The sequence below is a fragment of the Micromonospora sp. NPDC049240 genome (assembly GCF_040647835.1).
Taxonomy (GTDB): domain Bacteria; phylum Actinomycetota; class Actinomycetes; order Mycobacteriales; family Micromonosporaceae; genus Micromonospora.
On sequence record NZ_JBEZCX010000028.1, the window covers coordinates 1 to 57671 of the forward strand.

Here is a 57671-nt window from a genome sequence, read left to right on the forward strand (position 1 = left end):
GCAAGATCGAACCCCCGGCCCCCATCGACAAGGACCTCTACGACCTCCCCCCGGAGGAGTGGGGCGACGTCAAGCAGGTCCCCGGCTCGCTGTCGCACGCGCTGGCCTCGCTGGAGGCCGACCACGACTACCTGCTCGACGGCGGCGTGTTCACCGACGATCTGATCTCCACCTGGATCGACTGGAAGAACGCCAACGAGGTCGACCCGGTGCGCCTGCGGCCCACCCCGCACGAGTTCGCGATGTACTTCGACTGCTGACGCCGTATCCCGTTCGTCACCGACCCCGCGTGCGGAGCCCGCAGGGTCGGTGGAAACGGCATCCGGGAGGCCACCGGCCTCGTACCGTCGAGACATGGCGCAGCCCCGCGACGACCGGCCCGGAACGGCGGTGCGGCCGCGACCGACCGACGCCCCGGCGACCGCCGACCCGCTCACGCTCGGGGTGGAGGAGGAGTTCCTGCTGCTGGACCCGGTGACCGGGGAGAGCATGCCGGTCGCCGACCGGGTCCGCGACGCGCTCTCCGGGATCGCCCGTGCGCAGAGCCGGCAGGAGTTCCGGCACAGCATGGTGGAGATGGTGACCCCGGTCAGCCTCGACCTGACGTCGCTGCGGGAGCACCTCGTCGCGCTGCGTCGGGCCGCCGCCCGGGCCGCCGACGCGGTCGGGGCGCGGCTGGTGGCGGTCGGGGCGACCCCGGTCTGCGAGGGCCACCGCACGGTGCCCGACGAGCCGCGCTACCACGACATGTCCCGCCGGTTCGGGCCGGTCGCCCACGATCCGGCGGTGTGCGGCTGTCACGTCCACGTCGGGGTGCCCGACCGGGAACTCGCCGTCCGGGTCTGCAACCACCTGCGCCCGTGGCTGCCGGTGGTGCAGGCGCTCACCGTGAACTCGCCACTGCACGACGGGCGGGACACCGGACACGCGAGCTGGCGCTCGATGCAGTTGGAACGCTGGCCGAGCATCGGGCCCACGCCGCACTTCGACTCCGCCGCCGACTACGACGCCACCGTGCAGGAGCTGATCACCGCCGGGATCATGCTCGACGCCGCGATGGTCTACTGGTACGCCCGGCCGTCCGCGTCCTACCCGACCGTGGAGATCCGCGTCGGCGACGTCTGCCCCACGGTGGACGACACCGTGCTCGTCGCCGGGCTGGTCCGGGCGCTGGTCGCCACCATGATCGACGAGATCCGCGCGGGCGTCCCCGCGCCGCGGATCCGCGACTGCCTGGTCGCCGCCGCGCACTGGCGGGCCGCCCACGACGGTCTCGACGGGGAGCTGGTGGACCTGCGCACCGGCCGACCCCGGCCGGCCTGGGACCTGGTCGACGAGCTGCTCGCCACCGTCGCGCCCGCGCTGACCCGGCACGGGGACCGGGAGCTGGTCCTGCGGGAGGCGGAGCGGCTCCGGCGGGACGGCACCGGCGCCACCCGGCAACGGCGGGTCATGGCCGACACCGGCGGCGACGTCCGCGCCGTGCTGGAGCGTCTGGCCGCGCAGACCACCGCGGCCTGACCGGTGCCGGCCGTGCCGTCAGCGCAGACCGGCGAACAGGTCGTCCTCCGGCGTCGGCGCGCCGGTGGTGTCGCGGACCCGGACGAACGTCTCCGTCCCCATCAGCTCGACGAACCGCTCCTGCCCGAGGCGCAGGAAGAAGATGTTCTCCGCCTGGCTGGCGTGCGCGGCCAGCGAGGCGAACTTCTGCTCGCCGTGGGCACGGGTGTCCACCCAGGTGGTGATCTCCTCGTCGGGCAGGCCCAGCGGCGGCGTCGAGTCGGTCGCCTCCGGATCCGGGAACTCCACCCCGATCTCCTGCATGACCTTGCCGAACTCCCGGAACGCGCTGCGCGGCACCGTGGTCCAGTAGACCTTCGCCGGGATGCCGGTGCGCTCCACCGCGGCCATCGTGATGCGGTGCGCCTGGATGTGGTCGGGGTGGCCGTAGAAGCCGTTCTCGTCGTAGGTGACCACCACGTCGGGGCGGTAACGCCGGATCAGCTCGGCCAGCCGGTCGGCCGCCTCGGTGACCGGCGTGTTCCAGAACGCGCCGGGCGCGTCGTTGGTCGCCCAACCCATCATCCCGGAGTCGGCGTAGTCGAGCGTCTCCAGGTGGGTGACCTTCAGCGCCTCGCAACTGGCCGCCAGCTCCGCCCGGCGCATCGCCACCACGGCCTGCGGGTCGTGCCCGGCCTCGCCCGGCTTGACGCCGTCGGGGCCGTCGCCGCACCGGCCGTCCGTGCAGGTCACGAGCACTGTGGTGACGCCTTCGGCCGCATAGCGGGCGAGGACGCCGCCGGTGCTCGTCGCTTCGTCGTCGGGGTGCGCGTGCACCGCCATCAGGGTCAGGGATCGCTCAGCCACCCCGTCACCATACGAGCATCCACCGACGCACTAGCATTGCCCGGTCCGCAGACGGCGACGGAAGCGAGGCACGATGGGTTGGCTCCGGCGGTTGCTGGGTGGCGGCGGTGGGGTCGAACTGGACCCCGAACGCCAGCAGACACTGCTGCGGGACGTCCGGCACTCCTACGGCGCGCACGCCCCGATCCGGTTCCCCGAGCAGGTCGACGCGATCGGTCGGCTGCTCGCCGACGACGACGGTCTGGTGGTGGCCGCCGGGATCGTGTGCGAGGCCGCCGAGGAGGCCCACGCCGACCTCCAGTTCCAGGCCCAGGAGGTGTTCCGGCGCACCGGCCGGCGGCTGCTGGTGCACCGCCGCAACTACCGGCCCCTGTGGAAGGAGGCCGGGCAGTGGCTGCGCTGGCCGCTCGCCGCGCTGCCCAGCGGGCTGCACCCGTACGCGCAGGTGGCCGCCGCCGTCACGGTGGTCGGCGGCCGGGCGAAGCGCCTCGACCGGGTGACCGACCCGCAGCCGTTCGTGACCCGCCTGTTCGAGGTGCTCGACCTCACCACCGCCGGCTGGGAGTTCGGCCGGGTACGGGTGGACACCGACAGCGCCACGCTTGTCGAGCGGCTCACCGGCACCGCCGCGCAGGTGCTCGCCACCATGGACGATCCGCCCCGGCTACCGCCGCCGGTCCGCGAGATGATGCGCCGCAACCACAGCATCGACGTGTACGACCCGGCCGCCCCCCGGGTGGTGGGTCGGATCAACCCCGGGGCGCGGCTGCGCGAGACGCTGCTGGCCTGACGCCGCCCACCCCGGGGTGTTCCCGCTCGGTCAGGTGGTCGTGCAGGTGAGGTTCGTCGGCGGGTTGTTGGCACCGGTGACCGTGCCGATGAAGCCGAACGTGGTGGACGCCCCGGCCGCCAGCGCGCCGTTGTAGTCGACGTTGCGCACCGACACGTTCGCGCCGCTCTGGGTGTGGGAGCCGCCCCAGATCTGGCTGATGACCTGCCCGTCGGGGAACGTCCAGGCCACCGTCCAGCCGCGGATCGCGGTCGCGCCGGCGGTCACCGTGACCTCGCCCTGGAAGCCGCCCGACCAGGAGCCCGTCACCGCGTACGTCGCCCGGGCGCCGGACGGCGCGGGAGATCTGGTGGTCGGCGTCGGCGTCGGGCTCGCCGTGGGGGTGGGAGTGGGCGTGACGGTCGGCGTCGGTGCCGGGGTCACGCCCGGTCGCGCCGCCCGGTAGGTGCGGCCGGCCCGGACGGTGAACTGGACGACGTCCGTCTCCGGTCGGGTGGTGGCCGGCGTGCTGTCGTCACCGGCGTCGACGAGGGTGAAGCCGCCGGTGAACAGCCGGGACCGCAGCCGCAGCGTGCCGTCGCGGTCGGCGCGGACGACGATCTCGTCGGGCTGGCCGTTCGACCAGGCCAGCGCGACCGTGTACCCGCCCCGACCGCGCAGGCCCGCGACCTGCCCGGCGGGCCAGGCGCTGGGCAGCGCGGGCAACACGTTCAGCTCGCCGGTGTGACTGTGCAGCAGCATCTCGGCGATGCCGGAGGTGGCGCCGAAGTTGCCGTCGATCTGGAACGGCGGGTGCAGGTCGAACATGTTCGGCGCGAGCCGATCGGTGCGCACCAGGTCACGCAGGAGCTTGTGGGCGCGGGCGCCGTCCTCCAGCCGGGCCCAGAAATTGATCTTCCAGGCGAGCGACCAGCCGGTCCCGTCGTCGCCCCGCAGCTCCAGCGTCCTGCGGGCGGCCTCGTAGAGCGCCGGCGTGCCGCGCTTGGTGATCTGGTTGCTGGGATGCAGCCCGTACAGGTGGGAGACGTGCCGGTGGGTCCGCTCCAGCTCGATCCAGTCGGCGAGCCACTCCTGGACGTTGCCGCGGGAGCCGACGCGGATCGGGGGCAGCCGGTCCTTGGCGGTGCGCACCTGCGACCGGAACGTGGTGTCGACGCCGAGAACCTCACTGGCCCGGGCCGCGGCGTCGAACAGGTCGCGCAGGATCTGGTTGTCCATCGTGGGGCCGGCACAGACGCTCGCGTTCGCGTGGTGCGGCAGCTCCGGCGAGTTCGACGGGTTCGTCACCAGGTAGCCGAGCGTCGGGTGGGCGACCAGGGTGTCCAGGAAGAACTGGGCGGCGCCCTTCAGGGCCGGGTAGTTGGCCTGGAGGAAACCGAGGTCGCCGGTGAACAGGTAGTGGTCCCAGATGAGCGTGCTCAGCCAGGCGCCGCCGGTCTGCCACATGCCCCACAGCGCCCCGTCGACGACCGAGGCGCCCCGCCACGCGTCCGTGTTGTGGTGGGTGACCCAGCCGCCGGCGCCGTACTGCGCCTGGGCGACCCGCGCGCCGGTCACCGTCAGGTCCTTGATCATGTCGAAGACCGGCAGGAAGCACTCGGACAGGTTCGTGGTGTCGGCCGGCCAGTAGTTCATCGGCAGGTTCGCGTTGATCGTGTACTTCGAGTCCCAGGACGGGGCGAGCGAGTCGTTCCAGATGCCCTGGAGGTTCGCCGGTTGGGTGCCCGGACGCGAGGAGGAGATCAGCAGGTACCGCCCGAACTGGAACAGCAGCGCGGCGAACTGCGGATCGTTGGTGCTCGCGTGTTGCGCGATCCGGACGTCGGTCGGCTGGTCGGCCGCGGCCGTCCGGCCCAGGTCGATCGTGACCCGGTTGAACAACGCCTGGTAGTCGGCGAGGTGGCGGCTGCGCAACTGGTCGACCGCCACGCTCCGGGCGGCGCTGAGCCGGTTGCGCGCGATGCCCTGGTAGTCGCCGTTGACGGTGCGGTAGTTGACGTAGCTGGAGCCGATCGAGATCAGCAGCGTCACGCTCGTCGCGCCGGAGACCCGCAGCGTCCCACCGGAGCTGCTGACCGTGCCGCCGGTCACGGCGGCGTTGGCCAGGGCGAGGAACCGCACCGAGCCGGTGACACCCTCCATGCTGCCGGAGATGCCGTCGAGCCCGACGGTGGCGGAGTCCGGGCTCGACACGCTGGTGCGTTGCGGGCTGTCGAAGGTGGCGGAGAAACTGATCGAGTTCGCCCGGTCGGCGGTCAGCCGGACCACGACCACCTGGTCGGGCGCGCTCGCGAACACCTCCCGCTGATGTCGTACGCCGCCCAGCACGTAGCTCGTGGTGACCGTGGCGGTGGTGAGGTCGAGCGTCCGGCGGTACTGCGTCGCCCCACCGGACGAGCCGAACGCGAGCCGGAGATTGCCCACGATCTGGTAGGCGAGCTGACCGCCGGGGGTCCCCATCATGGTCTGGTTGATGAGGTCCTGCGCCGAGGTCCACTGGTCGGCGAAGACGCGCCGCCGGATCTCGGCCAGGTTGGCCGCGCCCCGGGTGTTGGCGGAGTCGTACGGGCCGCCGGCCCAGACCGTGTCCTCGTTGAGCTGGAGCCGTTCGGTGTCGACGTTGCCGAACACCATCGCACCGAGCCGCCCGTTGCCGATCGGCAGCGCGCGGAGCCAGTCGGTACCGGCCTCCTCGTCGTACCACAGCGCCAGATCGTTCGCGGCCAGCACCGCGGGTGGCGCCGCCGAGCCGGCGCGGGCGGCGGCGGTCCAGGCGGCCGGCGCCAGCGCCGCGCCGGCGCCGGCCGCGGAAGCCTTGAGGACGTTCCTTCGGGAAACTTCGGACATGGTCTCTCCCGGTCACACAATCAAGGATGACGGGCAACTGTTAGCGCTAACATCAACGCGCCGCGCCCAACGATGCCCACTGCCACGATGCGCACGCCGGAGCTCCCTTACCGCGCACTACATCAGCCCATATGGACTTTCATGGATGAGACGCCGGTCGTCAAGAAGTGACGAGCAGGTTTTGCGAACGTTGCCATCTCGGATCCGGCGTGCCGAGCGGGGCGCCGCAGCGACCGGTCGCCCCACCCGGGTCACGTGCACGACCCGCTGCGGCGCCACGTCCAGCAGCGCGCCGAGCGTGTCGCGGGTGGCGGCGACGTCGACGAGCTGGCTCAACGGGTGCGCCGCCAGGCCGGCGGCGTGCAGCGTCAGCCACACCCGCATCAGCACCCGGCCGAACTCGACCTGGCCGGGTGCGTCCAGGTCTGGCGGGGCCACCAGCGCGAGCACCGCGCCGCCGCGCGCGAGCGGATCGTCGCCGGCGGCGAGCAGCCGGGCCAGCCCCAGCGGGCGCAGCACCGGATACGCGGCCAGCGCCGCCCGCAGCCCGGTGGCGGCCGGCCGGGACAACCCGAGGCAACGATCGCTCAGCCCGTCGGCCCGGTAGTCCGGCCGCGCCGGGTCCAGCCGCAGCCAACGACGCAGCTCGGCCACCACCGCCGGGTCCGCGTACACCTGCCGGTCGGCGGCGCGCAGCAACGCGCCGAGCCGCCCGGCCCCGGGCACGAGGTGGACCCCGCCGCCGGCCCGCCGCGCCACGGCGTCGACGGCGGCGAGCACGTCGGCGTCCGGGCCGCTGGTGAACCGGCCCCGGTCGGTACGCCGGTCCCAGACCTCCGAGGTACGGAACGGCGTGCGGTACGGCTGCCGCGCCGGACGCAGCCGACCCACCCGGCGGTCGTGCTCGTCGTGGTCGGCGACCCAGTCCAGTCGCAGCCCCGCGTCGGCGGCGACGATCAGGCAGGTCTCCACGAACGCGCCGAGTGACAGCCGCAGGTCCCGCCCGCTCGGGTCGCCGGCCGGCAGCGTGTCGGCCGGGTCCCAGCCGACGGTGATCGCCCAGCGCTCGTAGCGCAGCCGCCACGGCTGGGTGTTGTGCGCGCTCGGCGCGCGCCAGCACAGCGGCTCCAACGCGCGGAACGCGGCGAGGTCCATGTCATCGCTCCTTCGCGTAGAACGTGTAACCGTGCAGCGGGCGGCCACCGAGCCGGCGGTACTGCGCCGCCGAGGCCGGGTTGTCCCGCCCGACGTAGGTGCTGCGCAGCGTGGTGTAGCCGCCGGCGTGCAGGTTGTGGTGCAGGTGCGCGGAGAGCAGCCGCTGGTAGCCGCGCCCCTGGAACTCCGGCAGCACACCCTTGACGATCAGCACCGCCTCGCGGCGGTACCGGCGGCGGGTGGCCAGCAGGCGGAGCTGGTTGACCGGGCCGAGGTCGCCGCGCGTCGCGACCAGGAACGCGCTGATGTCCGGTACGCAGAGCACGAACGCCACCGGCTGCCCGTCCCGGGTCAGGTACAGCAGCAGCGCGGAGTCCAGCAGGTACGCCAGCCCGTCGGTCTGCCGGCGCAACTGCGCGGCGGAGATCGGGGTGTAGTAGCCGAGCTGGGCGAACGAGTCGTTCAGCATGCCGCGCAGCAGGTCGAGCTGCTCGTCGAGGCGCCGCGCGTCGCCCCGGTGCAGTTCCAGCCGCGCGCCGTCCGGCTGCCCGCCCCACGCCGGCGGCGGCCCGACCGGGGCCGGCACCGGGCAGATCCAGGTGTCGGAGACGAACCGGCGGGCGAAGCCGTACGCCTCGTAGGCGGCCGGGTAGCGCGGCGGGTTCCAGGCGCTGTCCACGAAGCCCCGGTCGTCGAACCCGGACGTGATCACGCCGCCGGCCTGGTTGGGCAGCAGCGCCACCGGGCCGAACAGCAGGTCCCGGTCGGCGCCGGCGTGCGCGGTGACGGCGTCGAACAGCGGCCCGGCGGCCGGCGCGGTGAACTCGGTGAGCCCGAACAACTGGCACCGGCGGCCCAGCTTCGCGTCCAGGTCCGCGTCGGTGTGCAGCGTGGTCCGCCCGACCACCGCGCCGTCGGCGTCGCGCAGTACGTACAGCGGCACGCCGTCGGCCCACCAGCGGCGGATCTGCTGCCGGGGCGTCGGCACGTACCGTGGCTGGTCCGCGTACAGCCGGTCGGTGAGCGCGAGGAACTCGGCCAGGCCGCGCCGGCCGGTGACCCGCTCGAACCGGTGGCCGCTCACCGGCGTACCGCCGGTCCGGTGGTCTCCGCACCCAGCGGGGTGAACGTGTCGATGTGGCCCATCGCGCCGTCCTCGGCCCGCCACGCGCCGTTGGAGTAGCCGTCCGGCGAGGCCGTGTAGAGCCGGATGAACCCGGCGGTCGCGTTGCGCCCGCCGTCGGTCAGCCAGGCCATCAGTTTGCGGTGGTGCCGGGTACGCGCGAAGCGCAGCATCGCGTCCCGGTCGGTGAAGAACGCGATCGTCCCCAACGTCAGTGGGAACTGCCAGTAGACGGTATGCCAGCAGTAGCCGGACATCCTGCGCATGTCGCGCACCATCCGGAACCAGTCGGGGGCCAGCCGCAGCAGCACCAGCGGGCTCGCGTAGCGGGTGCCGCCGATGAACATCGCGCCGGCACGGGCCTGCGCCGGGGCGCGGGAGAAGTCTCGGGTACGCATGGTCACTTCACCACCAGGTAGGCGTTCTTGATCTTCTGCGGGCCGGCGAACGGGCCGGTTCCCGGTTCGTGCAGCTCGACCCGCAGGTCACCGGCGGACGGGTCCTCCAGCAGGGACTGGGCGAAGTCGCGCGACACCGAGGTGAGGTGCCGGCGTACCCCGTCGCGGCAGGCGGTGGCGAGCGCCGCGCGGTCGGCGGGCGCCAGCGGGCCGCGCAGCTCGACGTGGATCACCGGCCGGGTCTCCAGCGTCGCGTCCTCGACCAGCGCCAGGCAGAACCGGCTGATCGCGGCGGCGTGCGGGTTTCCGGTGTAGAGGCCGTACTCGACGTCCTGCGGGTAGAGGTTCGCGCCCAGGTAGGAGATCGTGGAGTCGCGCCGGCCGAACAGCAGCAGCAGCGGCAGCGTCATCCGTTCCTCGGCCGTCGCGGCGCGGAACTCGGCCGCGCGCACCGGGTCGGCCGCGGCCAGTTCGGCGATCCTGCGGTACGGCACCAGCAGCGCCTCGTCGCCGACGTTGTAGCGCAGCCGGGGCTGGAGCACGTCCGGCCCGGCCACCGTGCAGACCAGCTCCCGCCGCTCGTTGGTCTCCAGGTAGGTCGCGAACGGGTTGTACTGGAACACCATCGGCAGCCGCTGCTCGCCGTCGCCGAGCAGGTCCGCGCGCAGCCCCGGGTCGGTCCGCAGCCGGCGCCGCAGCCACACCGTGAACCGGGTCTCCGCGCCGATGCCGATGGTCAGGTCCGACGCCCCGTACGCCGAACGCACCCGCACGAACCGCTGCTCCAGGTAGTCCCGCAGCGCCTCGGTCATCCCCTCCCCGCCGCAGCTACCGAAGATCCGGTACCGCGACCAGGGGAAGTCCTCGGCGTCCAGCCGGTCCCGCAGGTGCTTGAGGAACGGCGGGTACGCGGTGACCAGGTAGTCGTGCCCCGGGCCGAACTCGCGCAACGTGTCGATGATCTTGCCGAGGTCCGGTCCGGTGTTCTTCACCACCGCGATCCGGGCCATCGCCGCGCCGGTCGTGGTGCCGGTCGCCCAGGCCCCCATCGAGTACGCGTTGATCACGAACGGCCGGCGCATCGGGAACACCAGCCCGGTGTAGCCGGCGATGTCCCGGTGCACCGCCCGCAGCTCCCGCTCGCCGCGCGGCCAGTTGAACGGCCGCCCCGACGACCCGGCCGACTCGTCGACCACCACGCCCCGCTCCGGCAGGCGCCCCCGCCGGCACCGGGCAGCGGCGTCGTGGCCCACCACGTACCCGAGCTTGTCGGTCTCCGGGAAGTCCCGCAGCCGACGGCGGACGCCCGCCGGACGGGCCCGCAGGAACTCGCGGTAGGCCGGCACCCGCCGGGCCGCACGCACGCACGCCGCACGCGCGTTCGCCTCGGCCAGCCGGTCGAGCGCCGGGTGGTGCCGCCGGGCCAGCCACCGCCACCCGGCCGGGTGCCGGCCGACCAGCCGGACCAGCGTGGCCACCGCACGGCCGGCGGCCTCCCCCAGCACGGGCGTCTCGACGGTACGCAGGGCGGCGGGTCGGTGCAGTGTCTCGGCCATGACAAGGATCCTGCCGACGCCGACGCGCCGACACCTGAGCCACCGGACGGGAGTTGTGCTGAGTACGCGTACCCAGCGGCGCTACGGAGTCAGCAACGCGCCGTCGTCGACCGCGCGCGGCATCCGCCGCGCCACACCGGCGAGCAGATCCGCGACCTGCACGCGCGGGTCGTCCCGGGAGTCGGTCATCACCAGGCCGGCCAGCGGCGACTCCCCCGCCGGCAGTCCGGCGCGCTCGGCCAGCGCCCGCTGGAGGCGGCGCAGCCGGTCGGCGGTGAGCGCGCTCTGCTCGTCGTGGGTCACCAGCACCCGCCGCCGCCCCACGCTCCAGAACAGCACGGTCTCGGCCAGCGCCGGCAGCAACGGCTCCAACGGAGGCGGAACCGTCCGGTCCTCGGCGTAGAGCCGGGCCTGGACAGCGGCCACCCGGCTCCGGTCCAGCGCGGTGAGCACGGCGTCGGTCGGCGCGTGCCGCAGCAGCGCGTCCCGGGCCGCGAAGAAGCGGTCCACGCTGCCGTCGTCCGCCCGGTCCCGCCGTTTGGTCCGCAGCATGTCGACGAACGCCGCCAGGAAGGCGTCCCAGTCGGGGCCGGCCGCACGCCCGGCCCGGTGCAGCGCGCGGGCGTCGGCCCGGCGTTCCCCGGCCAGGCGGGTGCCGGCGGCGTAGGACGGTTCGGTCAGCAGCAGGTCAGCGACTCGGGTGGCCAGGAAGAGGTGCTTGTCGACGAGCTGGACGTGTGCGCGCCCGCGCAGCGCGGCCAGGAACCAGTCCACCGCCGGCGCGGCTCCCGGCTGACGGAGGAACTGGCGGGACTTGACCTCGTCCGGCGAGAACCGGAACCCGGACCGCAGGGACGCGAGCAGCGCGGTCGCCTCCTCGGCCCGCAGGTCGACGCTCGCGTGGGCGATCAGCGGAGTGGCCGGGTCGAGCAGGTTCGTGCCGGAGAACCCCGATTCGTCGCAGGCGATCTCCACCATGCCGTCGACCGGCCCACCCGTCGGCGGCAACCCACCCTGCAACGGCAGCCTCATGCCGACCATGGTCGCCGACCCGTTCCGGTCCGGCCAACGGATTGCGTCCGCCGGCCGCCGACGCGCCGGGGTGCGGCGTCGAACCGGGCCGGCCGGCCGGACCTGGCCGGGAGCGGGCCGGGTCGGGGCCTAACCTTGGGGCACCGGGCCGATGGCCGGCCCCGCACTGGGAGACCGCGATGACCGAGGGTGGCCGCCGGCCGGGACCGGCCGGGACCGGCGACGACGGGTGGCTGACGAGCGTGGCCCGCGAGGCGAGCGCCGACGCCGCCGGCGTACCGGTGGAGCTGCTCGGCGACTATCTGCCGCTCCTGCGGGACGCGGCGGTCACCGGCCGCCGGCCGCGCCGGGGCGAACTCGACGCGGTGGGCGCCCTCGGCCGGCGCGCCGCCGAGCAGGGCGTGTCGGCCGGCCGGGTGGTGCAGCTCTACCTGTCCGCGGCGCGCCGGCTCTGGCAGCAGCTTCCGCACCTGGACCGGTCCACCGACAGCGAGACGGTACGCGCCACCGCGGAGGCGGTCCTGCACGTGGTGGACGCCGCCGTCGCCACCCTGGCCGAGGGCTACGCGGCGGCCCGCCGGGACCTGGTCCGCCGTGAGGAGTCGCTGCGCCGGGAACTCGTCGACGACCTGCTGCGGGGTGACTCCGACCTCGGCGGCCTGGTGGAGCGGGCCGAGCCGTTCGGGCTGGACCTCGCCCGGGTGCACCAGGTCGCGCTCGCCGCACCGGGCCGGCGGCTACCGGACACCGGGGCGGCGATCAGCACGCTCGAACGGGTCATTTTCGACCGGCTCGGCGACCGGGACGTGCTGGTGGCCACGAAGGAAGGGCTGCTGGTGGTGATCGCGCCGGCCGACGCGGTGTCGCCCGGGCGCGGGCCCGCCGGCGGTGAGCCGCCCGGGGAACTGGGCCGGCTGATGCACGGCGAGTTGGACCGGCTGGTGCGGGGCCGCCCGTGGCAGGTGGCCGTGGGCCGGCCGCATCCGGGTCTCTACGGCATCGCCCGCTCCTACGAGGAAGCCCGGGAGGCGTTGACGACGGCCCGGCGGCTACGCGCCGAGACACCGGTGATCGACGCCCACGACCTGCTCATCTACCGCGTCCTGCTGCGGGACCAGCCGGCGATGGTGGACCTCGTCCGGGCCGTGCTCACCCCGCTCGGCCAGGCCCGGGGCGGCGCCGGTCCGCTGCTGGACACGTTGACCGAGTACTTCGCCTGCGGTGAGGTCGCCACCGAGGCGGCCGGCCGCCTGCACGTGTCCGTACGCACCGTCACCTACCGGCTCAGTCGGGTGCGCGCGCTGAGCGGCTACGACCCCGCCGACCCCCGGGACCGGTTCACCCTGCACGCCGCCGTGCTCGGGGCGCGGGCGCTGGACTGGCCCCGCCGGCCGCTGCCCGCGTAGGCGTCAGGCCGGCACGAGCGCCAGCTCCGGGAACCCGAGCAGGTTCGCCAGGGCCGTCGCCTCGTCGCGGGTGAGGGCCAGGTTGACCGTGCCGTCGGGGTCGGTCGGGTCGTCGTGCACGACGTCCCGCCGACCACCGAGCCGATGGACGACGACGCCGATCCGACGACCCTGTTCGGTGGTGATGGTGTGTCGGACCCCGATGCCGGGCAGGACGGTGCGTTCGATGATCACGAGAATTCCCCAGGGACGGCGGCCGGGCCGCCCGGGAGCGGGCGGACGCTACGGCGACGCGGTGGACGGGCGGGCGTGGACCGTGCTGGTGGGCGGCGCCCGGTCGGCCGACCGGGCAGGCACGCAATTGCCGTGGTGGCGCTGGTCGATGCCCATGCGTCAACCGTAGCGTCCGCCGTCGCCGGCCCCGGTGTCGCTCCGATCGCCGCCCGAAGCCGGCGAAAGCGGTGTGGAGCAGCGCGATCGGCGCTGGACGCGGCGGCCCGGACGCCCGCACCTCTCCGGCCACCGGCAACCAGGCAGCCACATGTTGGCCGGCCGCTGGCAGTGCCGGTCCCTGCCACGCCGACGACGATGGAGATCCGACCCGGTGGCCGAGCAGCGAGGAGGCGGTGATCATGAGCGGCACGTCGACGGCTCCGCCGCCCGTGCTCGCCGGTGTCGCGCTGCCGCGCCGGCCCGAGCCGGCGGTGCGCACCGGTCCGGCCGGCGACGGTCGCGTCCGGCCCGTCCCGGACGGCCCTCGCCGCCGCTGAGGCGACGCCGACGCGACGTCGTCACGCGCGCCCCCCGACCCTGGCCCCGCCGCACCCGCCCCGATGCCCGGGCGGCCGGGCCGTCATCATTCCCGAAAGGACCATCCGGCCATGACGCACACCCTCGACGACCGCACCCGAACGCTGCGCGAACTGCTCGAGCGGCAGTCCGCGGAGTACACCGCCCAGCTCGGGGAGCTGACCGGGCAGCACCGCCAGCCCGAGCACGGCGGCCACGACCCGGACACCCTGCGCCGACTGATCGAGGCCGCCGAGCAGGGCGCCGCGGACACCGCCCGGGCGCTGACGCGGATGGCCGAGGGCAGGTACGGCGTCTGTGAGCGCTGCGGCCAGGACATCCCGACGGCCCGCCTGGAGATCCGGCCCGCGGCCCGCTTCTGCGTACCGTGCCAGCGGCCCCGCTGACCCGGCTCACGGCGGCAGCGGCCCTCGGCCCCCGGCCACGCTGAGTCACCATGGCGACACTCCTCTGGCGTGCCATCAGCGGTCCGGTGACACTTCGGCCATGACAGACGCCCAGCGTGAGCGCACCGACGAGCGCTTCGAGAAGGTGGCCGAGGAGACCTCGGAGACCGTGACCCACGCGGCCACGGTGCTGGAGGAGGAACTCGCGGCGGGGCTGGCCGGCGCCCGACGGCTCGAGGAGAAGCTGACCGAGAGCCGCCGGGTCGACCCGGAGGCGTTCGACGAACTCGTCGCGCGGGTCCGCACCGACGGGCACGCGCTGATCGACACCGTGGTCGGGCAACTGAAGATGGCCGACGACCAACGCGGCGAGGTGATCCGCCGGTACACCTCGGACGCGCACGACGCGCTCGACACCGTACTCAATCTCGCGCGGCTGGCGCCCGACGTGGCCAACGGGCTCGCGGACCGGCTGTCGTCGCCGGGTCCGGCCGGTCCGACCCGGACGGACCGGTAGCGGCGCGGTGGCGCCGACCACCGGGGTGGCCGGCGGGCACGTGGACCGCATGCTGGCGCGCTACCGCGGGCTCGCCCTCGACGCGCTGCTCGACGACCTGCCCGACGGCGGGCCGCGGTACCTCTACGACCTGGTCGCGGAGTATCCCCGGCGCTGGGGCAAGGGACTGCGCGCCGCGCTGTGCCTGGCGACCTGCCGGGCGTTCGGCGGCGCCGAGCCGGTGGGGCTCAACGCCGCGGTGACCGTGGAGCTGTTCCACAACGCGTTCCTGATCCACGACGACATCCAGGACGCCAGCGAGCAGCGACGCGGCGGGCCGACCCTGCACGCCGAGTACGGGGTCGGCGTGGCGCTCAACGTCGGCAACATGACGAACCTGCTGGCGTTGCGGCGGCTCGCCGCGAACCGGGCGGCGCTCGGCTCGGGGATCGCGTGGCGACTGTTCACCGAGACCGAGCTGATGCTGCGCCACTCGCTGGAGGGGCAGGCCATCGAGGTCGGCTGGATCCGCGACAACGTGTGCGACCTGGACGCCGACGACTACTACCGGATGTGTCTGAAGAAGACGTCCTGGTACACCTGCATCTATCCGTGCCGTGCCGGCGTCCTGGTCGCCACCGGGCGGGAGAACGCGGTCGACGTCCTGGACCGGTACGGCTGGTACCTGGGCGCCGCGTTCCAGATCCAGGACGACGCGCTCAACCTCACCGGCGACTACGCCCGGTACGGCAAGGAGATCGCCGGCGACCTGTGGGAGGGCAAGCGGACGCTCATCCTCATCGACTTCCTGCGGCGGTGCACGCCCGACGAACGCGAGCGGGCCCTGCGCTTCCTGGGCCGGACCCGGGCGGCGCGCACCGCGTCGGAGGTGCGCTGGCTGCACGGGCGGCTGCTCGCGTACGACTGCGTGGAGGCGGCCCGGCGCAGCGCCCGGGAACTGGCCGCGGCGGCCCGACGCGAGGGAGAACGGGCCCTCGGCGCCGCTGCCGACACCGAGGACGGTCGTTTCCTGCTCGACCTGACCGCCTACGTCGTGGAGCGCAACCGCTGACCGGCGGGCACCGGGGCGGTCAGTCCTCCACCCAGCCGTGCTGACGCCCCAGCGCGATCAGCGCGCGCCGGGCCTGGACGATCTGCCCGCCGGTCATGGTGGGCGCGTTCGCCAGCAGCAGCTCGGTGACCGACGCCTCGAACTGGCCGACCGTCAGGACGTCGAACTCGTCGTCCTCCATCGGCGCCGCCCCGGCGCCGGCCGGCACGGCGGATGTCGCGCCGTGCAGCGACACCGGCGGCTGGTCCAGTGTCACCCGCGCGACCTTCAGACCCCGCTCGGACTGCACGACCTCGTAGCTCACCTTCATGCCGACCGCCACGGAATGCCGCTGGTCGCCGAAGTCGTTCGCGTGCACGAAGACGTCGTCACCGCCGCGCACCGGCGCGATGAACCCGTAACCCCGAACGTCGTCGAACCGGACGATAGTGCCCTTTTCCATACCCACCAACCCCGCCACCCGAACCAACCAACAAAACCACGGGTCAGGATAGCGGAGAAACGGTCAGGCCGGGGGCCGCGCGTCGCGCCCGGGCGCGCCGACCGTCGACGGGGTCTCCGCCGCCCCGGCCCGGCTCGCGCGGACCCGGTCCAGCCGACCGGCCAGCTCGTCGGTGAGCAGCAGGTCCCGCCGGATGTCGTCGTGCGGGTAGGCGGCCCGCCCGACCATGTGCGCCGCGACCGGGGCGGTGGCGAGCTGGAACATGCCCACCAGCACCAGCGTGGTGATGTCCACGCCGGTCCGCAGCCGCAACGCGCACCCGAGCAGCACCAGCAGCAGCCCCAACACCTGCGGCTTGGCCGCGGCGTGCATCCGGGACAGCACGTCCGGGAAACGGACCAGGGCGATGCCGGCGGCGAGGCTGAGCAGGGCACCCGCGATCAGGCAGACGCCGGCTGCGGTGTCGAGGAGGGCGTCGACGGTCACTTGGGATCTTTCCGGGCCGCGAACCGCGCGACACTGACCGAGCCGACGAAGCCGACGACGGCGAGGACCACCAGCACCGGCAGCGCGGTGGCGTCCCGGCTGTAGGCGGCCTCGGTGGCGATGGCGGCGACCGCGACGGCGAGCAGCACGTCGGTGGCGACGGCCCGGTCCAGGATCGACGGTCCACGGATGATGCGGAGCAGGGTCAGTCCACCGGCCACGGTGAGCAGCACGGTGACGATCACGGCCACGACTGTCACGTCGGTGCCCCTTCCAGGTCGACCGGCTCGGGCTGGCCGGTGGGATCGGGGTCGCGGAGCCGGCGCAGTTCCCCGGCCGAGCCGACGGCGGCGACGATACGTTCCTCCAGCTCCCGCACACCGCGCCGGAACCGTTCCACCTCGTCAAGTGTCCGGACACCGATGACGTGCACGTAGAGCGTGCCGGTCCCCCGGTCGGCCTCCAGGATGAGGCTGCCGGGCACCAGGGACAGCGCCTCGGCGGTGAGCGTCAGGTTGAGGTCGGTGTTCACCCGCAGCCGCACCGCGATGATCGCCCCGCGCGGGGTGTGCCCGAACCGGATCGCGAGCCAGGCCACCTGCGCGGACGCGACCACCAGGTCCCACAGGAAACGGGCCAGGAAGCGGGCCAGCGGCACCGGCCGGATCCGCCCGGCGAACGTCACCGGCGGCAGCGGGAAGACCACCAGCAGCACGGCCGCGACCGCCAGGCCGCTGATCACGTTCGCCCAGGTGAACGTGCCCCACAGCAGCACCCAGACGGTGACCAGGCCGGTCACCGCGACGGCCCGGTTGCGCCACCGCACGTGGCGGGTCAGCGGCGCACGCGGATGAGTGGTCACGGCGCACCGTCCGGGAAGACGGCCTCGACGTAGGGGGCACGCCGCAGCAGGTCGTCGGCGGCGTCGGTGCTGATGTCGAAGAGCGGCCCGGCCACCACCGTCAGCCCGAGACCGAGCACCACCAGCGCGGCGGTGGAGGCGGTCATCAGCCGGGGCAGCACGGCGCCGGCCGGCGACGGGTCGCCGTGCGGCTGCTCGGCGCCGTCGGTGCGGGCCGCCCGGGTGGTGTCGTCGGGGACCGGCATGGCCGGGTGCGGGTCCCGCCAGAACGCGAGGTTCCACACCCGGGCGATCGCGTAGAGCGTGAGCAGGCTGGTGAGCAGCCCGCCGGCGACCAGCGCCCAGGCCAGCACGCCGCCGTCGGACACGCCGGCCTGCACCAGGCCGACCTTGCCGAGGAACCCGGAGAACGGCGGTATGCCGGCCAGGTTGAGCGCGGGCACGAAGAAGAGCACCGCCAGCAACGGCGACAGCCGGGCCAGCCCGCCGAGCCGGTCCAGCGCGGTGCTGCCGCCGCGTCGTTCGACCAGACCGGCGGCGAGGAACAGGGTGGTCTGGATGGTGATGTGGTGCACCACGTAGAAGATCGCGGCGGACAGCCCGAGCGCGGTGGTCAGGCCGACCCCGAACAGCATGTAGCCGATGTGGCTGACCAGTGTGAACGACAGCAGCCGTTTGATGTCCGACTGCGCCACCGCGCCGAGGATGCCGACCACCATGGTCAGCGCCGCGATCACCAGCAGCAGGTCGGCGGTGCGGCCACCGGGGAACAGCAGCGTCTCGGTCCGGATGATCGCGTACACGCCGACCTTGGTGAGCAGGCCGGCGAAGACCGCGGTGACCGGCGCCGGCGCGGTGGGATAGCTGTCCGGCAGCCAGGCCGAGAGCGGGAACACGGCGGCCTTGATGCCGAACGCCAGCAGCAGCATGCCCTGAAGGACCAGCCGCAGGTCGTCCGGCAGCGCGTCCAGCCGGTCGACGAGCTGGGCCAGGTTGAGCGTGCCGGTGGCGGCGTAGATCAGGCCGATCGCGACCAGGAAGATGAGCGACGACAGCAGGCTGACCACGACGTACGTGGTGCCGGCGCGGATCCGGTTCTCCGTGCTGCCGAGCGTCAGCAGCACGTAGCTCGCCACCAGCAGGATCTCGAAGCCGACGTAGAGGTTGAACAGGTCACCGGAGAGGAACGCGTTGCACACGCCGGCGGTCAGCACCAGATAGGTCGGGTGGTAGACCGACAGCGGTGTCTCCTCGTTGCCGTCGGCCAGGCCCTGCCCGATGGAGTAGACGAGCACGCACAGCGTGACCGCGGCGGAGACCACCAGCATCAGCGCGGCGAGTTGGTCGGCGACCAGCACGATGCCCAGCGGCGCGACCCAGCCGCCCACCTCGACCACCAGCGGACCGTCGACTGTGGCGCGGACCAGCAGCAGCGCCGCGACCGCCACGGTGGCGGCGAGGACGGTGATGCTGACCCACCGCTGGGCGCGGGCCCGGCCGACGAGCAGCAGCGTCAGGGCGGCGCCGAACAGCGGCATCACCACCGGCAACGGCACGAGCCAGCTCATCGGGTCCGCCCCGGCCCACCGGCGGCCACCCGCCGGTCGTCGTCCGCCCCGGCGGTCGGTACCCGGTCGGTGGTCTCCGGGTCGGCGGTGCCCGGCCCCTCGTCCCGCTCCGCCAGCTCCATGATGCGCTGGTCCTCGACGTCGTCCTGCACCTCGTCGTGCCCGTTGAGGTGCCAACTGCGGTACGCCAGGGCGAGCAGGAACGCGGTCATGCCCAGCGTGATGACGATGGCGGTCAGCACCATCGCCTGCGGGAGCGGGTCGGACATCTCCTCCTCGGCGGTGGTGCCGACGATCGGCGGGCCGCCGGCCCGGCCACCGGTGAGCAGCAGCAGGTTCGCGCCGTTGCCGAGCAGGATGACCCCCATCAGCACCCGGGTGAGGCTGCGTTCCAGCAGCAGCGTGACGCCGGTGGCGAACAGGACGCCGACCACCACGACGTAGACCAGGTTGGGGCTCACACCAACTCCTCTTCCCGTGCCTCGGTCGGGGCGGTCTCCCCCTGGTCGGTCTCCCCCTGGTCGGCCTCCTCCTGGCGGTCCATCTCCGCGCCCAGGCTGCGCAGGATGTCCAGCACCAGGCCGACCACGATGAGGTAGACGCCGACGTCGAAGAAGACCGACGTGACGAAGTGGACGTGACCCAGCACCGGAAGGTGGAGGTCGAGCGCCGCGCTCTGCAGGAAGTCGCCGCCCAGCGGCATCGCGGCCAGCCCGGTGCCGACGGCGACGAACAGGCCCGCGCCGAGCACCCGGCCGGCGTCCACCGGCGCCGCGCCGTTGAGTTCGGTACGCCCGCCCGCCAGGTAGCGCACGGCCAGGCCGAGTCCGGCGACCAGTCCGGCGGCGAACCCGCCACCGGGCTGGTTGTGGCCGGAGAAGAGCAGGTAGATCGAGAAGAGCAGGATGGCGTGGAACAGCACCCGGGTGACGACCTGGAGGATCACCGACTGCGCGCGGGTGGTGGCGCCGCCGGTCAGCCAGCGCGGGCGCGCCGAGCTCTGCCGGCCGACGCCGGGAATGCCGCTGCGCAGGTCCAGGGCGCGGGACCGACGGAAGATCAGGCTGGCCACGCCGGTCGCGGCCACCACCAGCACGGCGATCTCGCCCATCGTGTCCCAGGCCCGGATGTCGACGAGCGTCACGTTGACCACGTTCTTGCCGCCGCCGTAGGAGACCGCCTCCTCGGGGAACCCGACCGAGATCGGCGTCGCCACCCGCGCCCCGGCCGCGACGTACGCCATGCCGGCGGTGACCACGCCCACGGCCACGCCGAGCGCGACGCGCACCCGCCGGCTGGACCGGATCGGGCGGGCGGAGAACTTCGTCGGCAGCCGGCGCAGCACGAGCACGAACATCACGATCGTGACGGTCTCCACCAGGAACTGGGTCAGCGCCAGGTCGGGCGCGCCGTGCAGGATGAACAGCAGCGCCGTGCCGTAGCCGGTCACCCCGACGAGGATCATCGCGGTCAACCGGCGTCGGGCGCGCGCGGCGGCCACGGCGGCGACCACCACGGCGGCTCCGGCGGCGGCCTGCAACGGGGTGTCCCAGAGCTGGTAGCGCTCGGGCCACGGCACGCCGACCAGCAACGCGCCGCCGGGCAGCACGACCAGCACCAGCAGGATGACGCCGAGGTAGAACGGCAGCGATCCGCGCTGGGTGGCGCCGGTGAGTTCCACCGCCGCGCGGTCCACGGCGCCGGCCAGCCGGTCGTAGCCGGTGGCGCCGTCGAAGGGCAGCCGCGGCAGGTGCGGTCGGCGTCGGTGCAGCAGCAGGAACAACACGACGCCGGCGGCGACGGCCAGCGCCGACAGGCCGAGCGCCGGGGTCGGCCCGTGCCAGAGCGCGAGGTGGTAGCCCGCGTCGGCGCCGGGATACTGGTCCGCGTACGGGGCGAGCACCCGGTCCACGGCCGGGGCGAGGACGCCGACCGCGAGGCCGGCGACGGCCAGCACCACCGCGGGCGCCAGGAACGCCCGGTCGACCGGCTCGGGCCGGGTGGCCGGCACGTCGGGTTTGGCGGCGAACGCGCCCCAGAGGAAGCGCGCCGTGTAGGCGACGGTCAGTGCCGAGCCGGTCACCAGCCCGGCGAGCACCACCAGCTCGACGGCGCCGCCGTGCCGGAACGCCTCCAGCGCGGCCTCCTTGGCGACGAACCCGGCCAGCGGCGGCAGGCCGGCCATCGAGGCCGCCGCGAGTCCGGCCACCACCGCCAGCGCCGGCGCCCGCCGGCCCAGGCCGCTGAGCTCACGCAGGTCCCGGGTGCCGGCGACGTGGTCGACGACGCCGACGACCAGGAACAGGGTCGCTTTGAACAGCGCGTGGGCCAGCACCATCGCGGCGCCGGCCAGCGCGGTGTCCCGGGTGCCGGCGCCGAGGATCACCATCAGTAGGCCGAGCTGGCTGACCGTGCCGTACGCCAGCAGCAGCTTCAGGTCGACCTGCCGCAGCGCCGTCCAGCCGCCGAGGAACATGGTGACCAGGCCGCCGGCCAGCAGGACGCCGCGCCACGCGGTGGCCTGGCCCACCGCCGGGCCCATCAGCGCGACCAGGAACACCCCGGCCTTCACCATGGCGGCCGCGTGCAGGTAGGCGCTGACCGGGGTCGGCGCGGCCATCGCCCGCGGCAGCCAGAAGCTGAACGGGAAGATCGCCGACTTGCTGGTCACCCCGAGCAGGACGAGCACCAGCGCGACGGTCAGGTAGCCGCCGTCCGGCAGGTCCTGCGAGATCTCCGACCACCGGTACGAGCCGGCGTGCTCGCCGAGCATCACGAAGCCGGCGAGCATCGCCAGGCCACCCAGCGTGGTCACCAGCAGCGCCTGCATGGCGGCGTGCCGGCTGGCCCGTCGGGTCGGGTCGCTGCCGATCAGCAGGTACGAGAAGACGGTGGTGAGTTCCCAGAACACGTAGAGCAGCAGCAGGTCGTCGGAGACCACCAGGCCCAGCATCGCGCCGGCGAACGCGACGAACACCGCGGCGAAGCGGCCGAGGCCGGGATCGTCGGAGCGGAAGTAGCGGGCGCTGTACGCGAGCACGAGCGCACCGACGCCGCCGACCAGCAGCACCATCAGCCAGGACAGCGTGCCCATCCGCAGCGCGAGGTCCAGGCCGAGTTGCGGCACCCAGGTCACCGTCTCGACCTCGGGCGTGCCCGAGCGGACCGAGTCGGTGCGGGTCAGGGCCCAGGTCAGCGCCGCGGCCGGGACTGCGGCCAGCAGGTAGAGCGCCCGACGGCCCCAGATGCGTACCAGCGCCGGGGCGGTCACGGCTGCGAGCGCATGGACCGCCACCAGAACCAGCACACAGCCCCCTCAAGATCGACACCCGGTTAGTCAACCCTAACCGGGCTTGGCGCGATCGACCACGTGTGGTTCCGTGCCTCCACTCGAGGGGGAGCGCTGTTGCGCGGGCGTATGCCTTTTCGATATGCCCGGCGAACCGGTCGCCGTGACGGCTCTCACCACGTCACCGCGGCTGATCAGCGGCGTTCTCCGGGTAGGAGAGGTGGGTATGACGTCGGCATCCGAGGTAGCCATGAGCAACGAGACCGGCCCGGTCGACCCGGCCCGCCTGCGGGCCGTGCTCGACGGCCCGTGGGCCCGGGTCCGCGACGCGCACCGCGAGCACCTCGACGGGCGTTTCCTACCGGTGTACGGCGAGACCGGCGACCAGGCGCGCGAGCGGATCAGCCGGCTGCTCCGCGAACTCCCGGTCGAGCTGGGGATCGGCGGGGGCTTCCCCACCGAGTACGGCGGCGACTCCGACGTCGGCGCCTCGATCGTCGCCATCGAGATGCTGGCCCAGGTCGACCTGTCGCTGATGGTGAAGGCGGGCGTGCAGTGGGGCCTGTTCGGCGGCGCGGTCGCGGCCCTCGGCACCCGGCGCCACCACGACGCCTACCTGCGCGACATCATCGCCGGCGAGGTCTTCGGCTGTTTCGCGATGACGGAGACCGGCCACGGCTCGGACGTCCAGCAACTGCGCACCACCTGCGTGTACGAACCGCGGACGCAGACGTTCGACCTGCACACCCCGCACGAGGCGGCGCGCAAGGACTACATCGGCAACGCGGCCCGCGACGGCCGGATGGCGGTGGTCTTCGCCCAGCTGGTCATCGAGGGGCGGCGACACGGCGTGCACGCCTGGCTGGTCCCGATCCGCGACGCGCACGGCAACCCGCTGCCCGGGGTGACCATCGGCGACGCCGGGCCGAAGGCCGGCCTGCTCGGCGTGGACAACGGGCGCCTCAGCTTCGACCACGTGAGCGTGCCGCGCGACATGCTGCTGGACCGCTACGCCCAGGTCGCGGCGGACGGCACCTACTCCAGCCCGATCGAGAACGACTCCCGGCGCTTCTTCACCATGCTCGGCACCCTGGTCCGCGGCCGGGTGAGCGTCGGCGGCGCCGCCTCGGCGGCCACCAAGGCGGCGCTGACCATCGCGGTGCGCTACGGCGACATCCGCCGCCAGTTCGGCACCCCCGACGCCGACCGGGAGGTGCTGCTCAACGACTACCTGGCCCACCAGCGCAAGCTGCTGCCCGCGCTGGCCACCACGTATGCGCTGACCTTCGCCCAGACCGAGCTGGTGACCGCGCTCAGCGAGGTGCAGGGCGGCGACGGGCCGGTCGACGAGCACCGGCAACGGGAGCTGGAGTCCCGGGCCGCCGGTCTCAAGGCCGCGCAGACCTGGCACGCGACCCGCACCATCCAGATGTGCCGGGAGGCGTGCGGCGGCGCCGGCTACCTGGCCGAGAACCGGCTGCCCGGCCTCAAGGCCGACACCGACGTCTTCACCACGTTCGAGGGCGACAACACGGTGCTGCTGCAGTTGGTGGCCAAGGGACTGCTCACCGGCCACCGCGACGAGTTCGGCTCGTTGGACGGCTGGGGACGCGCCTCCTTCGTCGCCGACCAGATCCGCGACATGGTGCTCGAACGCACCGCCGCGCGTGCGCTCATCGAGCGGCTGACCAGCGCCGTGCCCGGCCGCGACGACGAGGTCGCCGTCACCGACCGCGGCTGGCAGCTCACCGTCTTCGAGGACCGCGAGCGGCACCGCCTCGACGGCGCGGTCCGCCGGCTGCGCAACGGCACCGCCACGAAGAAGGACCGCCCCTTCGACATCTTCAACGACGTGCAGGACCACCTCCTCGCGGTGGCCGCCGCCCACATCGACCGGGTGACGCTCGAGGCGTTCGTCGCCGCCATCGACGCCGCCACGGACCCGGCCGTGCGGGCGCTGCTCTCCCGGGTCTGCGACCTCTACGCGCTCAGCGTCGTCGAGGCCGACAAGGGCTGGCTGCTGGAGCACGGCCGGCTCACCCCGGCCCGCGCCAAGGCGATCACCGCGGTGGTGAACGGTCTGCTGAAGGAGTTGCGCCCGCACCTGCGGACGCTCGTGGACGGCTTCGCCATCCCGGACGCCTGGCTGCACTGCGCCGTCCTGCGCGAGGAACCCGACCGGCAGGAGACCATGGCCGTCCACGACGCCGCCACCACCACCTGACGCGCCCGCGCCGCCTACCGACTCATCGCGAAGCTGACGGCCCAGACGACGGCGAGGGAGGCCACCCCGACCACTGCGGCCCACAGCGCACACCCCATCCCGTACGCGCGGTCGCCGACGAGTTTCCGTTCGGTCTCCGTGGGCTCCCGGCTCACGGCGAGGTAGCGGCCGGTTCTCGGCAGCGTGAGCGCGGCGACGCCGCCGTCGAGGATCGCCGGCCTGCCGATGACGTGCAGCGGAAGGCCCGGGGGCACGACCTGCTCGACCACCCACACGCGGTCTACGCGCCGCGCCGCGTCCGCCGGGACCAGCCCGCGGTCGATGAGGTCCTGGAGCCACCGGCCGTGGCGGCGAGGACTGGTGGTCTTCTCACCGACGACGGTCCGCACCGGCGTGGGACCGTCGTGCGCCACCGGCAGCCGCGTCTGCGCCCACACGGACAGCCGCGGATCGTCGACGGCCGCCTGGAGGAGCCGCGCCGACACCACGGCGGTGCCGGTGCCGTCGGCCACCCCGAACAGGTCCCCCGCGGACTGCTCCCACAACACATTCGTACTGGTGAGCGGCGGGTCGCCGGCGCTGTCGACCGTGTAGACGGTGGTGCGGAACCAGACCGCCTCGACGCCGGACAGCGGCGCGACCACCAGCCCGGCGGGCCCCGGCGCGGTCTCGCCGTACACGGCGAACCGCCGGGGCAGTCGGGCGTCCGGGCGCAGCGCGGCACACGGGGAGACCGGGTGCTGGCGGACCCACCGGTGCTGGCGGCCCTCCGACACGGCCAGGGCCAGCAGCACCGGCGCCAGCACCAACATGGCGTATCCGACGAATCCCAGGATCGCGACGACGACCGTCAGGAAGGTCACGCGGCCAGGGTAGACATCGACCACCACCGCCATGTCGCGCCGGGGGGTGGGGGCCAACCCCCGGTGCGACATCGGGTGCCAACCTCCTTGTCCCGGCCCTCCGCCGGCTTCCCGGACGTCACGTTCGTCCGCTGACGGCGCCGGCCGCCGGGTAGGTTCGCGGGCATGAGTGACGACACCTTCCGCTCGGTGGAGATCGAGCGCACCGCCCTCGGCACCTACACCGTGCGGAATCCCCGTGGTGGGTCGGTCTCCATCGGCTCCGGCCAGAACGACACATTCACGCCGGTGGAACTGCTGCTGGCCGCCATCGGCGGGTGCACCGCCGTCGACGTCGACCACATCACCAGCCGCCGCGCCGAGCCGGACCGATTCACCGTCGAGGTCACCGGCGAGAAGATCCGCGACGAGGCCGGCGGCAATCGGATGCGCGACCTCCGGGTGGAGTTCACCGTGACCTTCCCGGAGGGACCGGACGGCGACCGGGCGCGCGAGGCGCTGCCCCGGTCACTGCGTCAGTCGCACGACCGGCTCTGCACCGTCTCCCGCACCGTCCAGCTCGGCACGCCCGTCACGATCGTCGACGTCGCCGGGACGGGCACGGCCGAGGAGTGACCGAGCCGGCCCCGGTCGTCATCGGGCGTCACGGCGGCGACCCGGTTCGCGACGCGCCTCCGCCGGTCGAGGCCATCGGTCACCGCGAATGACGTGTCCGGGCCGGCCGTCCCGGTCGCCGGCCTCAGCGCCGGGCGCCACCGGGTCGGCCCCGGCCGGCCGCGGAGGACCGGCGACCGCCGCCCGCGGCGCGCACCACCGGGGCCGCGCCCGCCCCGGGGCGGAAGTCCCGCGCGACGCCGGCCACCATCTCGTCGGGATCGCGACCGAGCGCCCGACGGATGTCCGCCGGGATCAGCTCCGACCTCGCCATCGCCATCCGCACCTGCACCGCGCGATCGTCGAGCAGGAGTCGCAGGTCCGCCTCGTCCAGTTCGACGGCGAGCACCAGCGCGGCGCGGACGTCCGCCACCGGGTCCTGCGCGAGCGCGCGGCGCTGGGTCGCGGTGGTCCGCGGGTTTCGGGCCAGCCCCTTGCGCACGCGTGCGGTGCGGTCGGCCATCAGGGCCGTGATCGTGTCGGGGTCGTGGGTGTGGGTGGCGAGTCGTTCCCGTACCTCGGGCGAGACGTCGTCGACCAGCCGCGCGGCCAGCTCGGGCTCCAGCTCGCGGCGCTCCGCGAGGAGACCGCGCAGCTCCTTGTCCGGGGCGTCCGCCATCGCCCGGCGGACCGACTCGTCGCAGGCCGGGTTGCCGGCGACCGCCCAGCGGACCCAGCGGTCGGCGTCCTTCACGAGTCGCAGGAGGTTGCCCACCGAGGTCGAGGGGTTCCGCGCCACCGCCTCCCGGACGTGCCGGTCATGGTCGCGGGCCAGCGGTCGCAGGGCCTGTGCCGGCGCGTCGGGGCGGGTCGCGACCGCCTTGCGGACCGCGGCGGACGGGTCGGACGCCAGGTCGATGAGGGTCATCTGGGAGGTGGCGGGGTCCTGCGCGAGGGCAAGCCGCGCATCGACACCCGCCCCGGTCGCGTCGCTCACGCCGTGTTGTCCGCCTACGTCCCGCTGCTCGCCCATGGGCGTCATCATGTCACGGCCCGGTTTCCGCTCCGCGCGCCCTGACCAGCGCTTCGACGGGGCCGGTGCCGGTCAGTCCCGGCCGTCGGGCGGGCCGTCCGGGGTCCCGTCCGCGGCGGCGACCCGCACCAGGACGCCCGCGCTGCGGTTGTGCGTCTCGATCCAGGTGGTCAGCGCCGCCCGGCAGGCGAGGTCGACGTGCCGCAGACCGCCCAGGTCGAGGTGTACGGGCCGGCTGGTCGGCAGCGCGTTGAGCGCGGTGAGGATCGTGGGCAGTCGCAGGAAGGTGGCGTTGCCGGTGAGCGTGACGTCGATCGGGCCGGTCCCCCCGTCGGCCACCGCCACCCGTACGTGGGAGGTCTCCCAGGCGGTCTTGACGATGGCCAGGCCGAGGCCGACGAGCACCCCGACGAACAGGTCGGTAAGGAGGATGACGAGCGCGGTCACGAGCAGCACCAGCGCCTCCCCCCGGTGCCCCCGCCACAGCTCCGGCATCGACCGCAACGGCAGCAGCTTCGTCCCGGCGTGGATGAGCACGGCGGCCAGGGCGGGCAACGGGATCAGCTCGATCAGGCCGGGTGCGGCGGCGGCGAACAGCAGCAGCCACACCCCGTGCAGGACACGGGAGGCCTTGGTTCGCGCGCCGGCCCGCACGTTGGCGGAGCTGCGCACGATGACCGCGGTCATCGGCAGCGCGCCGAGCATTCCGCAGACCGCGTTGCCGGCGCCCTGCGCCATCAGCTCCTTGTCGAAGTCGGTACGCGGTCCGTGGTGGAGCCGGTCCACCGCCGCGGCGCTGAACAGGCTCTCCGCCGACGCGATCAGGGTGAACGTGGCGACGCTGGCCAGCACGCTCAGCTCCGTCAGCATGGTCCAGTGTCCGAGCGACGGCTGCACGGCCGGGAGCAACCCCTCCACCGTGATCGTCGCCACCGGCAGACGCAGGACGCCGGCCGTCGCGGCGGCGACCATGACCGCGACCAGCGCTCCGGGCACCCTCCGCAGTCGGTCCGGCAGCCGGTCCCACGAGAGCATGACCAGGAGCGTGACCACGCCGACGGCCAGTGACGTCCGCACCGTGGTGGAGCCGAGGATGCCGCTCCACAGCGCGGGCAGGCCGGTGAACTTCCCGACCCCGGACCGGGGCGCCTCCCGCCCGGACAGCACGTAGAGCTGGCCGACGACAAGCAGCAGGCCGATGCCGGCGAGCATGCCCTGCACCACGGCCACGGAGATGGCCCGGAACCAGCGGCCGAGTCGGAGGAAACCCAGGATCACCTGGATCAGGCCGGCGACCAGGACGACCGTGCCGAGGCCACCGAGGCCGTGCCGGCTCACCGCGTCGGCGACCAGCACGGTCAGGCCGGCGGCGGGGCCGCTGACCTGCATGCTGCTGCCGGGCAGGCAGCCGACGACGAGACCGCCGACGATGCCGGTGACCAGGCCCAGTTCGGCCGGTACGCCGGAGGCGACGGCGATGCCCACGCAGAGCGGGAGCGCGACGAGGAAGACGACGACGGAGGCGGACAGGTCGGCGCCCACGGTGCGCCAGGACAGGGTCGGAGACGACATCGTTCACATCCGGAGAGAGTGGACGGACAACTGGTGGTCCCCGGGACGCAGGGCGGCGGAAACGGTGTCACCGGCGGGCACGGACCGCTATTCGACCGCCCCCGGAGGAACAACATTGCGCCAATGATGAATACGCCGGAGGTGGCGCGACAGCGCGCCGGAAAGGAGATTTCCTCGCCTCCGTCGGGCGGGGCCGGGCGGGCTATCCACCCGGGTCGACGATTCATGGTCCCATGCGGCTCGTCCTCCTCCCGTCGTCGCATCGGCGCTGGTGAGGGGCAGTGCCGGCGACATCGGAGCGATCAGAGAACCGCTTTCCGCCTTTCTGCTACGCCCCTCCGGCAACCCCCGACAATATATCGAGATAAATATTATTCGCACAGCACGCAGCCGCTCGAATCACCATTCAGGGCCCGACCCGAGCGCGTCGGACCCGAGGGGAGGGCGGCACGTCGCCCGGTCGGAGCTACCGGGGCACGGCCCGGAACCACTCGTCCCGGACGGCCGGGTCGGTTCCACGCCTGGGCAACGTCGGCGGCTCCGCACCGGTGACCGGCGCATAGTGGTCGAAGGTGGTGGTCAGCACCGCCTCACCACCGGTGAGGTCGGGAAGGGCCGCCACGACCTGCGGCACCCGCGCCGTCGGCAGGGTGCCGCTCACCTCGAGGTACCCGCCGGCGACGGCGGTGTCGTGGACGATCGCGCCGACCCGACCGAGCAGCGCCAGCACCGTCTCCACCGCCTGCTGCGGAAGGTTGACGTCGAAGCGCTCGATCGGCTGGCACACCCGGGTGCCGGCCCGGCGCAGCGCCGCGGCGACCACCACCGGGGCGAGGTTGCGGAAGTCCGCCGCCACCGTCGAGATGGACTTGTCGAACTTCTGGTGCGGCCGGCTCTGCCGCGGCCAGTACCGGGACGCCGTCATGGTGACCGTGCAGTCGGTGACCGGCCAGCCGTGCCGGCCCTGCCGCAGCCCGGCCCGCACGCCCTCCTCCGTGGCGGCGACGAACGCCGGCGGAAGCCGGCCGGGCTCGACCCCCGGGCGGAACTCGACGCCGTGCCCCACCGGCGCGGCGTCGACGCGCAACCCCAGCCCGGCCAGGTACGGGTTGCCCCGCTCCTGCACCCGCTCCTCGGCGGCGCCGGTGCCGACGACCCGTTCGATGCAGGCCGTCAGCGTGCCGGAGAACCGCACCCGGACGCCGTACCGGTCCGCCATGAGCGCGGCCAGCACCTCCTTCTGGACCTCGCCGTGCAGGCGGATCACCGCCTCCGCCTGCCGCTCGTCGAGCCGCAGGTCCACCAGCGGATCCTCGTCGGCCAGCTCGGCCAGGCCGGCGAACATCGCCAGGCGCTGGTCCGGGTCGACCGGCTCGACGACCGCCTGCCGGGTCGGTGGCGGGAACCGGTAGGCGTGCCGCCGCGGCGGGTCCCCGAGGTGCTGACCGATCCGGGCCGACACGCCGCGCACCGCGGCGATCTGCCCGGCGGACACCGAGGGGCGCACCAGGACGCCGGCGGGCTCGGTGACGGCGATCTGGGTCACCGTCTGGGGGCGCGCCCCTTCGAGCCGCACCCGGTCACGCACCCGGAGCTGCCCGGACCACAACCGCAGCCAGGCCCGCCGGCCCTGGCCGTCCCGGTCGACGGCGAAGACCGTGCCCGCCGTCGGCCCGTCCCGCTGCTCGTCGCACGGCAGCAGGTCGGCCACGAGGCGGCACAACTGCCGTACCCCGGCGCCGGTGATCGCCGAGCCGCACGCCACCGGGCTGAGGTCGCCGCGCCGCACCGCGGCCCGGATCGCGCGCCGGACGTCGCGGACGCGTACCGGCTCGTCCGTCAGCCAGCGGGCCGCCACCGCGTCGTCGACCTCCGCCACGGCCTCCACCACCGATTCGGCGTCGAGGCCCACGGCCCGTACCCGGGCGTCGCGCGTGCCCTGGCCGGCGACCGCGGTGAGCACGACCGGGCACGCGCCGAGTCGCCGGCGCACCTGGGCCGCCACCCGGTCGACGTCGGCGCCGCGACGGTCCACCTTGTTGAGGAAGAACACCGTCGGCACGCCGATGCGCCGCAGCGCCCGCCAGATGGCGACCGTCTGCGGCTGGACACCCTCCACGCTCGACACCACGAGCACGGCGGCGTCCAACACGGCGAGCGAACGCTCGACCTCCGCGATGAAGTCGGGGTGACCGGGGGTGTCCACCAGGTTGACGCTCAGGTCACCGAGCGCGATCGAGGTGACCGCCGCCCGGATGGTGATGCCGCGTCGACGCTCCAACTCCATCGAGTCGGTCCGCGTCGTGCCGGCGTCGACACTGCCGGGGTGGGAGACCGCGCCGGCCTCGTAGAGCAGGCGTTCGGTCAGGCTGGTCTTTCCGGCGTCAACATGGGCGACGATTCCGAGGTTCAACAGGGCCAAGGCAGAACTCCACGGTGGGACGGTCCAGGGTCCGGGGCGTGGAATCCGCTCGCATCGTCACTCCTCGTCGTCGTGGTGGCCGGTGCCCGCCGGGTGCGGCGGGGAGCATGGCCAGGTTCGCAAGCCCGAGGCGACCGCCACAACCGAATTCGCCGGCAGGCCGATTCCAGCTCGCGATCACCGGTCGGCGAAGGACCGCCGGCCCGGCCGGCTCGGTTGTCGACGATGTCGTGTTGCCGGCGCCGTTCGGACCGACCAGGCCGAAGAACGAAGCCTGCGGCCCCACGAGATCGACGTGGTCGACGGCACGGCGATCGCGGGGATCGGCGCCGACCAATACAATCCGACGGATCGGTGCCCGCGGGGCACATCCGTGCACCACGATCGAGTGGAGGAACTGATGACCGTTCGACGACTGCTGTCGCGCACGATGGCGGCCTGCCTCGCGGCGACGACGCTGACGGCCCTGGCGCCGGCCGGGACGGCGCAGGCGGCGTGCACGACGAGCAGCTTCACCGTCGTCTGGGACTACGCGGGCATGTACACCGAGCCGAACGAGTCCACGTTGTACGGCACCCGCCGCTACGGGCAGGTCGTCACCGGCCCGACCGGCAACACCGCCAACGGCTGGACGCTCACCTACGACTACTGGAACGGCCTGGCGCTGTGGGCGTACATGAAGGACGGCGCGTTGCAGTACCGCGGCTGCGCCTGAGCGGCCTCCGGTCAGCAGCCGAGCCGCTTGCTGGACAGGGCGACGTCGTCGACGCTGGTCATCGCGGCGGCGTCAGCGGCTCGAACCTGGCCAGCCACGAGTCGTACCGGCCTTCGAGCCTGCTGGTGCCGACGGCGGACACACCCGAATCCTTCGAGCGGGCTTCGAGAACGCGATGTCGCGCTTCACGAGCGGTCAGGAACCGGTTGACCGATCACCCCCGGGACGCGAGCCATCACATTGGAGCATGTCGACCTTTCAGGAATGGTGCCGCGCCCCTACCCTAGGCCCAGCAGCGTCGCAGTGACGTCGCCGCTGCGACGAACCGGCCCACGCACTGCGACTCAGCCGTCGAATAGCCATGGTCGGCGGTCGTCCACCGGACTCTGCCGGGTGGCGACGCTCGGGCCGGATCCGGCGTGGTCGCCCGATACCGCATGTCACACGCTGCGGATCCCGCGGCGGCGGAGCAAAGGCGCGCCGAATCGAATTGGATTGACGGGCCCACCGAGTTGTTCCTACGGTCGCTCCGATGCGCCCCGGAGAGATCGTCGTAACTGTCGAGCAGGTTCGCGCCCTGGTCGACGAGCAGTTCCCCGAATGGTCGCGCCTGCTGATCGACGCGCAGCCGCTGACCGGCACCGACAACGCGTTGTTTCGGCTCGGCGATTCCCTGACCGCACGGCTGCCCCGGGCACCGTGGGCGGTCGACCAGGTGACGACCGACACGACCTGGTTGCCGAAGCTGGCGCCGCGGCTGCCGGTGCCGGTACCCGCCCCGGTCGCGGTCGGCCGGCCCGCCGGGGACTACCCGTGGCCGTGGACGGTCGTCCCGTGGCTGGACGGGCACAACCCGGAGAACGGGCAGGACCTCGTGGACCTCGCCGTCGACCTCGCCGGCTTCGTCCGCGCGATGATCGCGATCGACCCGATGGGCGGGCCGGTCAAGGAGGGGATCCAACGCGGTGTGCCGTTGGCGCAACGGGACGAACTCACCCGTCGATCGATCGCGGAGTTGGGTGATCGGATCGACGGGCGCGCGGTGACCGCGGCCTGGGACGAGGCGATGGCGGTCGACGAGTGGCCCGGTCCGCCGGTGTGGCTGCACGGTGACCTCCTGGCGGGCAACCTTTTGGTCGACCGGGGCAGGCTCACCGGGGTGATCGACTTCGGTGCTCTCGGCCTCGGCGATCCGGCGGTCGAGGTCCGGCCGGGGTGGAGCCTGTTCGACGCCCGCGCGCGGGCCGCCTACCGGGAGGCGCTCGGCTTCGACGAGGCGACCTGGGTACGCGGTTGGGCCTGGATGCTGTCCGGCTCGCTCTACTGGCTGGCCGACCTGTGGGAGTCGATAGGCCCAGCCGACCGCGAGGACACGATTCGCTACCTCGACTACATCGTGCGGCACCGCCATGACTGATCCGCGGTCCCTGGAGGGCTCTGCGGCTGGCGGACGCCGCGTTGCGCTACCGCGGCTGCGCCGGAGCGGCGTCCGGCCGCGTCCCCGACCTCTGTGAGCGGAACGCCTGGCCGGTGAGCACCGGCCAGGCGTTCCGTCGGCGGGGTCCGGTCAGCAGCCGAGCCGCTTGCTGGACAGGGCGACGTCGTCGATCCAGAGGTCGAACTCGCCCGGCGTGGTGCCGCCCTGGTAGAGCTGCCAGCCGATCTTCACGGTGTCGACCGTCGGCAGGACGAAGGGCACGTCGTTGCCGCCGTGTTCGGTCGTCGACGCGGTCAGCTCCGGGTTCGCCACGCCGTCGATCCACACCGCGACCCGGTTGTCCGTCTCGTCCAGCCGCCACTCGACGCACTGCCAGGTGTCCTCGGTGACCGGGGCGGACTCCCGCCAGTTGGTCCAGTCGCCGGTCGGGCCACCGTCCGCGCCGATCCCCCAGAAGGTGCCGGGGACCGTGGGCGCGTACTGGCCGCCGACCGGGCGGACGACCTCCGCGCTGCCGGCGCCGGTCACCTCCACCAACGTGAAGTGCGCCCAGTCCGGGGCGGTGGGGAACGCGTCGACGCGCAGCCGCATCCGGCCGTAGAGGCGGTTACCCGGCGCGGCGACGTCGTCCACGCGCAGGAAGGCGCGCCCGTTGTCGACCGTGTGGACGTGCAGCACCTGGTTGCCCCGGCGGGCCCGCTCGACGGTGAGCGTGCCGTGGCGGGTGTCGACGCCCCACTTCAGCGTGCTGGGCCCGCCCGGTGGCAGTCGCTCGAAGTCCTCGCAGAAGAGCAGGCCGCGGGGGCACGAACGCGGGGCGGCGGTCGACGCGCCGGCCGGCCCGCTGCCGGCGACGGTGCCCAGCGTCAGGGCGGCGGCGAACACCGCGAGGAACCTACGCATGATCATCCTCCACGTGTCGTCGGTCAGGGGCTGGTGCAGGAGAGGCCACCGGGGGCAGCGTTGCTGCTGCCGTTGACCAGGAATCCGAAGGTGGTCGAGGCGTTCGCGCCGAGGGACCCGTTGTAGTCGGCGTTGCGGACGCCGACCGTGCCGCTGGTGCCGGTGTTGACGCCGTTCCAGACGTTGGCGATGGTCTGCCCGCCGGCCAGCGTCAGCCGCACGGTCCAGCCGGTGAGCGTGGTGGAACCGTTGTTGGTCACGGTCACCTCGCCCTGGAAGCCGCCGTTCCAGCTGTTGACCATGCGGTACGTCGCGGTGCACGCGCCGGGCTGCCCGGTGGCGGGCGGCGTGGTCGGCGGGGTGGTGGTCGGTGGCACGGTGGTCGGCGGGGTCGTGGTCGGCGGCGCGGTGGTCGGCCGCGGGGTCGTGCCCGGCACCGTGGTGGAGGCGGCGTTGAGAGCGTCGCGCACGGCGCCGTACGCCGCCTTGGGGTTGCTGTTGCGGTCGAACAGCAGCGGGTTCTCGTTGCCACGCCAGGAGTCGCTGTCCCGGATGCCCCACGTCGTGATGCCGACGCAGCGGGGCACGTTCATGCAGGCCTGGGTGAGGCCCTGGTACTGGCTGGTCGAGGCGTTGGTGACGTCGGCCTCGGTCAGCGCCACGTCGACGCCGAGGGCGGCGAAGCTCGACAGCGTGGTCTGGAAGGTGGACGGCAGCGAACTGCCACCGGTGAAGTGGGTCTGCAGACCGACGCAGTCGACCGGGACGCCCCGGGCCTTGAAGTCCTTGATCATGTTGTAGACGCCCTGCGTCTTGGCGTACGTCCAGTTCTCGATGTTGTAGTCGTTGTAGCAGAGCTTGACGCCCGGGTCGGCGGCGCGCGCGGTCCGGAACGCCACCTCGATCCAGTCGTTGCCGGTGGACTGCAGGTTCGACGACCGCCGGCTGCCGTTCTCGGCGAACGCCTCGTTCACCACGTCCCAGTAGGCCAGCTTGCCCCGGTAGTGGGCCATCACGCCGTTGATGTGGTCGATCATCGCCTGCCGCAGGGCGCTGCCGCTGAGGCTTCCCCAGAACCTCGGCTGCTGGGCGTGCCAGGCCAACGTGTGACCGCGGACCCGCATGCCGTGCTGGGTGGCCCAGTTGTAGATCGCGTCACCGGCCCGGAAGTCGAACTGGCCCGGGTTGGGCTCGGTCGCGTCGGGCTTCATCTCGTTGACGGCCGTCATCATGTCGAACTCACGGTTCGCGATGGTCAGGAAGCCCGAGTCGGTGAGCCGGTCACCGCCCATCGCGGCGCCGAAGTACCGGCCGCTGCGCTCGGCCGCGGCCTTCAGGGTGGTTCCGGGCGGTCCGCTGAGATCGGCGCGGGCGAAGGTGGCCACGGCCATCGAGGACACCGTGACCGCCAGGGCGCAGGCGCCGCCCAGGAGCAGCCTGGCGGCGCTCCTGCTCCGGCGTCGCGGTCGATCGGGTACGTCGTTCATCTGTGCCTACTCCTCGGTGAGCGGTCTGGTCCGTTGCCGCGCACGGCACGGGATCCGGCCGGTCGACGGTCGGCGTGCCGCGCTCGCGGCGGGACCAGCACGCGGCAGGTGACGCCGTCGTGGCGTCCACCCGGCCGCGTCCGAATCGGTGACCACCGGCCGGCTACCCGGTCCGCCCGGTGGATGGCGAACACTCCGCGTCGTACGCCCGGTCGGAGTGACGCTGCCCTGCCGCGATGCTATATCGAATCAATTCGATGCGCGACAGGCCCCCGTCCCCGGCGGGGTGAGCCGGCAGCCGGGACCATCGGCCGACGCTTGCGCCGGCTAGGCTCGTCGACGTGGTGGGCCGCCTTCCCGGGACCGGCCGGTGAGCCCGTTCCGGCTGCTCACCGACCTGGTGAGCCACTACGGCTACCCGGGGCTCGCCCTGCTCGTCGGCGTGGAGGGCTTCGGCGTCCCGGCGCCAGGCCAGACCGCGATCGTCCTCGCCGCCGGGTACGCGTCCCACGGCCGGCTGAGCGTCGTCGCCGTGGCGGCCACCGCGTTCCTGGCCGCGGTGGCCGGGGACAGCATCGGCTACCTGATCGGCCGCCACGGCGGCCGCCGGCTCGTCCTGCACCACGGCCGCCGCCTGCGTCTGGACCCGGACCGGTTCGCCCGGCTGGAGGCGGTGATGAGCCGCCACGGCCCGAAGCTCGTCGCCGCCGCCCGCTTCGTCGACGGTCTGCGGCAGCTCAACGGGGTCGTCGCCGGCACCACCGGCATGCCGTGGCGGCGCTTCGTGGCCTACAACGCGCTCGGCGCCGCCGCCTGGGTGGGGCTGTGGACGACGGCCGGCTACCTGACCGGCGACCACCTGCGGGCCGTCCTCGTGGACCTGCACCGGTTCGGGTGGTACCTGGTCGCCGGTGCGGTCGTTCTCACGCTCGCCTACGTCGGCCGGCGACTGGCCCGCCGCCGGGGCGGCGACGCGTCGTAGGTCATCCGCCGCCGGTGCCCGGGGCGACGACCAGCACGACGAGGTTCCTGGGGCCGTGCACGCCCTCGACCCGGTTCAGTTCGATGTCGCTCGTGGCGGACGGGCCACTGATCCACGTCAACGGACGCGCGCCGTCCAGCCGGGCGACGGCCTCGGGCACGGTGCCGACGATCGCCGCCGCCGGCACGACGCAGACGTGCACGTCGGGCACCAGCGTGAGCGCACGCCGCCCCTGGCCCGGTCCGCCGTCGAGAACGATCGTGCCGGTCTCCGCGATCGCCACCGCGCAGCCGGTCAGCACCCCGTCGCAGCCGTCCAACTCGCCGACGGACAGCGCGGGTGAGTCGACGCGCAGCTCGACGGCTGCCCCGGCCCACCATTCGCCGGGCAGGTCGGGCGGCACGGCGAGCGTGCCGACCGCCGCGTTCCGCAACTCCGCCGCCACCGCGGCGGCAAGCATCGCCGGTGCGACGACCCGGACCCGGGCCCGGTAGTCGCCGACCCGCTGGGCGAACAACCGCACCACGTCCCCGGTGTCGGCCGCGCGCGCGTACCGCCGGGGCACCTCGACCTCGGCGTCCGGCCGCCCGGCGAGCGCGGCCCGCACCCGCGCGAGGATCTCGTCCCGGGCGTTCACCGGCCCGGCCCCGGCCGGTGCCGTCGCCACCAGGCGCGGAACGACCGCGCCGGGGGTACGGGCAGGTCGCGCGCCCGGGTCCAGCCGGCCAGCGGGCCGGGCAGCGGGCCGATCCGTCCCCGGCGCCCGAGCAGCGCTCCGGCCAGGGCGCCGAGCCGCTGTGCGGCGGCGAGCCGGCGCGGGCCGGCGAGCGTCCACGCCGCGGCGCGCATCACCGCCCGCTCCGGCGACAGCGGACCGCGCGTCGCGTCGACCGCCCGGGCCCGCAGGTGCACGAGGACGGCCGGGATGTCGATGCGCACCGGGCACGCCTCGTAGCAGGCGCCGCAGAGCGTGGAGGCGTACGGCAGGCTGGCCGCCACCGGGTCGTCACGCATGCCCCGCAACTGCGGGGTGAGGATCGCGCCGATCGGCCCGGGGTACGGCGATCCGTACGCGTGCCCGCCGGTGCGTTCGTAGACCGGGCACACGTTGAGGCAGGCGGAGCAACGGATGCAGCGCAGCGCCTGCCGGCCGACGTCGTCGGCGAGCACGTCGGTGCGGCCGTTGTCGAGCAGCACCACGTGGACCTCCCGCGGTCCGTCGCCGGGGTGCACGCCGCGCCACGTCGAGGTGTACGGATTCATCCGCTCCCCGGTGGAGGAGCGCGGCAGCAGTTGCAGCATCACCTCCAGGTCGGCCCAGGTCGGCACCAGCTTCTCGATGCCGACGACGCTGATCAGGACCTCCGGCAGGGTCAGGCACATCCGGCCGTTGCCCTCGGACTCCACCACGACCAGGGCGCCCGACTCGGCGACGGCGAAGTTCGCGCCGGACACGGCGACGCGGGCGGTGAGGAACTTGCGCCGCAGGTGTCGGCGGGCGGCGGCGGCGAGCACGGCCGGCTCGTCGGTCAGGTCGTCCGGGGCGTCCGGCATCTCCCGCCGGAAGATGTCCCTGATCTGGGACCGGTTGCGGTGGATCGCCGGGACCAGGATGTGGGAGGGCAGGTCGTCGCCGAGCTGCACGATCAGTTCGGCCAGGTCGGTCTCGTACGCGGTGATCCCGGCCGCGGCGAGCGCGGCGTTCAGGTCGATCTCCTGGGTGACCATGGACTTGACCTTGATCACCTCGTCGGCGTCGGCGGCACGGACCAGGTCGACGACGATCCGGTTGGCCTCCGCCGCGTCGCGCGCCCAGTGCACGACGGCCCCGGCCGCGCGGGCCTGCTCCTCGAACCGCAGCAGGTGGCGGTCGAGGTGTCGGAGCGTCCGGTCCTTGATCGCGGCACCGGCCTCGCGCAGGTGCTCCCAGTCCGCGCGCTCGGCCACCACGGCCTCCCGCTTGGCGCGGATGGTCGTGGTCGCGGTGCGCAGGTTGGCGCGGAGCTGCTGGTCGGCCAGCGCCCTGCGGGCCGCCTCCGGGAAGGCCGGCATGCCCAGCCAGGTGGCTCCGCTCACGGACGCTCCCCCGCCGCGAGGATGTCGGCGTAGTGCATGACCCGCACCCCCGACCGGGCCCGCGACAGCAGACCGCCGACGTGCAGCAGACAGGAGTTGTCGGCGGCGGTGAGGACCTCGGCGCCGGTGGCGAGCACCTGCCGCACCTTGTCCCGGCCCATCGCGACCGAGACGTCCGGGTTCTTCAGCGCGAACGTGCCGCCGAATCCGCAGCACTCGCGGGCGTCGGGGAGGTCGACCAGGTCGAGGCCGCGTACGGCGCGCAGCAGCGTCACCGGTCGTTCGCCGAGCCCGAGCATCCGCAGCCCGTGGCAGGTGGGGTGGTAGGTGACCCGGTGCGGGAAGCGGGCCCCCACGTCGGTCACCCGCAGCACGTCGACGAGCAGTTCGCTGAACTCGTACACCCGGGGCGCGGTGACCGCGACCGCCTCGGCGAGGCCCTGGTCGCCGGCGACCGCGGCGACCCGACGGTGGTGTTCGCGCACCATCGCCACGCAGGACGCGGACGGGGAGACCACCACGTCGGCGTCGGCGAAGTCGGCCACGAACCTGCGGACCAGTGGCACGCACTCGCGCTGGTAACCGGTGTTGAAGTGCAGTTGGCCGCAGCAGGTCTGGGCGATCGGGAACGTCACCCGGTGGCCGAGCCGTTCGAGGACCCGCAGCACGGCCCGACCGGTGCCGGGGGCCATGGTGTCGTTGACGCAGGTGACGAAGAGGGCGATCCGCACGGTCAGCCCCTCTCCCGGGACGGGCGGCGGGCCGGCGACCGCGGCGCCGGCCGATGCGCGTTCACGGCCGAGCGTAGCCGCGTCGGGCGGTGCCGCCCAGCGTCGTCCACGATCACGGTTCGATGAGCCCTTCCGCGACGAGGTCGGCCCAGAGCGCGTCGGGGACCGGCGCGGCGGCGAGCGTGAGGTTCCGCCGCACCTGGGCCGGTGTCTTCGCGCCGAGCACCAGCGTCGCGACGGCGGGATGCCGCGCGACGAAGGCCATCGCCGCCTGCGGCAGGGTGACGCCGTGGGCGCGGCACACCTCGGCGATCCGCAGCGCCCTGGCGTACAACGCGTCCGGGATCGGCCGGTAGTCGTAGGTGCGGCCGGGCGTGGCGGTGGCGAGCACGCCGCTGTTGAACACGCCGGCGGCGAGCACCCCCACGCCGCGTTCCCGGCAGCGGGGCAGCAGGATCCGCTGCGCGGACTGGTCGAGCAGGGTGTAGCGGCCGGCGAGCATGACGGTGTCCACGTCGGTGTCGGTGACGAACCGGTCCAGCATCTGCCACTGGTTCATGCCGACCCCGATCGCGCCGACCACGCCCTGGTCGCGCAGCTCGTGCAGGGCCGGGTACGCCTCGTCGACCGCCTGCCGCCAGTGGTCGTCCGGGTCGTGGATCAGCACCACGTCCACCCGGTCCAGGCCGAGGCGGTCCAGGCTGGACTCCAGCGAGCGGCGTACCCCGTCGGCGCTGAAGTCCCACCGGCGCTCGTGGTCGGCGGGCACGTCGAACCCGCCCGCGTCGTCGCGCCGGTCGGCGGTGCCCGGCGACGGCACCAGCAGGCGGCCCACCTTGGTGGAGACGGTGAACCGGTCGCGGGGTCGGGTGGCGAGGGCCGCGCCGAGGCGGCGCTCGGACAGGCCGAGTCCGTAGTGCGGGGCGGTGTCGAAGTAGCGGATCCCGGCCTGCCACGCGGCGTCGAGGGCGCCGCGGGCGTCGTCGTCCTCGACGGTCCGGTACAGGTTGCCGATCCCGGCCGCCCCGAACCCGATCTCGGTGACCCGGACCGCCGAGCGGCCCACCCGGCTGGTCCTCATCACCGCTCCCGTCGGCCCTGGGCCGGGCCGTCGGGCGACCCGGCCGGGTGCCCCCGGGTCGGCGACGACGACGGATCGTCGCCGGCCGGGGCGGCCGGGCGGGGGCGCAGGCCGTGCATGCCGCCGTCGACGGCGAGCACGGTTCCGGTGGTGGCGGCGGCCAGCGGACCGGCCAGGTAGGCGATGGCGGCGGCCACCTCGTCGGCGGAGACCAACCGGCCCAGGGGCTGCCGGGCGCGCAGCGCGGCGAGTTCGGCGGCCGGGTCGGCGGTCGTGTCGAGCAGTCTGCGGACCCAGGGGGTGTCGGCGGTGCCGGGGTTGACGCAGTTGACCCGGATGCCCTCGGCCACGTGGTCGGCGGCCATGGCGAGGGTCAGGGCCTGCACGGCGCCCTTGGTCGCGCTGTAGAGCGCCCGGTCGGGCAGCCCGACGCTCGCCGCGATCGAACAGGTGTTTACCACGGCGGCGTGGGTCGAGGCGCGCAGTGCCGGCAGGGCCGCCCGGGTGACCCGGACGATGCCGACGACGTTGACGTCGAAGACCCGGTGCCACTCGTCGTCCGGGTTCGCCTCGACGGTGCCCCGGGCGCCGACGCCGGCGTTGTTGACCAGGATGTCGATGCCGTCGAGGCGGTCGGTCGCGGCGGCCACCGCCTGGATCACCGAGGCGTCGTCGGTGACGTCGCAGCGCAGGGCGTGCAGCGGGGCGGGCACGCCGCCGGGGTCCAGGTCGAGGCAGGCGACGGCCGCTCCCCGCGCGGCGAGCAGCCGGGCGGTGGCCAGGCCGATGCCGGAGCCGCCGCCGGTCACCACGGCTCGCAGGCCGCTGAACTCGGCGGTCACGTGGCCTCCCCCACGGTCTGGCGTTGGTTGCCGAGGCCGTCGATCTCGACCTCGACGACGTCGCCGGCGCGCAGGTAGGGCTTGGGGTCCGGCAGGCCCAGCGCCACTCCGGCCGGGGTTCCGGTGTTGATGAGGTCGCCCGGTTCGAGCACCATGAACCGGCTGACGTAGCGGATGATCTCGGCGACCGGGAAGAACATGTTCGCGGTGTGGCCGTCCTGGCGGCGGCGTCCGTTGACGCTCAGGCGCAGCCCGAGATCCTGCGGGTCGGGGATCTCGTCGGCGGTGACCAGCCACGGCCCGAGCGGGTTGAACGTCTCGCACGACTTGCCCTTGTCCCACTGGCCGCCCCGTTCGAGCTGGAACTCCCGTTCGGAGAGGTCGTTCGAGACGGCGTAGCCGGCGACACAGGCCAGCGCCTCGGCGTCGCTGTCCAGGTAGCGGGCGGTGCGGCCGATGACGACCGCCAGCTCGACCTCCCAGTCGGTCTTGACGCTGCCCCGGGGGATCAGCACCCGGTCGTTCGGGCCGACCACGGTGTTCGGCGCCTTCAGGAACAGGACCGGCTCGGCCGGCGGCTCGACGCCGGTCTCCGCCGCGTGGTCGGCGTAGTTCAGCCCGACGCACACGATCTTGCCGGGGCGGGTGATCGGGGCGCCGGTCCGCAGCGCGGAGTCCGCGAGCACGGGCAGTTCACCGCCCGCGACCGCGGCTCGCGCCACCTCGACGCCCCCGTCGGCGAGGAACGCCCCGTCGATCTCGGTCGTCACGCCGGAGAGGTCCACGAGCCGACCGTCCGCGTCCAACGCCGCCGGACGTTCCTGGCCGACCGTCCCCACTCGAAGCAGCTTCACTCCACACCCTCCGGCCAGACATCGGATCTGTCGCCTGGTTTGTATAGTGGGGCAACTAATTGTGCGGCAAGAGGGGTCGCGCCATTCGCCGCAAGAGATCGGATGACCTTCCCCGGCAGCGGGACGGACGGGCACCCCGACCTCCTCGCTGAACATCCGATGTCTTTGACGTACTCGCCGCAGGTCCTCGGCCCGCCATCGGGCGAATGGGCCGGGCGGCGCCTTGCTCACGGACAGCGCCGCCGGTAGCGTCCGCGCAACACATCCGATGTGTGGACGACCGAGGGGTTGCCATGCCGTTCCTGACGACGAAAGCTCGGACCCGCCCCGACACCCACGCCGCCGCGGCGCCGCGTTGACCGCCGTCACGGCGGTCACGGCTCCCGGGCTGCCCGGCCCGCTCGCCGGACCGCCGCCGAGCGGCATGATCCTCTGGTACGACAAGCCCGCCACCGACTGGGAGTCGCAGTCACTGCCCATCGGCAACGGCGCCCTCGGCGCCTCGGTCTTCGGCGGGGTCCGGGCCGAACGGCTCCAGTTCAACGAGAAGTCGCTGTGGACCGGCGGCCCCGGCTCCCCCGGCTACGACTTCGGTGACTGGACCACGCCGCGCCCCGGCGCGATCGACGAGGTCCAGCGGCGGATCAACGCCGACACGCGGGTCGACCCGTCCTGGGTGGCCGACAGGCTGGGGCAGCCGAGGAGCGGGTTCGGCTGCTACCAGCCCTTCGGTGACGTGCGGCTGTCCTTCCCGGACACGCCGGCCGACCACACCGACTACCGCCGGCAGCTCGACATCTCCGACGCCACGGCCGGCGTCGCGTACACCGCCGCCGGGGTCCGCCACATCCGCGAGTACTTCGCCTCCGCCCCCGACAACGTCCTCGTCGCCCGGCTCACCGCCGACCGGCCGGGCAGCATCGGGTTCACCCTGTTCGTCACCACCGCGTCCAACCGGTCACGGCGCCTCTCCGCCGCGCACGGGCGGATCACGTTCCGCGGACGCCTCGACGACAACGGGCTGCGCTTCGAGGCGCAGGTGCAGGTGGTCCACGCCGGCGGCACCCGGGTCGACAACGGCGACGGCACGGTCACCGTCGAGGGCGCGGACGCCGTCACGCTGATCATGGCCGCCGGCACCGACTACGCCAACGACCATCCGACGTACCGGGGAGACGACCCGCACGCGGCGGTGACCGCGCGGGTCGACGCGGCGGCGGCCACGCCGTACCCGGCGTTGCGGGCCGCCCACGTCCGCGACCACCGGAAGCTGTTCCAGCGGCTCACGCTCGACATCGGCCAGCGGATGCCGGCCGTCCCCACCGACCAGCTCCTGCTCAGCTACCGGCGCGGGCGGGCGGACCCGGCCGCCCGCAGGGCCCTGGAGGTGCTCTTCTTCCAGTACGGTCGCTACCTGCTCGTCGCGTCCTCCCGGGCCGGCTCGCTGCCGGCGAACCTGCAGGGCGTCTGGAACAACTCGACCAGCCCGCCCTGGTCGGCGGACTACCACACCAACATCAACTTCCAGATGAACTACTGGCCCGCCGAGACGACGAACCTCGCCGAGACGACCCTGCCGTTCTTCGACCACGTCGACGCCATGGTCGCGCCCGGCCGGATCAGCGCCAGGAAGATCTACGACAACCGCGGCTGGGTGGTGCACAACGAGACGAACCCGTTCGGCTTCACCGGCGTGCACGACCACCCCACCTCGTTCTGGATGCCGGAGGCCGGGGCGTGGCTGGCGCAGCACTACCACGAGCACTATCGGTTCACCCGGGACGAGACGTTCCTGCGCGAGCGGGCGTACCCGCTGATGAAGGAGCTGGCCCGGTTCTGGCTCGACGAGCTGGTCGTCGACCCGCGCGACGGCAGGCTGGTGGTGAGCCCCAGCTTCTCCCCGGAGCACGGTGACTTCTCGGCCGGCGCGTCGATGTCCCAGCAGATCGTGTGGGACCTGCTGACCAACGTGTCGGAGGCCGCCGCGACGGTGCGCGAGCCGGACGCCGCGTTCCGCGAACGGATCGCCGAGACGCTGGCCAAGCTCGACCCGGGCATCCGGGTCGGCGCGTGGGGGCAGTTGCGGGAATGGAAGGAGGACTGGGACGACGAGGGCGACACCCACCGGCACGTCTCGCACCTGTTCGGCCTCTTTCCCGGCCGGCAGATCTGCCCGCTGACCACGCCCGGGTACGCCAGGGCGGCGGACGTCTCGCTGACCGCGCGGGGTGACGGCGGCACCGGCTGGAGCAAGGCCTGGAAGATCAACTTCTGGGCCCGGCTGCGGCACGGCAACCACTCCCACCGGATGCTCTCCGAGCTGCTCAGGTCGAGCACGCTCGACAACCTGTGGGACAACCACCCGCCGTTCCAGATCGACGGCAACTTCGGCGCCACCGCGGGGGTCGCGGAAATGCTGCTGCAGAGCCACCGCGGCGTCATCGACGTGCTGCCCGCGCTCCCCGACGACTGGGCCGACGGCTCGGTCCGCGGCCTGCGCGCCCGCGGCGACGTCACGGTCGACGCCGAGTGGAGCGGGCGCACCGCGACCCGCATCACGCTGACCGCCGGCAGCGGCGGATCGCTTCGGGTCCGCAGCACCTTGTTCGACGGCCGGTTCCAGGTCACCGACCGCACCACCCGCCGCCCGGTCGACGTCACCCGGGACGGGTCGGAGATCCGGTTCACCGCGACCGCCGGACACCGGCACACGGCCGAGTCGCTCGCGCGCGGGTGACGCCGAGGTGACCAGCTCGGGCCGCTGAGGTGACCGGCTCGGTCCGCTACCGCCGGCTGTTCGGCCGCCAGCCGGCCGGCCACCCTCGCGGACCGGTGGCGTGACGTCTTTCGACATCGGCTATTGACGTCGCCGAAACAGCGGCCTAGCGTCTGTCGAACCGCTTCGTCGAAGCGCTTCGACGATCATTCGAACGCGGTGCCACGCCCGGCCGGAGGAGGTGCGCGATGGCCACCATGCACGACGTCGCCCGCCTGGCCCAGGTCTCGGTCAGCACCGTGTCCTACGTGCTCACCGGCACCCGGCCGATCTCCCCGGCCACCCGGGCCAAGGTGCGCGCCGCCATGACCGAGCTGGACTACCAGCCCAACGCCATGGCCCGCGGCCTGGCCAGCCGACGCAGCCGGATCCTGGGCCTGCTGCTGCCGATGGACGAGCGCGGCCTCGGCGCGACCGAGACGGCGTTCGTCACCGGGGCGGCCGCGGCGGCCAGCGCCGTCGGCTACCACCTGGTCCTGTCGCCCGTCGGGGGTGGCGGCGACCTCGACGACCTGCGCCGGCTGGCCAGCCAGCGGATGTTCGACGGCGTCGTGCTGATGGAGGTGAAGCTCGCCGACGAGCGGGTCGCCGCGCTCCAGGAGGCCGGTGTGCCGCTGGTGCTGATCGGGCGCACCGGGGACACCGACGGGCTCTCCTACGTCGACATCGACTTCGGGCAGACCGTACGGGAGGCGGTGGCGCACCTGGTCGGGCTGGGGCACCGGCAGATCGTCTACGTCAACCACTCGGCGCAGACCCTGACCCGCGGTTACGGCCCGGCGCTGCGCACCCGGGACGCCTTTGTCACGGCCATGACCGGCCACGGCCTGGAACCGGTCATGATCCCGGCCGAGGACAGCGCCGCCGGCGGCCGGGCGGCGCTGGCCGCCGCCCTGACGCGGGCGCCGGGCCTGACGGCCGTGCTGGCCATGAACGAGACGGCGATCTTCGGCATCCTCGGCGAGCTGACCGCGCGGGGGCTGTCCGTGCCCGACGACGTCTCGGTCGTCTCGATGGTCACCTCGCCGCAGGTCGCCGAGCTGGCCACCCCGGCGCTGACCGCGATGACGTCGCCCGGATCGGCGATGGGCCGGATCGCGATCGAGGCGCTGGTGCGTCACCTGGACGGGGCCGGCGACGAGCGACACCAGCAACTGCTGCCGTGCGCGCTGGAGATCCGGGGCTCGACCGCAGCCCCACGAAGCCGCCAACTCATGGGGGCTGACCAGTAGAAACGGCCCGTCGCCGCGCGGCAACGCGACGACGGACCCAGTGAAGTACCGGCTCGATACTCAACGAGGAGGATAGCAATGCAGCGATTCCGCCGGATCGTCGCGGCGCTCGCCCTGGCGGCGACCGCGACGACCACCGTGGCCGCGTGCGGGGGCGACGACAGCGGTGACGACAGCGGGGCCAAGACCCTCAAGCTCTGGCACTACGAGGGCGAGAACAGCGCGATGGGGGTCGGCTGGGACCGGGCCATCGAGATCTTCAAGGCCGAGCACCCGGGCGTGGAGGTGCGCTTCGAGCGCAAGGCGTTCGAGCAGATCCAGCAGAACGCCGGCATGATCATCAACTCGTCCGAGGGCCCGGACATCATGGAGTACAACAAGGGCAACGCGACGGCCGGCCTGCTGTCCTCCCAGGGCCTGCTCACCGACCTCAGCGACGAGGCGGAGAAGCGCGGCTGGGCCGGCAAGCTCAGCCCCAGCCTCCAGACCACCGCCCGCTACACCGACAAGGGCGTGATGGGGTCGGGCAACTGGTTCGGCGTGCCGAACTACGGCGAGTACGTCACGGTCTATTACAACAAGGACCTGTTCGACCGCAACGGCGTCACGGTGCCCACCACCATGGCCGAGATGACCGCCGCGATGGACACCTTCGTCAGCAGGAAGATCACCCCGCTGGGCATGGCCGGCGCCGAGTACCCGGCCGGGCAACTCTTCTACCAGCTGGCCCTGTCGAAGGCCGACCGGACGTTCGTCGACGACTACCAGCTCTACAAGAACCCGGTCGACTTCAAGGCCGACCCGCTGAAGTACGGCGCGGACACCTTCGCCGACTGGGTGCGGAAGGGCTACGTGGCCAAGAACTCGGCGAGCCTCAAGGCCGAGGACATGGGCACCGCGTTCATCGCCGGCAAGACGCCGATGATCGTCTCGGGGAGCTGGTGGTACGGCCGCTTCAAGGCCGAGATGAAGGCCAACTGGGACACCTTCCTGTTCCCGGGCAACAGGCTGAACGCCGGCTCGTCCGGCAACCTCTGGGTCGTCCCGACGAACAGCAAGGCCAAGAGCCTGGCGTACGACTTCATCGACATCACCCTGCGTCCGGAGATCCAGGACCTGATCGGCAACAACGGTGGTGTCCCGGTGGCCGGCGACCCCGCCAGGATCACCGACCCGAAGGACCGCAAGCTGATCGAGGACTTCAACACGGTCAGCAAGCAGGACGGTCTGGCCTTCTACCCGGACTGGCCGGTGCCCGGCTACTACGACGTGCTGGTCGGCGGGTTCCAGGGCCTGATCAACGGGTCCAAGTCCCCCGACCAGGTGCTCGACACGATCGCCAAGCCGTACGCCGACGGCGTCAAGGAGATCACCGGCAAGTGACACGGCGAGCGGCGGGCGCGACCGGCACGACCGGTGCGCCCGGCCGCCCCGCCGGGAAGGATCCGCCATGGCAGTCTCCGACACCGTCGCCGCCGCGCCGTCCGCGGCGACCCCCGCCCCCGCTCCCCCGTCCCGCCGCCGACAGCGGGGCCGCGACGCGGCGTACTGGCTCTACCTGCTCCCCGGAGCGGCGCTGTTCGTCCTGGTCATCGGCGCGCCGCTGGTCGGCACCGGCTACCTGTCGCTGACCCGGTGGTCGGGGGTCGGTGACCCCACGTTCGTCGGGTTGGACAACTACCGGCGGTTGCTGGACGACGAGGTGTTCTGGGCGTCGTTCCGCAACACCGTGGCGATGATCGTCGCGATGGTGGTGGTGCCGACCCTGCTCGGGCTGCTGCTCGCCTCGGTGCTCTTCGACGTCGTCGGGCGTCGGTTCAAGCCGCGTACGGCGGCGGCGTTGCGGGCCGCGTTCTACCTGCCGCAGGTGCTGCCCGTGGTGGTCGCCGGCATCGTGTGGGGCTGGATCCTGCGCCCCGACGGCGCGTTCAACAGCCTGCTCGACGCGGTCGGTCTCGGGGCGCTGCGTCACGACTGGCTGGGCGACCCGGACACCGCGCTGCCGGTGGTGATGGCGGTGATGATCTGGGTGCAGATCGGCTACCCGGTGGTCGTGTTCATGGCGGCGTTGCAGCGGGTCGACCCGGAGCTGTACGAGGCGGCCGAGGTCGACGGGGCGAACTGGCTGCGCCGGTTCCGGGCGATCACGCTGCCGCAGATCCGGCCGGAGACGTTCGTGGTGGCGCTGACCTGCACCATCGCCGCGTTGAAGGTGTTCGGGCCGATCTTCGCGCTGACCCGGGGCGGCCCGGAGAACGCCACCAACGTGCCGTCGTACTTCGCGTACTACACGTTCTTCAAGAAGCTCCAGGTCGGGTACGGCTCCGCGATCTCCACCGTGCTCACGGTGATCATCGTCGTGGTGGCCGTGGTCTTCATCGGGGTGCAGGCCCGCAGCGAGCGCCGGGACCGGGGGATCTGACATGGCAGTCACGATCACCGGTGCCCCGCCGCGCCGGCCGGTGCGCGACCGGCACCACCGGGGCGTCAGCCGGTGGGTGGTGCTCGCCGGCGTCACCATCGGCGCGCTCGTCATGCTGGTGCCGTTCGCGTTCATGCTGCTCAACGCGTTCAAGTCGCCCGGTGACTACTCGTCGGGCGGCCCGCTGAGCTGGCCGACCGAGTTCTACACCAGGGGTCTGCGGACGTACTGGTCCGAGGTGAACTTCCCGCTCAAGCTGTGGAACTCGGCGCTGATCGCCGGGTCCGTGGCGGTGCTCGGCGTCGTCGTGTCGCTGCTCAACGCGTACGCCCTGGGGATCGGCCGGGTCCGCGGCCGGCTCTGGATCGTCGGGGTGTTCCTGCTGGCCAACATGCTGCCGCAGGAGGCGCTGATCTACCCGCTGTACTACGTGGCCAAGGAGATCGGCCTCTACAACACCCGACTGTCGGTGATCATCATCTTCACCGTCATCCAGAGCGCGTTCGGCACCTACCTGCTCGCCTCGGTGCTTGGTACGTTCCCGCGCTCACTGCTGGAGGCCGCGGCGCTGGACGGCGCCGGCAAGTGGACGGTGCTGTGGCGGGTGGTCTTCCCCAACCTGCGGCCGACCCTCGCCGTCCTGCTCATCTTCTTCTTCATCTGGACCTGGAACGAGTTCCTCATCCCGCTGGTCATGCTGATCGACAACCAGACGCAGACCATCCCGGTCGCGCTCGCGTCGTTGCAGGGCGACCGCCTGATGGACGCCCCGACGACGAACGCCGGCGCGTTGCTCAGCCTGGTGCCGGCCATCCTCTTCTTCCTCATCTTCCAGCGCACTCTGGCGCGCGGCATCACGGCAGGAGCCGAGAAGTGAAGTTCACCGACGGGTACTGGCAACTGCGCCCGGGGGTCAGCGTGCTGCGCCCCGGCACGGTGGAATCGGTCGAGATGGACGAGCGTGGCTTCACCGTCTTCGCGCCGGCCGGTCAGATCAACGGCCGGGGCGACACGCTCAACCGCCCGGTCGTCACCGTCCGGTTCTTCTCCCCCGCGCCCGGCGTGGTCGGGGTGACCATCGGCCACCACAGCGGCGGGCTGCCCCGCGAACCCCACTTCGGGTTGCGCACCGACGACACCCACCCGGTCACCGTCGACATCACCGGGATCAGCGCGTCGCTGACCACCGGCGAGCTGACCGTCCGGGTCGCGCTTGTCGACGGGTGGCGGGTCGAGTTCCGGCACGGCGACCGGCTGGTCACGGCGTCCACCGGGCGCAGCGTCGGGATCGTCACCGACGGCGAGGGCCGCCGGTACGTGCACGAACGGCTCGCGCTCGGCGTCGGCGAGACGGTGTACGGGCTGGGCGAGCGGTTCGGCCCGTTCGTGAAGAACGGCCAGACGGTCGACGTGTGGAACGCCGACGGCGGCACCGCCAGCGAGCAGGCGTACAAGAACGTGCCGTTCTATCTCAGCAGCGCCGGGTACGGCGTGTTCGTGGACCACCCGGAGCACGTGTCGTTCGAGGTCGGCTCCGAGGTCGTCGCGCAGACCCAGTTCAGCGTCGAGGGCCAGTCGCTGACCTACCACGTCGTCGACGGGCCCACCCCGAAGGACGTGCTGCGCCGCTACACGGCGCTGACCGGCCGACCGGCCCGGGTGCCCGCCTGGTCGTACGGGCTGTGGCTGTCCACGTCGTTCACCACGTCGTACGACGAGAAGACGGTGACCGAGTTCGTCGACGGGATGGCCGAGCGGAACCTGCCGCTGTCGGTGTTCCACTTCGACTGCTTCTGGATGCGCCAGTTCCACTGGGTCGACTTCGTCTGGGACCCGGCGACCTTCCCCGACCCGGAGGGCATGCTGCGCCGGCTGCACGAGCGCGGGCTGAAGGTGTGCGTGTGGATCAACCCGTACATCGCGCAGCGCTCGTACCTGTTCGAGGAGGGTCGCCGGGCCGGCTACCTGGTGCGCAACCCGGACGGCTCGGTGTGGCAGTGGGACAAGTGGCAGGCCGGCATGGCGCTCGTCGACTTCACCGACCCGGACGCGGTGGCCTGGTTCACCGGCAAGCTCAAGGTGCTGCTGGACATGGGCGTCGACTGCTTCAAGACCGACTTCGGCGAGCGCATCCCGACCGACGTGGTGTGGCACGACGGGTCGGACCCGCAACGCATGCACAACTACTACGCCTACCTCTACAACAAGGCGGTCTTCGAGCTGCTGGAGACCGAGCGGGGCGAGGGCGAGGCGGTGGTGTTCGCCCGCTCGGCGACCGCCGGCGGCCAGCAGTTCCCGGTGCACTGGGGCGGCGACTGCGAGTCGACGTTCGTCGCGATGGCCGAGTCGCTGCGCGGCGGGCTGTCCCTGGCCTCGTCCGGCTTCGGCTACTGGAGCCACGACATCGGCGGCTTCGAGGGCACCCCCGACCCGGCGGTGTTCAAGCGGTGGATCGCGTTCGGCCTGCTCTCCTCGCACTCGCGGCTGCACGGCTCCGGCTCGTACCGGGTGCCGTGGGCGTACGACGAGGAGGCCGTGGACGTGCTGCGGCACTTCACCCGGCTCAAGCTCCGGCTCATGCCGTACCTGGCGGCGACCGCCGAGGAGGCGCACCGCGACGGCATTCCGATGATGCGGCCGATGATCGTGGAGTTCCCGGACGATCCGGCCGTGGCGCACCTCGACCGGCAGTACATGCTCGGCTCCGACATCCTGGTCGCGCCGGTGCTCAGCGCCGACGGGCAGGTCACCTTCTACGTGCCCGCCGGCACCTGGACCCACCTGGTCACCGGCGCGCAGCTCACCGGGCCGGCCTGGGTGACCGAGAAGCACGAGTACGACAGCCTGCCGGTGCTCGTCCGGCCCGGCGCGGTCATCGGGTTCGGGGCGCGCTCCGACCGGCCCGACTACGACTGGGCCGACGGGGTGGAGCTGCGGCTCTACGCCCCGGCGGAGGGGCATCGGCAGCGGGTACGCATCCCGGCACCCGGCGAGGGGCCGGGCACGGAGTTCGAGGTGGGCTTCCGCGACGGCGTGGCGACCGCCGAGCTGGTGGCGGGCGAGTCGTCGGCGTACCACTGCGTGGTGGTGGCCGGCAGAGAGAGGACGGGACGATGACGGCACGAGACTTCCCGGAGAGCTTCGTCTGGGGTTCGGCCACGGCGGCGTACCAGGTCGAGGGCGCGGCCACCGAGGACGGCCGCGGCCCGTCCATCTGGGACACCTACAGCCACACCCCCGGGCGTACGCTGGGCGGCGACACCGGGGACGTGGCCGCCGACCACTACCACCGGTGGCCGCAGGACCTCGACCACATCGCCGAGCTGGGGCTCGGCGCGTACCGTTTCTCGATCTCCTGGCCCCGGGTGCAGCCCGGCGGTTCCGGCCGGTTCAACGCCGCCGGCCTGGACTTCTACGCTCGGCTGGTCGACGGCCTGCTGGAGCGCGGCGTCCGACCGGTGGCGACCATGTACCACTGGGACCTGCCGCAGGAGCTGGAGGACGCCGGCGGGTGGCCGGCACGGGAGACCGCGCTGCGCTTCCAGGAGTACGCGTCGGGGATCGTCACCGCGCTCGGTGACCGGGTGCACACCTGGACCACGCTCAACGAGCCCTGGTGCTCGGCGTACCTGGGATATGCCTCCGGCGTGCACGCGCCCGGCCGCACCGAACCGGCGGCCGCGCTGGCGGCGGTGCACCACCTCAACCTGGCGCACGGCCTGGCCGGACGGGTGGTCCGGGAGCTGGCGCCGAGCGCCGAGCTGTCGGTGACGCTGAACCTGCACGTCGTGCGCGGCGCGTCCGGCTCGGCCGCCGACTCCGAGACGGTCCGGCGGATCGACGCCCTCGCGAACCGGGCGTTCCTCGGCCCGATGCTGGACGGGGCGTACCCGCCCGACCTGCTGGCCGACACCGCCGCCGTCACCGACTGGTCGTTCGTGCGCCCGGGTGACGAGAAGCTGATCGCGGTGCCGCTGGACGTGCTCGGGGTCAACTACTACGCCAGCACCCTGGTCCGGGCCGGGGACGGACACACGCCCCGCTCCGACGCCGACGGCCACGGCGCCTCGGCACACACCCCGTGGGTGGGCGCCGACGACGTCGACTTCCTGCCGCAGCCCGGCCCGCACACGGCGATGGGGTGGAACATCGACCCGCCGGCCCTGACCGAGTTGCTGCTGCGGCTACGGGACGAATACCCGGGCCAGCCGTTGATGATCACCGAGAACGGCGCGGCGTTCGACGACGTGGTCTCGGCCGACGGACGGGTCCACGACGAGCGGCGGGTCGACTACCTGCGCCGGCACATCGGCGCGATGGCCGACGCCCGCGCGCGGGGCGCGGACGTCCGGGGCTACTTCGTCTGGTCGCTGCTGGACAACTTCGAGTGGGGTTACGGCTACGACCGCCGCTTCGGCATCATCCGCGTCGACTACGACACCCAGCAGCGCACCTGGAAGGACAGCGCCCACTGGTACCGCCACCTGGCCACCACCGGCCACCTCGACGGTGACGCCGCGACGACCTAGGGCTTGCGGGCGAGCAGCCCGACGAAGGTGTGGTAGGTGTCGGTCTGCTTCGGCGCGGGCGTGCCCGGATCCGGACGCCACTCGGCCAGCGGCACCAGCCCCGGCTCCAGCACCGTCAGCCCGTCGGCGAAGGAGAGGATCTCCTCGTCGGTACGCCAACGGCCGGTGCCCAGCGACTCGTTGAAGACCCGCTCGACCTCGCGGGCCTTCCGGGAGCCCTCCGGGTCCCGCTCGCCCGGGTCACGGAAGTGCGAGATCGCCACGTAACTGCCCGACGGCAGCGCGTCGATCAGCTCCGCCGACACCGCGCGCGGCTCCTCGTCGTCGCCGAGGTGGTGCAGGATCGCGAAGAGCAACAACCCGACCGGCCGGTCGAAGTCGAGGAACCGGCGGACGTCCGGATCGTCGAGGATCTCCTGCGGTCGCCGGATGTCGGCCTGGATCACCGTCGCGGTGCCCTCCGCGGCGAGCAGGGCCCGCCCGTGCGTCAGGACGATCGGGTCGTTGTCCACGTACACCACCCGGGCGTTCGGGTTGTGCTCGGTGGCGACCTCGTGCACGTTGCCCTGGGTGGGGAGCCCCGACCCGAGGTCGAGGAACTGGTCGATGCCGGCCTCGGTGACCAGGAACCGGATCACCCGGCGCAGGAAGGCCCGGTTCGCCTGGCCCGCGGCCGGCCCGTCCGGAGTGATCCGCAGGGCGTGCTCGGCGACCTTCCGGTCGACCTCGAAGTTGTCCTTACCGCCCAGGAAGTAGTCGTAGACCCGGGCCACGCTGGGAACGGTGCGGTCGATTCCGCGGGGTGCGGCCTTGTCGCGGGTCACTGGCGTCTCCATCCGATCCTGGTCGGCGCACCGGGTGTCGGGTGCGGTTCCGGACTCTGTCGGGGAGTGTAGCGACCGGACGATGTGGATCGTCGCCCCGTTGGTATCGCTCCCAGCGGATCGGCCCCGCGACCAGGAAGCACACCGGCAGACGCGGCCCGGCGTGTCGGGGGCGGACGGCACGAACTGTCCCGGCCGCCGCGACGATCGTGCCCCGGAGTGGGCCCGACCGCGCGGCCGGGCGGGCGAGCGGTCGCCACGCGGTCCCGGGCACAGGTTCGGCAGGTGGATGTGGTCGCCGCCGGCCGGGCCGCGTCGAAGACAGAAGTCGCGGGATTCCTGCCGATCGGGCCTCAACGGTGCGGGGAGGGCAGCCGGTGATCGGCGTCGTCCAGGGCGCCGAGGTGGACGATCATCTGCTCGGCCTCGGGCATGTCGAGGTCGCGGTAGAGGGTCACCGCCCGTTGGAAGTGCTGACGGGCGGAGGCGGGCGCCCCGAGGGCGCGGTGGACGTGACCGAGGCCGGCGTGGGCGCGGGCATGCTCCTGGTGCGCGCCGATGTCGACCGCGACCGTGTGGGCCGCGGTGTGGTGACGGAGCGCGTCGGCCGGCTCTCCCGCCAGGCGGGCCGCTTCGGCGATGCCGTTGAGGGCGCTGGCTTCGCCGTACCGTTCGCCGGTCTCGCGGAAGATGTCGAGCGACCGTTGGTGGTGGTCGGTGCGCTGACCGAGGCGGGTGTGCAGCGTGCCGAGGCTGTTCAGCGTCCAGGCCTCGCCGGTGCGGTTGCCGAGTTGGCGGTACAGGGTCAGCGCCTGCCGCAGATGGGACCGGGCCGCCGCGTGCCGTCCCCGCCGGATGTCGACGTCACCGAGGGTGTTCAGCGTCCATGCTTCGCTGGCCCGGCCGCCCAACTGCTGGAAGAGTGCCAACGACTGCTGCACGTGTTTCGCGGCCGAACCGTACTCACCCAGTTGCGCCTCGACCTCACCGAGGTTGTTCAGCGCGTGCGCCTCCCCGGCCCGGTGACCGGCCTGCCGGAACAGGGCCAGCGCGTGGCGGTAGTTGTCGGCGGCGGGCCGGTTGCGGCCGAGCTGTGACTCGATGACGCCGAGGTTGATCAGCGCGCGGGCCTCGCCGACCCGGTCCCCGGTCCCCCGGAACAGGATTCCGGCCCGCTGGAGGTGCTCGGCGGCCGACGCGTATCGGCCGAGCTGGGTGTAGGTGGCGCCGAGGCTGGTCGACGCGTGGGCCTGCTCGACCGGGTCGCCGGCACGGCACGCGGCGTGCCGGGCCTGTTCGTGGATGACGAGCGCGTCGGTGGGATGTCCGCCGTGCAGGTACTGGAACAGGGCGGCCGACAGGTGCGCCGCGTGGGTGGGCCAGCCATGGGCGGCGGCGTGCGTGGCGACGGCCACCAGGGTCGGGCGTTCGGTGTCCAGCCACCTGCGGGCGGTGTCCGGGTCGGCCGGAGCGGCGACGGTGCCGCCGTTCGACGGCACCCGGCGGTGCGATCCGGCGGGGTACAGGACATCCACGGCGGCGAGCGTGCCGGCCAGGTAGTAGTCGAACAGGCGGGTCAGCGCGGCGCGGCGTTCGGGTGGCGGGTCCTCGTCGCCGCATCGGCTGGTGGCGTAGGCGCGCACCAGGTCGTGCAGGGCGTAGCGGCCGGGGGCGGCGTGGTGCAGCAGGTGGTCGCGGTGCAGGTGACACAGGTGGGCTCGGGCCTCGCAGGTGGAGATCCCGGCGAGGGCGGCGGCGGCCGGGGCGTCGAAGTCGTCGCCCGGGTGTGCCGCCACGAGGCGCAGCAGCCGGCGCCGGTCGGCGGGCAGGTGCCGGTACGACAGGTCGAAGGCAAGTTCGACGCTGAGGTCGAGGCGCTGTTGGTGATGCCGTTCGTCGAGCCGGTCGGCGTGGTCGGTCAGCGTCCAGCCGGAGGTGCCGCTGATGTGCGCGGTGACCAGTCCGAGCGCGAGCGGCAGGTGCCCGCACCGGTGGGCGATCCGGGCCATCGCGTGCGGGTCGGGGCCGCCGGGGAGGTGCGATCCGCCGACGGCGAGCAGGGCCGCCGACTCGTCCGGGGTGAACAGGTCCACCGCGACGTGGGTGGTGTGCGGCAGCTCGCGCAGGTCGCGTCGGCTGGTGATCAGCACGGGGCAGCCCGGGGTGTCGGTCAGCAGCGGGCGGGCCTGCTCGGCGTCGCCGGCGTTGTCCAGCACGACAAGCGTGCGGGTGCCGGCCAGCAGACGCCGGTAGGTGGCCGCGCGGGCGGTCAGGCCGTGCGGTACCTGCTGGCCGGCGACACCCAGCAGACGCAGGAAACCCTCGAGGACGGAGGACGGGTCGGCCGGCGGCTGGGTCGGGTCGGGGTGGAATCCGCGGAGGTTGACGAACAGGATCCGGTCGAACGGCTCCTCGCGGTGCCGGGCGTGCGCGGCGTGGACCGCCAGTTGGGTCTTGCCGACGCCCGCCATCCCGTGCAGCGCGACGACGACCACGCCGCCGTGCACGCCGGTGTCGAGTGCCTGTCGGAGCCGGCGCAGCGCGGTGGCACGACCGATGAAGCCGGGCAGGTCCGGCGGCAGCGTGTCGTACACCCGCACCTGCGACGCCGCGCGGGCCTCCCCGCTGACGACCCGCAGCGCCTGGCGCCACTGCGCCACGTAGCCCACGTCCGGGTGCAGCGCCTGCACCACGGCGATCACCAGGTCGGTGTTGACCCGCCGTCGGCCGGTCTTGAAGCAGTCGGCGACTGTGGTCCGCCTGGCGATGACCGGGCCGGCGGGATGCGCGGCCCGGCAGGCAGCGTTGATCCGGTTCTTGATCGTGTCGTAGGAGGGGTCGCCGGCCCACACTTTCAGGCTCCGCAGGGTGCGGGCCACCTCGTCCAGTGAGTCGGCCCGCCCCGGGTCGGGCGGTGCCCCATCGCCGCCACTCGACAGCGACTCGATCACGGCAGCTCCTGGAAAACGCATCGGTTGATGCCCCTACTAGACCCGCACTGGCCAGCGGCGTCACCAGATGTGTCGTTGATTTGTACCGACGTCGGGGGCGCCGGCGGTGCGTGACGCGGAGCCGTCCGGAGTCGTCCGGGATTTCTCCACGCCCCGCCGACCCGCCGCAGACTTCCTGGTGCCGACCGGCACCGCCGGCGCCCGCCGGCCACGGTCCGGCCCGCCGCTAGCTGACGAGGGAGGTGTCGCCATGAAGATCCAGATCCGCCGTCTCGAGAAGATCGAGACCACCGTCATCTGCGCTTGCAGCCCCTGCACGGACTGCTGACCCGATGGTCCTGGCCACCGCCGGGGGCGGTGGCCAGGACCGCCTCGACGCCGCGGGGCGACCGCCGCCCCGGCAACACCAGAAGGAGCGAGTACGGATGAGGCGACCCCGGATCAAGAGTGTGTTTCCCCCCATCCCGCTGGGCGACGGCCGCATCCGCATCGGCGGCGGCGACTACGGCATCGCCTCGGAGATGGTCGACGACGAGCACGGCAACACCTGGCGTCTGCTGAACCTGATGGACGGCACGCGCACCCGCCCGGAGCTGGCCGACGCGATGGCGCAGCACCAACCGGGCATCACCGCCGCCGACGTCGACGCGTCCGTCGACGCGCTGATCGACATGGGTTTCGTGGAGGACGCCGCCGTGCCCCCGCCGGCCCGACTGCCGGCGGCGGAACGCGAACGGTACCGGCGCAACCTGGAGTTCTTCTCCTACTTCCACAAGCCACCGCTGACCGCGGCGGACTTCCAGCTCCGGCTGCGCGACGCCCGGGTCACGGTGCTCGGCATCGGCGGCCTCGGGTCGTACGTGGCCATGAGCCTGGCCGCGATCGGCGTCGGGGACATCCTGCTCGTCGACGACGACGACGTGGAGCTGATGAACCTCAACCGGCAGGTGCTCTACACCGACGCCGACGTCGGGCAGCCGAAGGTGAGCGCCGCCGTCCGTCGGCTGACCGAGATCAACCCGCACGTCCGGGTCA

At 73.1% G+C, this 57671-nt stretch carries 49 protein-coding genes and 1 pseudogene (1 of these 50 running past the window's edge); 21 read left to right on the top strand and 29 right to left on the bottom strand.

The window, feature by feature from the left end; genetic code table 11:
- A pseudogene (locus AB0B02_RS29460) lies at window positions 1-260 on the top strand (type I glutamate--ammonia ligase); the annotation flags it as partial.
- 94 nt (window positions 261-354) lie between these two features.
- Window positions 355-1521 carry a glutamate--cysteine ligase gene (locus AB0B02_RS29465; RefSeq protein ID WP_357305847.1) on the top strand — a complete coding sequence of 389 codons (1167 nt, stop codon included), beginning with the start codon at window positions 355-357 and terminating at the stop codon, window positions 1519-1521.
- Between the two features lie 18 nt (window positions 1522-1539).
- On the opposite strand, the gene AB0B02_RS29470 is transcribed toward AB0B02_RS29465, so the two are convergent.
- Entirely contained in the window at window positions 1540-2367 is an 828-nt protein-coding gene (locus AB0B02_RS29470; RefSeq protein ID WP_281940383.1) for a PIG-L family deacetylase, read from the bottom strand.
- A gap of 73 nt (window positions 2368-2440) precedes the next feature.
- On the opposite strand from AB0B02_RS29470, the gene AB0B02_RS29475 reads away from it, so the two are divergent.
- Window positions 2441-3157, top strand: coding sequence for a hypothetical protein (locus tag AB0B02_RS29475; RefSeq protein ID WP_281940381.1), 717 nt, complete (start codon window positions 2441-2443; stop codon window positions 3155-3157).
- Between the two features lie 30 nt (window positions 3158-3187).
- On the opposite strand, the gene AB0B02_RS29480 is transcribed toward AB0B02_RS29475, so the two are convergent.
- The 6 genes from AB0B02_RS29480 to AB0B02_RS29505 all read right to left on the bottom strand — a co-directional run bounded on the left by AB0B02_RS29480 (window position 3188) and on the right by AB0B02_RS29505 (window position 11268).
- Complete coding sequence (locus AB0B02_RS29480) at window positions 3188-6004, bottom strand: glycoside hydrolase N-terminal domain-containing protein (protein WP_357305852.1); 2817 nt, start codon at window positions 6002-6004, stop codon at window positions 3188-3190.
- A gap of 117 nt (window positions 6005-6121) precedes the next feature.
- Window positions 6122-7159, bottom strand: coding sequence for a nitroreductase (locus tag AB0B02_RS29485; protein ID WP_357305855.1), 1038 nt, complete (start codon window positions 7157-7159; stop codon window positions 6122-6124).
- A 1-nt stretch (window position 7160) separates the two neighbouring features.
- Entirely contained in the window at window positions 7161-8243 is a 1083-nt protein-coding gene (locus tag AB0B02_RS29490) for a hypothetical protein (protein ID WP_357305858.1), read from the bottom strand.
- Entirely contained in the window at window positions 8240-8680 is a 441-nt protein-coding gene (locus tag AB0B02_RS29495) for a DUF4188 domain-containing protein (RefSeq protein ID WP_107155405.1), read from the bottom strand. Before AB0B02_RS29495 ends, AB0B02_RS29490 begins: the two co-directional genes overlap by 4 nt.
- Before the next feature lie 2 nt (window positions 8681-8682).
- The gene (locus AB0B02_RS29500; protein ID WP_281940372.1) at window positions 8683-10236 is read right to left on the bottom strand and encodes a phenylacetate--CoA ligase family protein; all 1554 of its coding nucleotides are present in this window, start codon (window positions 10234-10236) and stop codon (window positions 8683-8685) included.
- Between the two features lie 81 nt (window positions 10237-10317).
- On the bottom strand, window positions 10318-11268 hold the full coding sequence (locus AB0B02_RS29505; protein WP_357305862.1) for a hypothetical protein: 951 nt from the start codon (window positions 11266-11268) through the stop codon (window positions 10318-10320).
- Window positions 11269-11447: 179 nt separating this feature from the next.
- Here AB0B02_RS29505 and AB0B02_RS29510 point away from each other — a divergent pair, with 179 nt between their 5' ends.
- Window positions 11448-12674 carry a helix-turn-helix domain-containing protein gene (locus tag AB0B02_RS29510; RefSeq protein ID WP_281940368.1) on the top strand — a complete coding sequence of 409 codons (1227 nt, stop codon included), beginning with the start codon at window positions 11448-11450 and terminating at the stop codon, window positions 12672-12674.
- 3 nt (window positions 12675-12677) lie between these two features.
- On the opposite strand, the gene AB0B02_RS29515 is transcribed toward AB0B02_RS29510, so the two are convergent.
- Window positions 12678-12908: a potassium transporter TrkA gene (locus tag AB0B02_RS29515; protein ID WP_281940366.1), complete on the bottom strand. Its 231-nt coding sequence runs from the start codon at window positions 12906-12908 to the stop codon at window positions 12678-12680.
- Window positions 12909-13306: 398 nt separating this feature from the next.
- Between AB0B02_RS29515 and AB0B02_RS29520 the strand changes: the two genes are divergently transcribed.
- The 4 genes from AB0B02_RS29520 to AB0B02_RS29535 all read left to right on the top strand — a co-directional run bounded on the left by AB0B02_RS29520 (window position 13307) and on the right by AB0B02_RS29535 (window position 15438).
- The gene (locus AB0B02_RS29520; protein WP_357305867.1) at window positions 13307-13444 is read left to right on the top strand and encodes a hypothetical protein; all 138 of its coding nucleotides are present in this window, start codon (window positions 13307-13309) and stop codon (window positions 13442-13444) included.
- Between the two features lie 111 nt (window positions 13445-13555).
- Window positions 13556-13870 carry a TraR/DksA C4-type zinc finger protein gene (locus tag AB0B02_RS29525; RefSeq protein WP_281940362.1) on the top strand — a complete coding sequence of 105 codons (315 nt, stop codon included), beginning with the start codon at window positions 13556-13558 and terminating at the stop codon, window positions 13868-13870.
- 100 nt (window positions 13871-13970) lie between these two features.
- A complete protein-coding gene (locus tag AB0B02_RS29530) occupies window positions 13971-14387 on the top strand; it encodes a hypothetical protein (protein WP_281940360.1) in 417 nt (138 codons plus the stop codon).
- Between the two features lie 7 nt (window positions 14388-14394).
- Window positions 14395-15438: a polyprenyl synthetase family protein gene (locus tag AB0B02_RS29535; protein WP_281940358.1), complete on the top strand. Its 1044-nt coding sequence runs from the start codon at window positions 14395-14397 to the stop codon at window positions 15436-15438.
- Window positions 15439-15457: 19 nt separating this feature from the next.
- Here the strand turns inward: AB0B02_RS29535 and AB0B02_RS29540 are convergent, their stop codons facing one another.
- The 7 genes from AB0B02_RS29540 to AB0B02_RS29570 form a co-directional block, all read right to left on the bottom strand.
- Window positions 15458-15880 carry a cold shock domain-containing protein gene (locus AB0B02_RS29540; protein ID WP_357305872.1) on the bottom strand — a complete coding sequence of 141 codons (423 nt, stop codon included), beginning with the start codon at window positions 15878-15880 and terminating at the stop codon, window positions 15458-15460.
- A gap of 63 nt (window positions 15881-15943) precedes the next feature.
- Window positions 15944-16366, bottom strand: a complete 423-nt coding sequence (gene mnhG / locus AB0B02_RS29545; protein WP_281940354.1) for a monovalent cation/H(+) antiporter subunit G — start codon at window positions 16364-16366, stop codon at window positions 15944-15946.
- On the bottom strand, window positions 16363-16626 hold the full coding sequence (locus AB0B02_RS29550) for a monovalent cation/H+ antiporter complex subunit F (protein ID WP_107155397.1): 264 nt from the start codon (window positions 16624-16626) through the stop codon (window positions 16363-16365). The genes mnhG and AB0B02_RS29550 overlap by 4 nt, the downstream gene beginning before the upstream one ends.
- Window positions 16623-17228 (bottom strand): Na+/H+ antiporter subunit E, encoded by a 606-nt coding sequence (locus AB0B02_RS29555; RefSeq protein WP_357305876.1) that lies wholly within the window; start codon window positions 17226-17228, stop codon window positions 16623-16625. Before AB0B02_RS29555 ends, AB0B02_RS29550 begins: the two co-directional genes overlap by 4 nt.
- Window positions 17225-18796, bottom strand: coding sequence for a Na+/H+ antiporter subunit D (locus AB0B02_RS29560; protein ID WP_357305879.1), 1572 nt, complete (start codon window positions 18794-18796; stop codon window positions 17225-17227). The genes AB0B02_RS29555 and AB0B02_RS29560 overlap by 4 nt, the downstream gene beginning before the upstream one ends.
- Window positions 18793-19257 (bottom strand): Na(+)/H(+) antiporter subunit C, encoded by a 465-nt coding sequence (locus AB0B02_RS29565; RefSeq protein WP_281940347.1) that lies wholly within the window; start codon window positions 19255-19257, stop codon window positions 18793-18795. Before AB0B02_RS29565 ends, AB0B02_RS29560 begins: the two co-directional genes overlap by 4 nt.
- Window positions 19254-22103, bottom strand: a complete 2850-nt coding sequence (locus AB0B02_RS29570) for a Na+/H+ antiporter subunit A (protein ID WP_357305883.1) — start codon at window positions 22101-22103, stop codon at window positions 19254-19256. The genes AB0B02_RS29565 and AB0B02_RS29570 overlap by 4 nt, the downstream gene beginning before the upstream one ends.
- Before the next feature lie 232 nt (window positions 22104-22335).
- On the opposite strand from AB0B02_RS29570, the gene AB0B02_RS29575 reads away from it, so the two are divergent.
- On the top strand, window positions 22336-24309 hold the full coding sequence (locus tag AB0B02_RS29575) for an acyl-CoA dehydrogenase (protein WP_357305886.1): 1974 nt from the start codon (window positions 22336-22338) through the stop codon (window positions 24307-24309).
- Between the two features lie 14 nt (window positions 24310-24323).
- Here the strand turns inward: AB0B02_RS29575 and AB0B02_RS29580 are convergent, their stop codons facing one another.
- Window positions 24324-25172: a hypothetical protein gene (locus AB0B02_RS29580; RefSeq protein ID WP_357305889.1), complete on the bottom strand. Its 849-nt coding sequence runs from the start codon at window positions 25170-25172 to the stop codon at window positions 24324-24326.
- Between the two features lie 165 nt (window positions 25173-25337).
- On the opposite strand from AB0B02_RS29580, the gene AB0B02_RS29585 reads away from it, so the two are divergent.
- The gene (locus AB0B02_RS29585) at window positions 25338-25787 is read left to right on the top strand and encodes an OsmC family protein (protein WP_357305892.1); all 450 of its coding nucleotides are present in this window, start codon (window positions 25338-25340) and stop codon (window positions 25785-25787) included.
- 124 nt (window positions 25788-25911) lie between these two features.
- On the opposite strand, the gene AB0B02_RS29590 is transcribed toward AB0B02_RS29585, so the two are convergent.
- From AB0B02_RS29590 to AB0B02_RS29600, 3 genes are all read right to left on the bottom strand, one after another.
- Window positions 25912-26763, bottom strand: coding sequence for a hypothetical protein (locus AB0B02_RS29590; RefSeq protein WP_357305895.1), 852 nt, complete (start codon window positions 26761-26763; stop codon window positions 25912-25914).
- A 108-nt stretch (window positions 26764-26871) separates the two neighbouring features.
- Window positions 26872-28371 carry a SulP family inorganic anion transporter gene (locus tag AB0B02_RS29595; RefSeq protein ID WP_357305899.1) on the bottom strand — a complete coding sequence of 500 codons (1500 nt, stop codon included), beginning with the start codon at window positions 28369-28371 and terminating at the stop codon, window positions 26872-26874.
- Between the two features lie 466 nt (window positions 28372-28837).
- Window positions 28838-30793, bottom strand: a complete 1956-nt coding sequence (locus tag AB0B02_RS29600; protein WP_357305902.1) for a translation factor GTPase family protein — start codon at window positions 30791-30793, stop codon at window positions 28838-28840.
- A 400-nt stretch (window positions 30794-31193) separates the two neighbouring features.
- On the opposite strand from AB0B02_RS29600, the gene AB0B02_RS29605 reads away from it, so the two are divergent.
- Window positions 31194-31508: a hypothetical protein gene (locus AB0B02_RS29605; protein WP_357305905.1), complete on the top strand. Its 315-nt coding sequence runs from the start codon at window positions 31194-31196 to the stop codon at window positions 31506-31508.
- A 532-nt stretch (window positions 31509-32040) separates the two neighbouring features.
- Window positions 32041-32925, top strand: coding sequence for an aminoglycoside phosphotransferase family protein (locus tag AB0B02_RS29610; RefSeq protein WP_357305909.1), 885 nt, complete (start codon window positions 32041-32043; stop codon window positions 32923-32925).
- Window positions 32926-33075: 150 nt separating this feature from the next.
- Here the strand turns inward: AB0B02_RS29610 and AB0B02_RS29615 are convergent, their stop codons facing one another.
- Together AB0B02_RS29615 and AB0B02_RS29620 are read right to left on the bottom strand one after the other, a co-directional pair.
- Window positions 33076-33849: a hypothetical protein gene (locus AB0B02_RS29615; protein WP_357305912.1), complete on the bottom strand. Its 774-nt coding sequence runs from the start codon at window positions 33847-33849 to the stop codon at window positions 33076-33078.
- 23 nt (window positions 33850-33872) lie between these two features.
- On the bottom strand, window positions 33873-35336 hold the full coding sequence (locus AB0B02_RS29620; RefSeq protein ID WP_357305915.1) for an endo-1,4-beta-xylanase: 1464 nt from the start codon (window positions 35334-35336) through the stop codon (window positions 33873-33875).
- Window positions 35337-35706: 370 nt separating this feature from the next.
- Here AB0B02_RS29620 and AB0B02_RS29625 point away from each other — a divergent pair, with 370 nt between their 5' ends.
- A complete protein-coding gene (locus AB0B02_RS29625) occupies window positions 35707-36318 on the top strand; it encodes a DedA family protein (RefSeq protein WP_357305918.1) in 612 nt (203 codons plus the stop codon).
- Window position 36319: 1 nt separating this feature from the next.
- Here AB0B02_RS29625 and AB0B02_RS29630 read toward each other — a convergent pair whose 3' ends face one another.
- The 6 genes from AB0B02_RS29630 to AB0B02_RS29655 all read right to left on the bottom strand — a co-directional run bounded on the left by AB0B02_RS29630 (window position 36320) and on the right by AB0B02_RS29655 (window position 41902).
- Window positions 36320-36985 (bottom strand): LUD domain-containing protein, encoded by a 666-nt coding sequence (locus AB0B02_RS29630; protein WP_357305921.1) that lies wholly within the window; start codon window positions 36983-36985, stop codon window positions 36320-36322.
- Window positions 36952-38370 (bottom strand): lactate utilization protein B, encoded by a 1419-nt coding sequence (locus AB0B02_RS29635; protein ID WP_281942625.1) that lies wholly within the window; start codon window positions 38368-38370, stop codon window positions 36952-36954. The genes AB0B02_RS29630 and AB0B02_RS29635 overlap by 34 nt, the downstream gene beginning before the upstream one ends.
- A 20-nt stretch (window positions 38371-38390) precedes the next feature.
- The gene (locus AB0B02_RS29640; protein ID WP_357305923.1) at window positions 38391-39125 is read right to left on the bottom strand and encodes a (Fe-S)-binding protein; all 735 of its coding nucleotides are present in this window, start codon (window positions 39123-39125) and stop codon (window positions 38391-38393) included.
- Window positions 39126-39237: 112 nt separating this feature from the next.
- Entirely contained in the window at window positions 39238-40206 is a 969-nt protein-coding gene (locus AB0B02_RS29645) for an aldo/keto reductase (RefSeq protein ID WP_281940325.1), read from the bottom strand.
- Window positions 40206-41048: an SDR family oxidoreductase gene (locus AB0B02_RS29650; protein WP_357305927.1), complete on the bottom strand. Its 843-nt coding sequence runs from the start codon at window positions 41046-41048 to the stop codon at window positions 40206-40208. Before AB0B02_RS29650 ends, AB0B02_RS29645 begins: the two co-directional genes overlap by 1 nt.
- Window positions 41045-41902 carry a fumarylacetoacetate hydrolase family protein gene (locus AB0B02_RS29655; RefSeq protein WP_357305930.1) on the bottom strand — a complete coding sequence of 286 codons (858 nt, stop codon included), beginning with the start codon at window positions 41900-41902 and terminating at the stop codon, window positions 41045-41047. The genes AB0B02_RS29650 and AB0B02_RS29655 overlap by 4 nt, the downstream gene beginning before the upstream one ends.
- Window positions 41903-42257: 355 nt before the next feature.
- On the opposite strand from AB0B02_RS29655, the gene AB0B02_RS29660 reads away from it, so the two are divergent.
- From AB0B02_RS29660 to AB0B02_RS29690, 7 genes are all read left to right on the top strand, one after another.
- On the top strand, window positions 42258-44639 hold the full coding sequence (locus AB0B02_RS29660) for a glycoside hydrolase family 95 protein (protein ID WP_357305933.1): 2382 nt from the start codon (window positions 42258-42260) through the stop codon (window positions 44637-44639).
- 227 nt (window positions 44640-44866) lie between these two features.
- Window positions 44867-45910 (top strand): LacI family DNA-binding transcriptional regulator, encoded by a 1044-nt coding sequence (locus AB0B02_RS29665; protein ID WP_357305936.1) that lies wholly within the window; start codon window positions 44867-44869, stop codon window positions 45908-45910.
- 78 nt (window positions 45911-45988) lie between these two features.
- A complete protein-coding gene (locus AB0B02_RS29670; RefSeq protein WP_357305940.1) occupies window positions 45989-47293 on the top strand; it encodes an extracellular solute-binding protein in 1305 nt (434 codons plus the stop codon).
- A gap of 67 nt (window positions 47294-47360) precedes the next feature.
- Window positions 47361-48332 (top strand): sugar ABC transporter permease, encoded by a 972-nt coding sequence (locus tag AB0B02_RS29675; RefSeq protein ID WP_281940317.1) that lies wholly within the window; start codon window positions 47361-47363, stop codon window positions 48330-48332.
- A 1-nt stretch (window position 48333) separates the two neighbouring features.
- Window positions 48334-49209: a carbohydrate ABC transporter permease gene (locus AB0B02_RS29680; RefSeq protein ID WP_281940316.1), complete on the top strand. Its 876-nt coding sequence runs from the start codon at window positions 48334-48336 to the stop codon at window positions 49207-49209.
- A complete protein-coding gene (gene yicI, locus AB0B02_RS29685; protein ID WP_357305945.1) occupies window positions 49206-51449 on the top strand; it encodes an alpha-xylosidase in 2244 nt (747 codons plus the stop codon). Before AB0B02_RS29680 ends, yicI begins: the two co-directional genes overlap by 4 nt.
- A complete protein-coding gene (locus tag AB0B02_RS29690) occupies window positions 51446-52861 on the top strand; it encodes a GH1 family beta-glucosidase (RefSeq protein WP_357305948.1) in 1416 nt (471 codons plus the stop codon). The genes yicI and AB0B02_RS29690 overlap by 4 nt, the downstream gene beginning before the upstream one ends.
- Here AB0B02_RS29690 and AB0B02_RS29695 read toward each other — a convergent pair.
- Entirely contained in the window at window positions 52858-53685 is an 828-nt protein-coding gene (locus AB0B02_RS29695; protein WP_107155368.1) for an SAM-dependent methyltransferase, read from the bottom strand. The genes AB0B02_RS29690 and AB0B02_RS29695 overlap by 4 nt on opposite strands.
- A 353-nt stretch (window positions 53686-54038) precedes the next feature.
- Entirely contained in the window at window positions 54039-56636 is a 2598-nt protein-coding gene (locus tag AB0B02_RS29700; protein ID WP_357305952.1) for a tetratricopeptide repeat protein, read from the bottom strand.
- Between the two features lie 425 nt (window positions 56637-57061).
- On the opposite strand from AB0B02_RS29700, the gene AB0B02_RS29705 reads away from it, so the two are divergent.
- A protein-coding gene (locus AB0B02_RS29705) for a ThiF family adenylyltransferase (protein ID WP_281940306.1) crosses the window boundary here: on the top strand, window positions 57062-57671 show its 5' portion. 563 nt of this gene lie beyond the right edge of the window; the window shows 610 of its 1173 coding nt (coding positions 1-610); it begins with the start codon at window positions 57062-57064; its stop codon lies beyond the right edge, outside the window.

Coding starts and splice junctions, on each gene's coding strand:
- AB0B02_RS29500 (WP_281940372.1), bottom strand. CDS start 10,236: ATGGCCGAGACACTGCACCGACCCGCCGCCCTGCGTACCGTCGAGACG.
- AB0B02_RS29595 (WP_357305899.1), bottom strand. CDS start 28,371: ATGTCGTCTCCGACCCTGTCCTGGCGCACCGTGGGCGCCGACCTGTCC.
- AB0B02_RS29530 (WP_281940360.1), top strand. CDS start 13,971: ATGACAGACGCCCAGCGTGAGCGCACCGACGAGCGCTTCGAGAAGGTG.
- AB0B02_RS29690 (WP_357305948.1), top strand. CDS start 51,446: ATGACGGCACGAGACTTCCCGGAGAGCTTCGTCTGGGGTTCGGCCACG.
- AB0B02_RS29670 (WP_357305940.1), top strand. CDS start 45,989: ATGCAGCGATTCCGCCGGATCGTCGCGGCGCTCGCCCTGGCGGCGACC.
- AB0B02_RS29645 (WP_281940325.1), bottom strand. CDS start 40,206: ATGAGGACCAGCCGGGTGGGCCGCTCGGCGGTCCGGGTCACCGAGATC.
- AB0B02_RS29520 (WP_357305867.1), top strand. CDS start 13,307: ATGAGCGGCACGTCGACGGCTCCGCCGCCCGTGCTCGCCGGTGTCGCG.
- AB0B02_RS29505 (WP_357305862.1), bottom strand. CDS start 11,268: ATGAGGCTGCCGTTGCAGGGTGGGTTGCCGCCGACGGGTGGGCCGGTC.
- AB0B02_RS29680 (WP_281940316.1), top strand. CDS start 48,334: ATGGCAGTCACGATCACCGGTGCCCCGCCGCGCCGGCCGGTGCGCGAC.
- AB0B02_RS29485 (WP_357305855.1), bottom strand. CDS start 7,159: ATGGACCTCGCCGCGTTCCGCGCGTTGGAGCCGCTGTGCTGGCGCGCG.
- AB0B02_RS29560 (WP_357305879.1), bottom strand. CDS start 18,796: ATGAGCTGGCTCGTGCCGTTGCCGGTGGTGATGCCGCTGTTCGGCGCC.
- AB0B02_RS29675 (WP_281940317.1), top strand. CDS start 47,361: ATGGCAGTCTCCGACACCGTCGCCGCCGCGCCGTCCGCGGCGACCCCC.
- AB0B02_RS29480 (WP_357305852.1), bottom strand. CDS start 6,004: ATGTCCGAAGTTTCCCGAAGGAACGTCCTCAAGGCTTCCGCGGCCGGC.
- AB0B02_RS29540 (WP_357305872.1), bottom strand. CDS start 15,880: ATGGAAAAGGGCACTATCGTCCGGTTCGACGACGTTCGGGGTTACGGG.
- AB0B02_RS29495 (WP_107155405.1), bottom strand. CDS start 8,680: ATGCGTACCCGAGACTTCTCCCGCGCCCCGGCGCAGGCCCGTGCCGGC.
- AB0B02_RS29585 (WP_357305892.1), top strand. CDS start 25,338: ATGAGTGACGACACCTTCCGCTCGGTGGAGATCGAGCGCACCGCCCTC.
- AB0B02_RS29620 (WP_357305915.1), bottom strand. CDS start 35,336: ATGAACGACGTACCCGATCGACCGCGACGCCGGAGCAGGAGCGCCGCC.
- AB0B02_RS29525 (WP_281940362.1), top strand. CDS start 13,556: ATGACGCACACCCTCGACGACCGCACCCGAACGCTGCGCGAACTGCTC.
- AB0B02_RS29475 (WP_281940381.1), top strand. CDS start 2,441: ATGGGTTGGCTCCGGCGGTTGCTGGGTGGCGGCGGTGGGGTCGAACTG.
- AB0B02_RS29610 (WP_357305909.1), top strand. CDS start 32,041: ATGCGCCCCGGAGAGATCGTCGTAACTGTCGAGCAGGTTCGCGCCCTG.
- AB0B02_RS29605 (WP_357305905.1), top strand. CDS start 31,194: ATGACCGTTCGACGACTGCTGTCGCGCACGATGGCGGCCTGCCTCGCG.
- AB0B02_RS29615 (WP_357305912.1), bottom strand. CDS start 33,849: ATGCGTAGGTTCCTCGCGGTGTTCGCCGCCGCCCTGACGCTGGGCACC.
- AB0B02_RS29665 (WP_357305936.1), top strand. CDS start 44,867: ATGGCCACCATGCACGACGTCGCCCGCCTGGCCCAGGTCTCGGTCAGC.
- AB0B02_RS29510 (WP_281940368.1), top strand. CDS start 11,448: ATGACCGAGGGTGGCCGCCGGCCGGGACCGGCCGGGACCGGCGACGAC.
- AB0B02_RS29575 (WP_357305886.1), top strand. CDS start 22,336: ATGAGCAACGAGACCGGCCCGGTCGACCCGGCCCGCCTGCGGGCCGTG.
- AB0B02_RS29635 (WP_281942625.1), bottom strand. CDS start 38,370: ATGCCGGCCTTCCCGGAGGCGGCCCGCAGGGCGCTGGCCGACCAGCAG.
- AB0B02_RS29465 (WP_357305847.1), top strand. CDS start 355: ATGGCGCAGCCCCGCGACGACCGGCCCGGAACGGCGGTGCGGCCGCGA.